The sequence below is a fragment of the Exiguobacterium sp. s89 genome, from assembly GCF_018617735.1.
Lineage (GTDB): Bacteria > Bacillota > Bacilli > Exiguobacteriales > Exiguobacteriaceae > Exiguobacterium > Exiguobacterium marinum.
Window position 1 is genome coordinate 1,091,964 of the sequence record NZ_JACSKS010000001.1, and the last position, 53,799, is coordinate 1,145,762.

General features: G+C 47.1%; 53 protein-coding genes, 14 tRNA genes and 2 rRNA genes (1 of these 69 cut by a window edge). 15 read left to right on the forward strand and 54 right to left on the reverse strand.

Features of this window, described 5'->3' with window-relative positions; genetic code table 11:
- On the forward strand, positions 1-270 hold the 3' portion of the coding sequence (locus tag KNO96_RS05550; RefSeq protein WP_051545992.1) for a truncated hemoglobin. The gene continues 111 nt to the left of window position 1, outside the view; the window shows 270 of its 381 coding nt (coding positions 112-381); its start codon lies off the left edge, out of view; the stop codon is at positions 268-270.
- 55 nt (positions 271-325) lie between these two features.
- Positions 326-715, forward strand: coding sequence for a hypothetical protein (locus KNO96_RS05555; protein ID WP_026826652.1), 390 nt, complete (start codon positions 326-328; stop codon positions 713-715).
- A gap of 28 nt (positions 716-743) precedes the next feature.
- Here the strand turns inward: KNO96_RS05555 and KNO96_RS05560 are convergent, their stop codons facing one another.
- The 16 genes from KNO96_RS05560 to KNO96_RS05635 all read right to left on the reverse strand — a co-directional run bounded on the left by KNO96_RS05560 (position 744) and on the right by KNO96_RS05635 (position 18,170).
- Positions 744-1,154, reverse strand: a complete 411-nt coding sequence (locus KNO96_RS05560; protein ID WP_214702675.1) for a hypothetical protein — start codon at positions 1,152-1,154, stop codon at positions 744-746.
- 127 nt (positions 1,155-1,281) lie between these two features.
- Complete coding sequence (locus KNO96_RS05565; RefSeq protein WP_214702677.1) at positions 1,282-4,350, reverse strand: efflux RND transporter permease subunit; 3,069 nt, start codon at positions 4,348-4,350, stop codon at positions 1,282-1,284.
- An 86-nt stretch (positions 4,351-4,436) separates the two neighbouring features.
- Positions 4,437-4,907 carry a competence protein ComK gene (locus KNO96_RS05570; protein ID WP_214702679.1) on the reverse strand — a complete coding sequence of 157 codons (471 nt, stop codon included), beginning with the start codon at positions 4,905-4,907 and terminating at the stop codon, positions 4,437-4,439.
- A 127-nt stretch (positions 4,908-5,034) separates the two neighbouring features.
- Entirely contained in the window at positions 5,035-6,360 is a 1,326-nt protein-coding gene (locus tag KNO96_RS05575) for a HAMP domain-containing sensor histidine kinase (RefSeq protein WP_353047573.1), read from the reverse strand.
- 41 nt (positions 6,361-6,401) lie between these two features.
- Entirely contained in the window at positions 6,402-7,064 is a 663-nt protein-coding gene (locus KNO96_RS05580) for a response regulator transcription factor (protein ID WP_026826657.1), read from the reverse strand.
- Positions 7,065-7,375: 311 nt separating this feature from the next.
- Positions 7,376-7,582 carry a copper chaperone CopZ gene (gene copZ, locus KNO96_RS05585; RefSeq protein ID WP_015880952.1) on the reverse strand — a complete coding sequence of 69 codons (207 nt, stop codon included), beginning with the start codon at positions 7,580-7,582 and terminating at the stop codon, positions 7,376-7,378.
- A complete protein-coding gene (locus KNO96_RS05590; RefSeq protein ID WP_214702690.1) occupies positions 7,579-9,687 on the reverse strand; it encodes a heavy metal translocating P-type ATPase in 2,109 nt (702 codons plus the stop codon). Before KNO96_RS05590 ends, copZ begins: the two co-directional genes overlap by 4 nt.
- Before the next feature lie 11 nt (positions 9,688-9,698).
- Positions 9,699-10,001, reverse strand: a complete 303-nt coding sequence (locus KNO96_RS05595) for a metal-sensitive transcriptional regulator (protein ID WP_026826659.1) — start codon at positions 9,999-10,001, stop codon at positions 9,699-9,701.
- Between the two features lie 90 nt (positions 10,002-10,091).
- On the reverse strand, positions 10,092-11,639 hold the full coding sequence (locus tag KNO96_RS05600) for a long-chain-fatty-acid--CoA ligase (protein ID WP_214702697.1): 1,548 nt from the start codon (positions 11,637-11,639) through the stop codon (positions 10,092-10,094).
- 100 nt (positions 11,640-11,739) lie between these two features.
- Positions 11,740-12,213, reverse strand: coding sequence for a PTS sugar transporter subunit IIA (locus tag KNO96_RS05605; RefSeq protein WP_214702704.1), 474 nt, complete (start codon positions 12,211-12,213; stop codon positions 11,740-11,742).
- Between the two features lie 146 nt (positions 12,214-12,359).
- Positions 12,360-13,349, reverse strand: a complete 990-nt coding sequence (gene lplA / locus KNO96_RS05610) for a lipoate--protein ligase (RefSeq protein ID WP_026826662.1) — start codon at positions 13,347-13,349, stop codon at positions 12,360-12,362.
- 71 nt (positions 13,350-13,420) lie between these two features.
- Positions 13,421-14,308 (reverse strand): Cof-type HAD-IIB family hydrolase, encoded by an 888-nt coding sequence (locus KNO96_RS05615; protein ID WP_214702706.1) that lies wholly within the window; start codon positions 14,306-14,308, stop codon positions 13,421-13,423.
- Positions 14,309-14,388: 80 nt separating this feature from the next.
- The gene (gene hemG, locus KNO96_RS05620; protein ID WP_214702718.1) at positions 14,389-15,780 is read right to left on the reverse strand and encodes a protoporphyrinogen oxidase; all 1,392 of its coding nucleotides are present in this window, start codon (positions 15,778-15,780) and stop codon (positions 14,389-14,391) included.
- Positions 15,773-16,702, reverse strand: coding sequence for a ferrochelatase (gene hemH, locus KNO96_RS05625; protein WP_214702720.1), 930 nt, complete (start codon positions 16,700-16,702; stop codon positions 15,773-15,775). The genes hemG and hemH overlap by 8 nt, the downstream gene beginning before the upstream one ends.
- Complete coding sequence (gene hemE / locus KNO96_RS05630) at positions 16,699-17,748, reverse strand: uroporphyrinogen decarboxylase (RefSeq protein WP_214702721.1); 1,050 nt, start codon at positions 17,746-17,748, stop codon at positions 16,699-16,701. The genes hemH and hemE overlap by 4 nt, the downstream gene beginning before the upstream one ends.
- Before the next feature lie 116 nt (positions 17,749-17,864).
- On the reverse strand, positions 17,865-18,170 hold the full coding sequence (locus KNO96_RS05635; protein WP_026826667.1) for a MerR family transcriptional regulator: 306 nt from the start codon (positions 18,168-18,170) through the stop codon (positions 17,865-17,867).
- 121 nt (positions 18,171-18,291) lie between these two features.
- Here KNO96_RS05635 and KNO96_RS05640 point away from each other — a divergent pair, with 121 nt between their 5' ends.
- Positions 18,292-19,596: an ammonium transporter gene (locus KNO96_RS05640; RefSeq protein ID WP_251124992.1), complete on the forward strand. Its 1,305-nt coding sequence runs from the start codon at positions 18,292-18,294 to the stop codon at positions 19,594-19,596.
- A gap of 45 nt (positions 19,597-19,641) precedes the next feature.
- Here the strand turns inward: KNO96_RS05640 and KNO96_RS05645 are convergent, their stop codons facing one another.
- Both KNO96_RS05645 and KNO96_RS05650 read right to left on the reverse strand, forming a co-directional pair.
- On the reverse strand, positions 19,642-20,775 hold the full coding sequence (locus KNO96_RS05645; protein WP_214702729.1) for an ABC transporter permease: 1,134 nt from the start codon (positions 20,773-20,775) through the stop codon (positions 19,642-19,644).
- Positions 20,772-21,509: an ABC transporter ATP-binding protein gene (locus KNO96_RS05650; protein WP_026826669.1), complete on the reverse strand. Its 738-nt coding sequence runs from the start codon at positions 21,507-21,509 to the stop codon at positions 20,772-20,774. The genes KNO96_RS05645 and KNO96_RS05650 overlap by 4 nt, the downstream gene beginning before the upstream one ends.
- A 169-nt stretch (positions 21,510-21,678) precedes the next feature.
- Here KNO96_RS05650 and KNO96_RS05655 point away from each other — a divergent pair, with 169 nt between their 5' ends.
- Positions 21,679-21,930 carry a GlsB/YeaQ/YmgE family stress response membrane protein gene (locus KNO96_RS05655; RefSeq protein ID WP_026826670.1) on the forward strand — a complete coding sequence of 84 codons (252 nt, stop codon included), beginning with the start codon at positions 21,679-21,681 and terminating at the stop codon, positions 21,928-21,930.
- Positions 21,931-21,975: 45 nt separating this feature from the next.
- Here the strand turns inward: KNO96_RS05655 and KNO96_RS05660 are convergent, their stop codons facing one another.
- On the reverse strand, positions 21,976-23,025 hold the full coding sequence (locus KNO96_RS05660) for a hypothetical protein (protein WP_214702731.1): 1,050 nt from the start codon (positions 23,023-23,025) through the stop codon (positions 21,976-21,978).
- 122 nt (positions 23,026-23,147) lie between these two features.
- Between KNO96_RS05660 and KNO96_RS05665 the strand changes: the two genes are divergently transcribed.
- Positions 23,148-23,576, forward strand: a complete 429-nt coding sequence (locus KNO96_RS05665) for an HIT family protein (protein ID WP_214702733.1) — start codon at positions 23,148-23,150, stop codon at positions 23,574-23,576.
- 33 nt (positions 23,577-23,609) lie between these two features.
- On the opposite strand, the gene KNO96_RS05670 is transcribed toward KNO96_RS05665, so the two are convergent.
- On the reverse strand, positions 23,610-23,945 hold the full coding sequence (locus tag KNO96_RS05670) for a hypothetical protein (protein WP_026826673.1): 336 nt from the start codon (positions 23,943-23,945) through the stop codon (positions 23,610-23,612).
- Between the two features lie 168 nt (positions 23,946-24,113).
- Between KNO96_RS05670 and KNO96_RS05675 the strand changes: the two genes are divergently transcribed.
- Together KNO96_RS05675 and KNO96_RS05680 are read left to right on the forward strand one after the other, a co-directional pair.
- Positions 24,114-24,470: a hypothetical protein gene (locus KNO96_RS05675; RefSeq protein ID WP_214702735.1), complete on the forward strand. Its 357-nt coding sequence runs from the start codon at positions 24,114-24,116 to the stop codon at positions 24,468-24,470.
- Between the two features lie 63 nt (positions 24,471-24,533).
- Entirely contained in the window at positions 24,534-25,103 is a 570-nt protein-coding gene (locus KNO96_RS05680) for an HTH-type transcriptional regulator Hpr (RefSeq protein ID WP_026826675.1), read from the forward strand.
- Here KNO96_RS05680 and KNO96_RS05685 read toward each other — a convergent pair.
- Positions 25,087-25,425, reverse strand: coding sequence for a DUF1878 family protein (locus KNO96_RS05685; RefSeq protein ID WP_235181862.1), 339 nt, complete (start codon positions 25,423-25,425; stop codon positions 25,087-25,089). The two genes, KNO96_RS05680 and KNO96_RS05685, sit on opposite strands and share 17 nt — an antisense overlap.
- Before the next feature lie 152 nt (positions 25,426-25,577).
- Between KNO96_RS05685 and KNO96_RS05690 the strand changes: the two genes are divergently transcribed.
- Positions 25,578-26,567, forward strand: a complete 990-nt coding sequence (locus KNO96_RS05690) for a peptidylprolyl isomerase (RefSeq protein ID WP_026826677.1) — start codon at positions 25,578-25,580, stop codon at positions 26,565-26,567.
- A gap of 53 nt (positions 26,568-26,620) precedes the next feature.
- On the opposite strand, the gene KNO96_RS05695 is transcribed toward KNO96_RS05690, so the two are convergent.
- Positions 26,621-27,580: an HD domain-containing protein gene (locus KNO96_RS05695; RefSeq protein ID WP_051545994.1), complete on the reverse strand. Its 960-nt coding sequence runs from the start codon at positions 27,578-27,580 to the stop codon at positions 26,621-26,623.
- A gap of 81 nt (positions 27,581-27,661) precedes the next feature.
- Here KNO96_RS05695 and KNO96_RS05700 point away from each other — a divergent pair, with 81 nt between their 5' ends.
- From KNO96_RS05700 to KNO96_RS05710, 3 genes are read left to right on the forward strand one after another with little or no spacing between them, the layout of a single operon-like run.
- Positions 27,662-28,585 (forward strand): magnesium transporter CorA family protein, encoded by a 924-nt coding sequence (locus tag KNO96_RS05700; protein WP_214702737.1) that lies wholly within the window; start codon positions 27,662-27,664, stop codon positions 28,583-28,585.
- A 36-nt stretch (positions 28,586-28,621) separates the two neighbouring features.
- Complete coding sequence (gene dinB, locus KNO96_RS05705) at positions 28,622-29,713, forward strand: DNA polymerase IV (protein WP_214702749.1); 1,092 nt, start codon at positions 28,622-28,624, stop codon at positions 29,711-29,713.
- 39 nt (positions 29,714-29,752) lie between these two features.
- Positions 29,753-29,971 carry a YhzD family protein gene (locus tag KNO96_RS05710; protein WP_026826680.1) on the forward strand — a complete coding sequence of 73 codons (219 nt, stop codon included), beginning with the start codon at positions 29,753-29,755 and terminating at the stop codon, positions 29,969-29,971.
- A 38-nt stretch (positions 29,972-30,009) separates the two neighbouring features.
- On the opposite strand, the gene KNO96_RS05715 is transcribed toward KNO96_RS05710, so the two are convergent.
- The 4 genes from KNO96_RS05715 to KNO96_RS05730 form a co-directional block, all read right to left on the reverse strand.
- The gene (locus tag KNO96_RS05715; protein WP_214702751.1) at positions 30,010-30,495 is read right to left on the reverse strand and encodes a hypothetical protein; all 486 of its coding nucleotides are present in this window, start codon (positions 30,493-30,495) and stop codon (positions 30,010-30,012) included.
- A 63-nt stretch (positions 30,496-30,558) separates the two neighbouring features.
- Positions 30,559-32,337, reverse strand: a complete 1,779-nt coding sequence (locus KNO96_RS05720; protein WP_214702753.1) for an SLC13 family permease — start codon at positions 32,335-32,337, stop codon at positions 30,559-30,561.
- Between the two features lie 129 nt (positions 32,338-32,466).
- Positions 32,467-32,838, reverse strand: coding sequence for a YlbF family regulator (locus KNO96_RS05725; RefSeq protein ID WP_026826683.1), 372 nt, complete (start codon positions 32,836-32,838; stop codon positions 32,467-32,469).
- Between the two features lie 35 nt (positions 32,839-32,873).
- Positions 32,874-33,965, reverse strand: a complete 1,092-nt coding sequence (locus tag KNO96_RS05730; protein ID WP_214702884.1) for a DUF445 family protein — start codon at positions 33,963-33,965, stop codon at positions 32,874-32,876.
- 69 nt (positions 33,966-34,034) lie between these two features.
- Between KNO96_RS05730 and KNO96_RS05735 the strand changes: the two genes are divergently transcribed.
- Both KNO96_RS05735 and KNO96_RS05740 read left to right on the forward strand, forming a co-directional pair.
- A complete protein-coding gene (locus tag KNO96_RS05735; RefSeq protein WP_353047572.1) occupies positions 34,035-34,886 on the forward strand; it encodes a PucR family transcriptional regulator in 852 nt (283 codons plus the stop codon).
- A 104-nt stretch (positions 34,887-34,990) separates the two neighbouring features.
- Positions 34,991-36,088 carry an ABC transporter ATP-binding protein gene (locus KNO96_RS05740; RefSeq protein ID WP_214700482.1) on the forward strand — a complete coding sequence of 366 codons (1,098 nt, stop codon included), beginning with the start codon at positions 34,991-34,993 and terminating at the stop codon, positions 36,086-36,088.
- 43 nt (positions 36,089-36,131) lie between these two features.
- On the opposite strand, the gene KNO96_RS05745 is transcribed toward KNO96_RS05740, so the two are convergent.
- The 3 genes from KNO96_RS05745 to KNO96_RS05755 all read right to left on the reverse strand — a co-directional run bounded on the left by KNO96_RS05745 (position 36,132) and on the right by KNO96_RS05755 (position 39,391).
- Positions 36,132-36,782, reverse strand: a complete 651-nt coding sequence (locus KNO96_RS05745) for an amino acid ABC transporter permease (protein WP_026826687.1) — start codon at positions 36,780-36,782, stop codon at positions 36,132-36,134.
- A complete protein-coding gene (locus KNO96_RS05750; protein WP_214702761.1) occupies positions 36,779-37,537 on the reverse strand; it encodes a transporter substrate-binding domain-containing protein in 759 nt (252 codons plus the stop codon). The genes KNO96_RS05745 and KNO96_RS05750 overlap by 4 nt, the downstream gene beginning before the upstream one ends.
- A 126-nt stretch (positions 37,538-37,663) precedes the next feature.
- On the reverse strand, positions 37,664-39,391 hold the full coding sequence (locus KNO96_RS05755; protein WP_214702769.1) for a phospho-sugar mutase: 1,728 nt from the start codon (positions 39,389-39,391) through the stop codon (positions 37,664-37,666).
- 99 nt (positions 39,392-39,490) lie between these two features.
- On the opposite strand from KNO96_RS05755, the gene KNO96_RS05760 reads away from it, so the two are divergent.
- A complete protein-coding gene (locus tag KNO96_RS05760) occupies positions 39,491-40,306 on the forward strand; it encodes a sulfurtransferase (RefSeq protein ID WP_034771210.1) in 816 nt (271 codons plus the stop codon).
- 16 nt (positions 40,307-40,322) lie between these two features.
- Here the strand turns inward: KNO96_RS05760 and KNO96_RS05765 are convergent, their stop codons facing one another.
- The 4 genes from KNO96_RS05765 to KNO96_RS05780 are packed head-to-tail and all read right to left on the reverse strand — an operon-like array spanning position 40,323 to position 46,511.
- Entirely contained in the window at positions 40,323-42,755 is a 2,433-nt protein-coding gene (locus KNO96_RS05765; RefSeq protein WP_214702775.1) for a glycogen/starch/alpha-glucan phosphorylase, read from the reverse strand.
- Positions 42,756-42,777: 22 nt separating this feature from the next.
- Positions 42,778-44,211, reverse strand: a complete 1,434-nt coding sequence (gene glgA, locus KNO96_RS05770; RefSeq protein ID WP_214700477.1) for a glycogen synthase GlgA — start codon at positions 44,209-44,211, stop codon at positions 42,778-42,780.
- A gap of 10 nt (positions 44,212-44,221) precedes the next feature.
- Complete coding sequence (glgD, locus tag KNO96_RS05775) at positions 44,222-45,415, reverse strand: glucose-1-phosphate adenylyltransferase subunit GlgD (RefSeq protein WP_251124990.1); 1,194 nt, start codon at positions 45,413-45,415, stop codon at positions 44,222-44,224.
- Positions 45,357-46,511 (reverse strand): glucose-1-phosphate adenylyltransferase, encoded by a 1,155-nt coding sequence (locus KNO96_RS05780; RefSeq protein ID WP_026826694.1) that lies wholly within the window; start codon positions 46,509-46,511, stop codon positions 45,357-45,359. The genes glgD and KNO96_RS05780 overlap by 59 nt, the downstream gene beginning before the upstream one ends.
- A gap of 155 nt (positions 46,512-46,666) precedes the next feature.
- Between KNO96_RS05780 and KNO96_RS05785 the strand changes: the two genes are divergently transcribed.
- Positions 46,667-48,454, forward strand: coding sequence for a transglycosylase domain-containing protein (locus tag KNO96_RS05785; protein WP_214702780.1), 1,788 nt, complete (start codon positions 46,667-46,669; stop codon positions 48,452-48,454).
- Positions 48,455-48,495: 41 nt separating this feature from the next.
- Here the strand turns inward: KNO96_RS05785 and KNO96_RS05790 are convergent, their stop codons facing one another.
- From KNO96_RS05790 to KNO96_RS05890, 21 genes are all read right to left on the reverse strand, one after another.
- Positions 48,496-49,371: a hypothetical protein gene (locus KNO96_RS05790; protein ID WP_214702782.1), complete on the reverse strand. Its 876-nt coding sequence runs from the start codon at positions 49,369-49,371 to the stop codon at positions 48,496-48,498.
- Complete coding sequence (locus KNO96_RS05795) at positions 49,368-49,925, reverse strand: DUF5366 family protein (protein WP_214702784.1); 558 nt, start codon at positions 49,923-49,925, stop codon at positions 49,368-49,370. Before KNO96_RS05795 ends, KNO96_RS05790 begins: the two co-directional genes overlap by 4 nt.
- Positions 49,926-50,153: 228 nt before the next feature.
- The gene (trmL, locus tag KNO96_RS05800) at positions 50,154-50,627 is read right to left on the reverse strand and encodes a tRNA (uridine(34)/cytosine(34)/5-carboxymethylaminomethyluridine(34)-2'-O)-methyltransferase TrmL (RefSeq protein ID WP_214702806.1); all 474 of its coding nucleotides are present in this window, start codon (positions 50,625-50,627) and stop codon (positions 50,154-50,156) included.
- Between the two features lie 12 nt (positions 50,628-50,639).
- Positions 50,640-51,080 carry a methylated-DNA--[protein]-cysteine S-methyltransferase gene (locus tag KNO96_RS05805; protein WP_214702808.1) on the reverse strand — a complete coding sequence of 147 codons (441 nt, stop codon included), beginning with the start codon at positions 51,078-51,080 and terminating at the stop codon, positions 50,640-50,642.
- Positions 51,061-52,209, reverse strand: a complete 1,149-nt coding sequence (queG, locus tag KNO96_RS05810; RefSeq protein WP_214702810.1) for a tRNA epoxyqueuosine(34) reductase QueG — start codon at positions 52,207-52,209, stop codon at positions 51,061-51,063. Before queG ends, KNO96_RS05805 begins: the two co-directional genes overlap by 20 nt.
- A 67-nt stretch (positions 52,210-52,276) precedes the next feature.
- Positions 52,277-52,347 (reverse strand) — tRNA-Gly (locus tag KNO96_RS05815).
- Between the two features lie 6 nt (positions 52,348-52,353).
- Positions 52,354-52,434, reverse strand: a tRNA-Leu gene (locus KNO96_RS05820).
- Between the two features lie 9 nt (positions 52,435-52,443).
- Positions 52,444-52,517: transfer RNA gene (locus tag KNO96_RS05825), tRNA-Cys, on the reverse strand.
- A gap of 9 nt (positions 52,518-52,526) precedes the next feature.
- Positions 52,527-52,601 (reverse strand) — tRNA-Gly (locus KNO96_RS05830).
- Between the two features lie 4 nt (positions 52,602-52,605).
- Positions 52,606-52,680 (reverse strand) — tRNA-Gln (locus KNO96_RS05835).
- 7 nt (positions 52,681-52,687) lie between these two features.
- A tRNA-His gene (locus tag KNO96_RS05840) sits at positions 52,688-52,763 on the reverse strand.
- 16 nt (positions 52,764-52,779) lie between these two features.
- Positions 52,780-52,850: transfer RNA gene (locus KNO96_RS05845), tRNA-Trp, on the reverse strand.
- Between the two features lie 3 nt (positions 52,851-52,853).
- Positions 52,854-52,937, reverse strand: a tRNA-Tyr gene (locus KNO96_RS05850).
- Between the two features lie 7 nt (positions 52,938-52,944).
- Positions 52,945-53,020, reverse strand: a tRNA-Phe gene (locus KNO96_RS05855).
- A 31-nt stretch (positions 53,021-53,051) separates the two neighbouring features.
- Positions 53,052-53,127, reverse strand: a tRNA-Asp gene (locus KNO96_RS05860).
- A 9-nt stretch (positions 53,128-53,136) separates the two neighbouring features.
- A tRNA-Met gene (locus KNO96_RS05865) sits at positions 53,137-53,210 on the reverse strand.
- Between the two features lie 16 nt (positions 53,211-53,226).
- Positions 53,227-53,301, reverse strand: a tRNA-Glu gene (locus KNO96_RS05870).
- 18 nt (positions 53,302-53,319) lie between these two features.
- A tRNA-Ser gene (locus KNO96_RS05875) sits at positions 53,320-53,410 on the reverse strand.
- An 11-nt stretch (positions 53,411-53,421) separates the two neighbouring features.
- A tRNA-Asn gene (locus KNO96_RS05880) sits at positions 53,422-53,496 on the reverse strand.
- A gap of 8 nt (positions 53,497-53,504) precedes the next feature.
- Positions 53,505-53,621 (reverse strand): 5S ribosomal RNA (rrf, locus tag KNO96_RS05885).
- A gap of 94 nt (positions 53,622-53,715) precedes the next feature.
- A 23S ribosomal RNA gene (locus tag KNO96_RS05890) occupies positions 53,716-53,799 on the reverse strand; the annotation flags it as partial.

Genomic DNA, 53,799 nt, shown 5'->3' on the forward strand with positions numbered 1-53,799 from the left:
AAAGACCGGGTCAAACAACATCAATTTGAATTTTTAACACAGCTGCTCGGTGGTCCAAAATTATATTCAGAACGCCGTGGCGGTGGGAATTTAGCTATGATTCATCATGAACATCCGATTTCTGAGACGCACGCCGGTCATTGGCTTGGTTGCATGGAGCAAGCACTCAAGACCGTAGATGCCCCGGAATCGATCAAGCGCCAGCTGTTTCAACGATTGATCATGTCATCTTCGAATGTTGTTCGAGTTTGCTCGCATCATTTTGAGTAGTCACAACTATAAAAAGTGGGTATGATAGGAAAGTAAGTAAAGGAGGTCGTTTCATATGACAGAAGAAGAAAAAAAAGAAGTCGTTTCATCTGAAGAAGAGGAAACGGAAGAAAAAGAAGAAACGGTAGTCCTCGCCGATGCACTTGAAGGAGCAGCCGAAGCAGCAGATGCTGAAGAGGATGAGGACGATGATGAGAAACAGCCGGAAGAGAAGAACATGGACCACATCAAAGGCGTCTTCAACTACGACCACGAAAATGGCCGTGAATATCGTGTCGTCTTTTACAACGATCGCAAAAACTTAGTGTTCCGTGAACTTGGAAACGGCAAAGTTGAATTTGTCGGCCGCTTCTCGGACGATGCATACGATGAAGAGAACGAAGAAGAAATGCGTGAACTCGGGCAACGTGAACTCGAGCGCATCCTCGCTGAACGCTTTAAATAAAAAAATCGCCGAATTTTCGGCGATTTTTTTATTTCTTCTTATTTCGTTTCTTTTTACGAAGCGCATAAGCGACACCGGCGATTCCACCGACGACCGCGAGTCCAGCAACGACCGGAACGAGTACACGTTTCGTAGGAATCATCTCTTTCACACGTTCGTATGGCGTCGGTGTGGAGAACTCTAACTGTACGGCAGTGTCTCCGTGTCCGTTCGCTCGAGCGTTACGAGACGCATCCGTCACGACCACGCGTCCCGTCGTCCAACGCCGATTGCCGTATTCGTCCACGTACGGACGACGTACTCGCTTTACATCGCGTACCATCTTTCCACGTGCACGATCGGGTCTAACGACACGCTCACTTGACCATGAGCGGCTCCCAGTCACACTGTACGCTGGTCGTACTTTGCGGCGATTGAGCCAAATATATGAATCGTTCATCTTCAATTCCCTCCCATACTGTTCAAAACCTCTCTTCTAATTATACCCATACAACATCGCACAAAACATGTGACAATTGGTTCAAAAAAAGATGTGACACCATACGGCATCACATCTTCAAGCTAAATCATTCTGTAAATGGTTTGTCCTTATGACGACGTTTCGCCAAAATCAGGTAATAAGCCGGGACAAGCACCAAGGTTAACACAGTCGAGAATAGAATCCCTGACACGATTCCGATCGCAAGCGGTTTGAAGAGCGGATCGTCACCTAATGCGACAGGTAAAAGGGCGACGACTGCGGTGAGCGCTGTCAAGAGAATCGGACGAATCCGAGCACGTCCTGCTTCGTATACAGCGGTCGTGACCGGTAAGCCTTCACGAATACGCTGTTCGATAAACTCGAACAAGACGACCGCGTTTCGTACAACGATTCCCGCAAGTGATACCATCCCCATCGATGCCATGAAACTGAATGGCGTCTGTGTCACGAACAATCCGACGACAGCTCCAGCAATCGCGAGATAGATGGTGAACAAGACGAGTAATGGTAGTGAGAGTGAGTTGAACTGGAATGCGATAATCAAGTAAATCAAGAACAAGACGACAACAAACAATGTCGCAAGCTCTAAGAAGAACTCATTTTGCGTATCACTCGCTCCGGTCTGGTCAAATGTGATTCCTTCATCGTCTAACCCAGACTTCGCATCTTCCAACACTTTCTCGACATCTTGCTTGAACGCATCCTCGTCCATGCCCTCACTCGCATAAATTTGGAGTGTGACCGAACGTTCCCCGTTCTCGCGAGGGATCTGTTGAATTTGCTCCGTTGTCGTCTCCGTCACAAACGTGCTGAGTGGAGCAACAGGTGGACCTCCTTCTGTTTCAACAGGAACTAAAATCTCGTCAAGGGCGAGTGCTTCGCGGTTCGCCTCAGCATCGATGACGATTTTCACGTCACGTTGTTCCACCCCGTCATCGAATGTACCAATCGGAACCCCGTCTGTGACGAGACGAATTTGGTCACTGATTGTTTTGGCCGTCACGCCGGCCTGTGCCATTTCCTCACGATTCAATTCGTATGTGAGTGTTTGGAACGGTTCTTTAATATTATCGAGGACAATCGCCCCATCAATTTCTTCCAAGTCGGCCTTCACTTGGTCACGTGCAGCCACGAGCTGATCAATCGTTTCACTTCGCATCGTGAATTCGACAGGTGCCGACGCAGGAGGTCCTTGCTGTTGCGTGTCTAAGAAGATTTCGGCATCAGGATATTCTTCACGCAACTCGTTCGTATATTGATCAATCAATTCGATAGCATCGATTGAATCATTATCGACACGTACGATAACTTGTCCTGAGTTTTCACCGGATTGATCGAGTCCTCCCGTGAATAGACCAGGAAGTCCACCTCCCGCAAAGATGGATGTCTCGACGACACCTTCCTCCTCTTGGAACCTCGCTTCGATTTCTTCAAGACGTGCTTCTGTTTCTTCTAAAGTCGTTTGTACCGGGAACGTCACACTCGTCACGACTTCTGGACGGTTTGCGGCCGGGAAGAACTCGAACGGCGTGAGTAAAATCAATCCATATAAAGCTGTCGTAATGACAAATCCTACAATCCCAAACGTCCATGGACGTTTCGCTACACTCGGTAAGAGGCGGTCGGCATAGAAATTACTGAGTCGGTTGAGCGGTCCACCGAGCCAACCCGGTTCACGTTTCGACACTTTCACTTCTTTACGGTTCAAGCGATACTGTGCAATCGGCACGAGCGTCAAACTGATGACCATCGATGCTAGAACAGAGAGCGCAAGGACAGTCGGTAAGGCACGAATGAAGTTTCCGTTCGCTCCAGACAGCAAAGTGAGCGGGAGGAATGCGAAAACAACTGCAAGTGTTGACGTGACAATCGAGCCCCATACTTCTTTCGTTCCACGGACCGCCCCGACCATCGCAGAATCTCCGCTTCGATATCTCCTTAAAATATTGTCGTTGACGACAATCGCATCATCGACTAAGATCCCCAAGGCGATGATTGCCCCGATAATCGAGATTTGGTTTAAATCAACCCCAGTAAACTGTAATGGAATCAAGGCGATTAAAAATGACAACGGAATTGCCAGACTGACGATAATTGAGCCAGAGAACGTGAGACCAATCGTCGTCACGGCAATGACGGCGATGATGGCGATAATGAATTCACGTGTCAATGAAGAGAAGATTGCATCGACCGCTTTCGCCTGCTCATAATATGGAACGAGATCAAACCCGTCTAAATCACCGAGTCCATCCTCGACCACATCGTTGACACGATCTTGCATCGTCGGAATATCCAACCCTGATTCAATCGGAACTGTAATCGAAACAGCCGGCTTTCCGTCTACAGAAACGAGATCGGTTACACCTTCTGCTGTCTCTTCGACCGTTCCGACATCTTCTAGTAAGACCGCTTCTCCGTTGAATGACCCAACGATCACTTGCTCCATGTCGTCTACATTCGTCAAGTTGTCAATCGCTAGTTGGTAGATGCCTTCATCGGTCGATTGACGACCGAGCGGTGTCGTTTTGTATTCTTCGTTGATGGCCGTCAAGACATCCGGGAAGGCAAGCTGACGTGAACTCAGCTCTTCAGAGTCGAGTGACACAACGTATTCCTGCTCTGGTAACCCCTTGATGGTGACTCCTGTCACGCCATCTGTTCGAAGAAGTTTCGATTCTAATTGTTCGATGTCTGATCGTACATCCTCGAATGATGAACGATCATCTGCTGTCAATAAGTACGATGCGACCGGCAACTGACCGAGCGAGTCATTGACCGTTGGTGCGAGCGCGTTCTCAGGAAGTTTAGGTGTCGCATCCGACAAGGCTTGTCGGACGTTCGCCTGAAACTCTGCTTGGTCGGTCCCGTCCGCATATTCGACCGTGATGTTTGAGAACTCTGAAGCCGAGATCGACGTCACATTCTCTACACCCTCTAGACTACGCAGTTCTTCCTCTAATACACCGGTAACATTTCGTTCAACTGCTTCTGCTGTCGCACCAGGATATGGCGTTTGAACGAGCACGATATTGATTCCCGTTTCTGGGATCTCTCGTTTAGGCAGCTGGAAGAACGTCAGCACACCTACAACGATTGCGACGAGAAGAAACACGATGACTAGTTTCCCTCGTTCAATCATTTTTTCAAAAAACATAAAAACCCCTCGCTTTCGGAAGATGTGCAAATACACATATGATATCTCTTCTTCATCATAGAGGGGTTCTTCATTGAATTCAATCCTTAAGCGTGCTGCAATGTGCTGTCATGGAAACGTTTTTGAAACGCGTACGATAATTCGATTGACCGTTGTTTCTGTCTCGACACCGTATGGTCGGAAACTTGAACTTTAACCGACTCGCCCGTCAGAAATTGAATGAGCGTCTGTTTTCCGTCTTTCTTGATGGCCGTCACGTGCTGAAAATTGATCCATGCACAGTCTGGACTTTCCTTTGCAATCGTCGGAAAGAAAACCGCGTCCGCGTGCCAATCCATCACGACAGGTGTCTTTCGATGCGGGCCGAGCACATGTCGAGCTGCTTCAATCCGACCTTGAATGCTCGATCCGTAGTACAAACACGCATGTTCAAGATTGTCGATTGGTGACCCTTTCAATCGCATCACACCTTCAGGTTGATACACAAGTGTCTCCGCTTCTCCAAACTCGTTAAATACAGGAATTAAAGCTCTCGTTTCATTGGTCAATCTACTCATCTTTTCATCCCCCATAACGTATGTAATGACTTACATGTCATTCATACCAGGATTTTGTCCGTCCCGCAAATCGGCTTTCGTCTATTTCCCATGAAAAAACCAGCCGTTTCTTGGCTGGTTTTGAAAATCAAACGTCAGATTTTAAAAGATGGTTCGGTTTGAGTCTTGGAAAGTAAAATCGTACTGCTGTTCCGTCTCCTGTATTTCGTAGGGAGACCTCCCCTGTGTGAAGTGTCACAATTCGTTGCACGATGAACAAACCTAGCCCGAACTTCCCTTGTTTCCCACGAGAAAATTGATGGAACAAATCCAAGCTCTCATCAACCGGTGGTCCGTCGTTAAAGATGGTGATTTCCACACCGACATCATCTTGATGTAGGTCAATCCGGATGCATGATTCCGCATAGCGGAGTGCATTGTCGAGCACGTTCTCGAACGCAACCCGAATCTGTTCACCATCGCCAAGCATCTCGCCGCCTTCACCATTGATTTCCCAGTCGAGCTGACCTCTTAGCTTAAAGCGCGCGACAAGTAGTTCCATCAACTTATCGAGATTGATTGGTTCGAGTTTTGTCTCCTGCCCTTTGAAATATTCAAGTTTCGTGACGTATAACAAATCGACGACTTTCTTTTCGAGTCGAGATGCTTCCTCGTCTATAACCTCGGCAGAGCCTTTCAAGTCCCCCGTCGGATAGATGCCGTCCCCAATTGACTGGGCATAACCACGAATGACCATAATTGGCGTTTTTAAATCATGTGATATGTTTTGAAGCAACGCCTGTTGTGCCAGGTCTTGCTCTTTCAATTCTTTCCGCATGGCATCAATCGAATGGGCCAATTGGCCAAGCTCATCTTGACGATCTAACGGGAGAGCCGTCTCCCACTGTCGATTTGAAATCTTCTCAACGGCTCGTTCCATCTCCACAATCGGTTTCGTCAATTGACGTGACATCCATAATGCCGGAATAAGTGACAACAGGCTGATGATGCCAATCAGAATCGATATTCGCCAATATAACGTCGACACCAGCTCCCGACGATAGGCATCCCAGGCGTAGGAGGCCTGATACACAATCGTTCCATCATATTCATTTTGACGAATGATGTAATAGACGTCTTCCCCATCAATCGTCGTCTGATACCGCTCGACTTGTCCACTTTGGTTCAACGCTTCCTGGTACATGCGGTTCGTCAATTCAAGCGGCGCCGACCCATAGATGATTCGTCCGTTCGGGAGAAAAATCAATTGGTTGACCGAACGGGATTCCTGTTGCCGCCGGTCGTACTCGATCGGGTTTTGGGGATAGTTCTCTAACTCGTTCGTATTGCCTAAATAGTAGTCCACATCTCGTAACGTCTCATATACCTGTTCATCGATAAACTGAGTGATAGATGAGCGGATCGTAATCAAAATCATGAGCGCAAGCGTCACGATAATGAGTAAGATGAGCACCCAAATCTTCCACATGAGTCGCTTTGGCTTGAGCGCGTCCATCATGGTCTAACGAGACGGTAACCGATACCGTAAAGTGTTTCGAGCTCGAGACGATGTAATTTCTTCCGGACACGGCGCACCAAGTCATCGACGACGCGGTCTGAACCAAAATAGTCATTCCCCCAAACCCCTTCTAAAATCTGTTCCCGTGACAAGGCCGAACCGGGATATTCTAAGAATAAAAGAAGTAAGTCAAACTCTTTTGACGTCAAATCAATCTCTTCGTCTCCGTGCTTGATAAGGCGTTTATCCGGATAGATTGTATATTCTCCGTATTCGATATGCTCGTTCGATTTCGAACCGTAGACACGGTCAATCAATTTTTTGACACGAATGACGAGCTCCCTCGGGAGGAACGGTTTGGCGATGTAGTCATCCGAACCCATCTCGAGTCCGATGATTTTGTCGATATCCTCGTCGCGCGCCGAGATGAAAATCGTCGGCGTATTCGCATTGACAGCTTTGATTTGTTTCAACAATTGGAACCCGTCCAAGTCCGGCAACATGATATCGAGCACCCACAAATCCGGTTGGTCCGGAATCGCTTCTTGTGCAGATATCCCGTCCGCAAACGAGCGCACGTTGTATCCTTCCTGTTCTAAATACGTGACGAGCATTTTATTTAAGTTTGCTTCATCGTCGACTAAGTAGATTGTATACATTCAAGTCACCTCAACACGTTTTTTCTCATCATATCAAACAATTGTCGTGAAATGATGGGAAAGAAATGAAGTCAAAGAAAAAAGAAGGCAACGGAATCGCACCTTCTTCACCGTACTGAATTCGTTCGTAACTGTTGCGTCAAAAATGCTGCGCCCCCACTAATCAACGCCAATACTCCACTGATCATGATCATTTCCATGATATCCGCCTCCCGTTGATACCGATTCTCATTATCAACTTAAATATAGCATACATCTTATCCGTTGAATACCACAAAAAAAGTCCCGATTTCACTCGGGACTTACCATGATTATGCTTTTACGTCATATCCTTGTTCTTCGACTGCTTCCACCATCGCTTCAAGTGAAACAGAGTCTTGGTGAATCACATCGACCCGATGCTCTTGGAGCGATACCGTCGCTGATTCGACACCGTTCAATTCATTCAATGCTCCCTCCACTGCCGCTTTGCAGTGATTACATGTCATTCCTTCTACTGTTAAAGTTGTTTCTTTCATGATGATCCTCCTTGAGTTTTTAATCTTAATGCGTTCAAGACGACAGATACCGAACTGAACGCCATCGCTGCACCGGCAATCCATGGGGCAAGTAATCCAGCTGCCGCAACCGGTATGCCAAGACTATTATAGGCGAGGGCCCAAAACAGATTTTGACGAATGTTTTTCATCGTCAAGCGGCTCATATTCATCGCCCGACTCACGCCTTCAATGTCTTGCCCTACAATTGTAACATCCGCCGCCTCGAGAGCGACATCTGTGCCACTTCCGAATGCGATGCCAACGTCTGCCACCGCAAGGGCAGGGGCATCGTTCATGCCATCCCCTACCATAGCCACACGACCGGATTGCTTCAATTGTTCGATCTGATCTGCCTTCTCGACAGGAAGTACTTCGGCGATGACTTGACGATTCGGTATGCCGAGTTCGTCGGCAATCGCATATGCGACTTCTTTCCGGTCTCCGGTCAAAACATACACCTTGCGGGTTTGACTGAGTGCCTGCACAACATCACGACTTTTCGGCTTCAATTGATCTTGTAGTCCGAACGCCGCGACAATTCCGCTCTCATCCGCGACATAGACCGGGGTCATCGCCCGCATCGACCAATCCGGCAATTTGTATCCGAGTTCCTCCATCATTCGGACAGACCCGATGGTGAGTTCTATCCCATCAACGACCGCTTTGACACCTCGTCCGGCTAACTCTTCCACTTTCGTCACGACACCATCGCCTGCCTCACGACCAATCGCAGCTGCCAAAGGATGCGTCGATTGCCGTTCTGCCATCACAGCCCGTTTGAGGACCGCTTCGTCTCCGAATGTTTCGACCACTTCCGGCGTTCCGTTCGTCAATGTCCCAGTCTTATCAAATACAACGATATTCGCTTCATTTAGCGATTCAAGTTGCCCTCCACCTTTAAACAAGACACCTTGTTCCGCCGCTCGTCCCGTCCCGACCATGATGGATGTCGGCGTCGCCAAACCGAGCGCACACGGACACGCAATGACGAGTACAGCAATCGACGCCCGAATCGCCGTATCGATATCGTTCAAGAGAAACGCCCATACTACGAACGTGACGACACTGATTGCTACGACGACTGGCACAAACACACCGGAGATGCGGTCGGCCTGCCGTTGAATCGGTGCCTTGTCGGTTTGCGCCTGCTCGACGACGCGTACAATTTGAGCGAGCATCGTTTCTTTACCGACACGTTCCGCCCGCATGAGAATGCGATGGGACTGATTGATCGTCCCGCCGACGACTTCGGCGTCGACCGTCTTCTCCGCTGGAATCGATTCTCCTGTCAACATCGATTCATCAATAACTGTCTCTCCTTCAATGATTCGTCCATCAACCGGAATTTTCTCTCCCGGACGCACGACGAGAACGTCTCCTACTTTGACGAGTTCAACGGCAACAGACCGTTCTTCACCATCGACAAAGAGGATCGCCTCTTTCGCCTGAAGCGATAAGAGTGATTTCAACGCATCGGTCGTCTTCTCTTTCGCCCGTCCTTCTAACCACTTCCCAAGTAAGACAAGCGTGATGAGGACTGCACTTGTTTCAAAATAAAGATGTGGATTCATCGGGTGTACAATCATTTCAAAGATGGAATAAAAGTATGCGGCAGACGTCCCCGTCGCGACGAGCACGTCCATGTTCGCCGATCCGCTCTTCAAACTCTTATACGCACCTTGATAAAACTGTGCGCCAATCCAAAACTGGACAGGTGTCGCAAGGGCGAATTGCCACCAGGGACTCATCAACCAGTCGGCTTGGAACCCGAGACCCGGGATATGAGTCAACATCACCAATAGAAGTGGTGCCGACAACAGCGCAGAGATGATGACCTTACGTTGTAAAGGACGTAAATCATGCGGGGGCGCCATCTCGACTTTCGGTTCAGCACCGTATCCAATCTTCTCGATTCGAGCAATCAGCTCTTCTTCCGTAATCCCTTCATCGACACGAATCGTGGCTGTTTCAAGCGGAAGGTTGACCGTCGCTTCGACTCCGTCCATCTTATTCAACACTTTTTCAATTCGAGCCGAACACGCCGCACAAGTCATACCTTGTATGGATAGCTCAACGGTTTTCATGAAATCCCTCCTTATTTTTTGATGCGGCTGACAATCGTCATCAATTCATCAATGTAAGGTTCCATGTTTTCCGTCTCGCTTGCGTGAACCAAACACTTGCGCATGTGACGCTCTAACAGTTGCATCTCGACTTGCTTGAGAGCGGCTTGAATAGCGGATGTCTGTGTCAAAATGTCGACACAGTAACGATCGCTCTCCACCATTTTTTGAATTCCCCGGACTTGTCCTTCAATTCGTTTTAGACGTTTCCCGAGTGCCTCACGTTCAGCGTCATCACGCGGAACGAGTGGTTGGTCATGCAAAAATTCATCCATGTTGATCACCTCACCACCAATATACCCCTACCCCGTAATAGTGTCAAATGAGAAGATAAGAAAAGAGCGAACTAGGTCGCCCTTCTCTACTCAACTATTTTGAAACGCTTCGCTCTTTAAGACGGTACGTAAAATCTTGCCGGTCGTATTTCGCGGAAGTTCTTCAATGATTTCGAGGTAAGTCGGTTGTTTGTATTTCGCCAATTTTGTTTGGGTGTAAGCACGAATATCTTCTTTCGTCACTCCTTCATGTTTCGTGACGACAAACGCCTTCACCGCTTCCCCTTGCTCGGCATCCGGCACACCAATCACTGCCGCTTCAACGATGTCAGGATGTTGATACAACACTTCTTCTACCTCTCGAGGGTATACGTTATAGCCTCCGACGATGACCATATCCTTTTTACGGTCGACGATATAGAAGTAACCATCCTCATCACGTCGCGCTAAGTCTCCCGTATAGAGCCAGCCATCGCGGAGCGTCATCATCGTCTCTTCCGGCAGCTTATAATATCCTTTCATGACGTTTGGTCCTCGTACAACCAATTCTCCGACTTCACCGACGCCGACTTCTTCCCCAAGCTCGTCGACGACTTTGTTTTCCACATGAACGATGGAAGGTCCAATCGATCCAGCTTTTCGTTCACCGTGGAGCGGATTGAAGCATGTGACCGGTGACGCCTCTGACAGACCATACCCTTCTAGAATCTTACACTCGAACATCTGCTCAAATGATTCGAGCAATTGAACCGGTAAACTCGCTCCACCTGAAACGAAAACGCGGACATGTTTTAGAGCAGAGGTGTAAGCTGGTACCTTCATCGCTGTCTGCAGCAAGAAATTATACATTGTTGGTACGCCAGCAAATAATGTCACACGGTGCTTTGGTACTAAGTCGAATACGTCTTGTGGCGAGAACTTCGGTAAGATGACAATCGTCGCACCACGAAGAAGCGGCGCGTTGACGATAACTGTCAAACAGAAGACGTGGAACATCGGCAATGCCGCTAACGCTTTATCTTCAGGCGTGATGTCCAAGTACTCTCCAATGGAATGCGCATTCGAGAACAAATTTCGATGAGTCAAAAGAGCCCCTTTCGGCTTTCCGGTCGTTCCACTCGTATAGAGAATGACGGCGACCTCCTCTTCATCCACTTCGACGAATGTTCCTTCCGACGCAGCAAACGACTCCGCAAATGGGATAAATTCAATCTCACCTTCACGTTTCAATGCCGGAACGTTGGCATATGGCACCGAGATGACAATCTTCAATTCAGGCAACTTCGAGAGTGTCGCTTCTGCCTGTGCGACGAGCGGCGACAACCCAACGATTCCTTTTACGTCCCCATCGAGCAAAATGTAAGCCATCTCATCCGGCGTGTATGTAGGGTTGATCGGAATGACGACCCCTCCACGTGACAACACGGCGAAGTACGTAATCAAGAACGCAGGGCTATTGCCGAGGACGAGAGCGACATGATCCCCTTGTCCGATTCCTTTTTGTTCAAGTGTAGACGCCATCGCCTTGACTTGCCCATAAAACTGTCCGTAACTCACCGTGTCTTCCCCAAACACATACGCCGCTTTCTGCGGGTGAGCGGCCACTACTTCCTGTAGTGACTTGACTAAGTTTGCCATGGTAATCCCCCTTTAAATGAATGATGATTCACTTTTGAGCCATAAAAAAGAGCACGTTGTCCGCGCTCTTTTCAATTACTTCTATTGTACATGAAATGTTTCAATAAGAAAACGCTTCCAAAAAGTTCGTCTGCAAATGAAACATACCGGCACGACTTTGGATATGAACGAGCGCTTGTAGTGCCTCATCGTCCATCAGTAAATCATCAATCAACTTATGATACATCTGCTTTTTGGGTTCATTCGTAGCCGTAATCAAAAGAATGGCCTTTGCATGAATCTTTTCTCCGGTGATCGTCTTTACTTCGCACGGGTTCATTAGGTGAAGGAGTGAAATGCCGTCTCGTTTTGAAATGGAGAGAGGCACGTCAATGACAGCTACTGGAATCGCGACATCGCTCACCCCGGAAGGAATAATCGTCTCCTGATCGAGAATCACCCGTGTAAATGAAGAATCGACCATATCTTTTCGTTCTAACTCTAGACCTACCGCCTTGACAGCTCGTTCAAATGTCGCTTGCTCCGTCACCCACATACGACTCGCATCCATCCATTCACTAAGCATCCGATACATGCATACTCCTCCTATTTTGATTAGCCTTTACGAAAACGCTTGCACAAATTATGATACGCCTTCTCCCGTCGAGGCGCAATCCGTTCGACCAACGTTCACGAAACTGCCAAAAAAGGACGAGCTCCGTAGAGATCGCCCTGATCATCTTAACTAATCAAATCAACCAATTCCTCGAGCTCGACATTTCCAAAGTAATGTTTTAAATCGAGCGTCATTAACTGTTCACGGATGGCAGCACGTTCGAAACGAGTCCCAACGAGCGCTTGCTCGACGTCTTGGATGTCACCGACACCGAAGAAGTCACCATAAATCTTCGCTTCTGTGATCGTCCCTTTGTTCACGTTCAAGCGGACGTCGATCGTCCCGATTGGGAAACGGCGTTTTGACTCGACGTCGAACTTCGGAGATTTCCCAAAGTTCCAGTCCCAGTTCGCATAGCGCTCTTTCGAGATATCATGAACGATTTCCCAGTCCTCATCACGTAGAACGTAACGCTCCGGCTGCTCTCCATCATAAATCGAATGGAGTAACGCCTCGACGAAGTGTTGCATCTCCATCTCGCGCTCTAAAAATTCAGTGATGTTCGCGACACGACTGCGAACAGACTTGATTCCTTTTGAGCGCATCTTTTCTTCAGAGACGTTAAGTGAGTTGACGACTTCTTCAATGTTCGAATTGAACATGAGCGTCCCATGACTGAACATGCGTCCACGCGTCGTAAATTGGGCGTTTCCGCTGATTTTACGCTCGCCGACCTGAATATCGTTACGACCCGTCAGCTCTGCCTCGACACCTAGATTACGTAACGCATCAACGATGGGTTGTGTAAACTTCTTATAGTTATTGAACGAGTTGCCATCGTCTTTTGTGATGAAGCTGAAGTTCAAGTTTCCTTCATCGTGATAGACGGCACCCCCACCAGAGAGACGTCGAACGACATCGATGCCGTTCTCTTCGATATACTTCAAGTTGATTTCTTCCGATGTGTTTTGGTTTTTCCCAATGATAATCGAGGGTCCATTGATGTAGAACAGGAAATAATCTTCATGATCTACGTTCAAGTGTTTTAAGATATACTCTTCAACCGCCAAGTTAAGCTTCGGATCGCGGATATCTGGATTAAAAATAAATTTCACAGTCTATTTCCTCCTAGTCAGGTGTTCGCTACTCGTATTATACGAAACAAGACGACGCCTCGCCAAATCTTTTAGCTCCACTCACCTGTCATGACTCGTTTCAAGGCGTTGGCCACCCCGTATTCATTGTGCCGTTCTGTGACGTGATCACTGATGGCAATCAGTTCTTCATGGCTGTTACCCATCGCAATCGCTTTGCCGGCAACTTTAAACATCGGTACATCGTTCAAGTTGTCACCGATGACGACGACTTCAGATAGGTCGATGCCGTAATGTTCAGCGAGCTTCGATACACCGTTACCTTTATCCGCGCCGTGTGCCATCACTTCGATGTTGTCATTGCCCGAAGACGTGACATACACCCCTTCGACTTGAGCTTCGATTTCTTTCCACAGCGTTGACATTTTCTCAAAATGACTCGAGAACGCAATGAACTTATAAACACGTCCCGCTTCTTTACGAATAAAGTTCTCGATATCATCAACAATCTTCACATCTTCATTGACGTAATAACGGTTTTTAAAGAATTCGTACCTCTCAAGCGAGCGGTCGTCACCATTCGCTTTCAAGTTCTTCATCGACGCCTCAATCAAGTCACCACGGCTCGCAACAAGCCCAGCTTCCGTGTAAATCTCGTAAAAAACGTCCGCATATTTGTCATCTTGATGAAGAACATCAATGACTTGAAGTGCCTCTTCAATCGTTAAATCGATTTCATGAAGGACCTCTCCCGAAGTGTCGAGCACGCGTCCCCCATTCGATGACACGATCGGACAAGATAATCCGACCTCATCCAAGATTTGTTTCGCATTTACATAATTGCGCCCCGTCGCAATCGCAAACCGAATCCCCGCTGCTTCTGCCTCACGAACGATTTCAGCCGTTTCCTTCGCGATAGTGGTGTGGTTGTGCAAAATCGTACCGTCCATGTCTGATACAAAAAGTTTATACGTTGCCATCTTCCATCACTCCTTTTTCTCTTTCGCTTCTAACTATAACAAAAAGAGAGGGATTCGGAACAATCCGAACCCTCCCTTCATCAAATCTCAACCTTTTCGCCCAATGCCTTCACTTGTTCTCTTACACTCTTCACACAGTCCGGCATTCCGATTCCGTCATAGGCGATTCCAGCGAGAATGACCCCTGGATACAAACGGCCCATCTCGGCACGCAGCGCCTTGACACGGTCAGCGTGAAAGACCGCATACGGGGGCAAACCATCACGGAGTCGACTGACAACCGTCTGAACCGGTTCACGATGAATGCGCATGAGACCTTGAAGGTCGTGTAGTGCCGTCTCGATAATGTCTTCATCAGACGCTTCGACGATTTCATCTGCTCCGGGGCGACCTAAAAAGACGCGGAGGACGTGATATCCTTCTGGTACGGCGTGTGGCCATTTCTGGTCGATGAACGTACACGCTGTAATCGTTACATCCGCTTCCTGACTCGCGACAAATCCGGTTCCGACAAACGGAAGCTCGATGTCCTCTTCTTTGAAGACTAAAGAACAGGTCGCTGTCGCATGTGGCTTCATATCTGCCAAAAAGTCACTATCGACTTTCGGGAGGAATTGACGAATGAGACGGGGCGGCACCGTCAACACGAGATGGTCCGTATCGATATCACCACGTGTTGTAAACAATCGATATCCTTCTTCACGCTCGGACACTTGTTCGACGGAGCAATTAAAAATGACCTCGGTCCGCTCCAATCGTTCAGCGAGTCGATCTGTGAGCGATTTTAGCCCCCGCTGCAATGAGGCGAACTGACCGACTTTCTTCGCACCAACTTCAGCTACCCGCTGTTCAGGACGTAAATGCCGCATCCCTTCGTATAAGTTCCCGTATTTCTGTTCTCCTTCGATAAACTGCGGGAACGTCGACATCGCACTCATTTGATCGATATCTCCAGCATAGATACCAGAGAGTAACGGTTCAATCAATCGGTCGACGATCGGGTCTCCGACACGTTCACGAAGGTAGAGGCCGAGTGAGACGTCCGAGTCTGGCGTCTCTACTTTTGGTGGTGACAGCAACATCCGCTTCAAGTCCTCGTGCTCTTCCTCCGAGAGCAACGTCGTCTCACGAAACGCGTTGACGTCTAGCGGAATCCCCATTACCGTCTGTTTCGGGATTGGATGGAGTCCGTCATGATGAAGGACGTAAGCCTGCCCGACACCGTTTCGAACGAGTTCATCCCCTAAGCCGACGTCTTCAATTAATTCCGTCATCGCAGTCTTTCGAAAGACGTACGAATCCGGTCCACGTTCAACCGCAAATTCTCCTGTTTCATACGTATCAATCTTTCCACCGAGGCGATCTGTCGCCTCGAGCAACGTGATGGTCACGTCTTCCGGCAAATAACGCTCCGCATAAAAAGCGGCGGTGAGACCTGTGATCCCACCACCGACAATCGTGAATTTACGCATGATGCACGATCACGCTTTCCATTCGATCCGCGATGGCTTCGATGAAGCTTCGCTCTGCATTTGGCATAGCTGGACGTGCGTAGTGAACACCGAGGCGGTCACAGACAACTTTACACTCGACGTCGTTGTCGAACAATACTTCGAGATGGTCTGCAACAAAACCAACCGGCGTATAGACGAACGCCTCATAGCCATATTTTTCATGAAGTTCAGCCGTCAGATCCTGTACGTCAGGTCCAATCCATGGATCCGGCGTGTTCCCTTCTGACTGCCAACCAATCTCATAATGCGGGACGCCCGTTTCAATGGCAATTTTATCAGCCGTTTCTTTCAATTGATCCGGATACGGGTCGCCTCCAGCCAAAATCTTCTCAGGGAGACTATGCGCTGAAACGATGAGACATGTCTTTTCAGCCGGTACAGGCAATGACGCATACGTATCGTTAATCGCATTCGCCCACCATTTGATAAACTTCGGCTCATCATACCACGACTCTACCGAACGAATGTCGATGCCATACTTCGCCGCTTCTTCATGAGCACGTCCGTTGTATGATTTGACGCTATATGACGAGTAATGAGGTGCTAAGACGACCGATACCGCCTCTTTGATGCCATCGTTCGCCATTTGCGCGACCGCGTCTTCTACGAACGGTTCGATATGCTTCAATCCGATATACAGTTTGAACTCGATTTCACCTACATGACGCTCATTCAAGATGTCACGAAGCGTCTCCGCTTGATCGATTGTGATTTTCGCGAGTGGAGATACGCCACCAATCGCCTCGTAGCGTTCCGTCAAATCTTGGAGTGCCTCCGGTGACGGCTTGCGTCCATAACGAATATGCGTGTAATAACGTTCAATATCTTCCGGTTTGTACGGTGTGCCGTACGCCATGACAAGTAGTCCTACTGTTTTCATGATTCGTTGCCTCCCATTTTTTCGCGTGAGTAGTCGTGAATGAATGCCGTCAATTTGACGAGAACAGCCGGATCGACTTCAGGGAACACCCCATGTCCCAGGTTGAAGACGTAACCAGGTTGTTTCATTCCTTCATCTAAAATCTCCTTAACCTTCTCTTCGATGACCGGCCATGGAGCTAACAAGAACGACGGGTCTAAGTTTCCTTGAACGGCTTTCGTAATCCCACGTTCCCGTGCTTCCTTTACCGACAAACGCCAGTCAAGACCGACCACATCTAGTGGAAGGTCATGCCATTCTTCGATTTGATGGCTCGCTCCGACACCGTGCATGATGAGCGGAATATCGAGTGAACGCAATTCCTTGAAAATTCGCTTCGTCGTCGGTTTGATGTAACGCGCATAATCTTTACGACTAAGCGTGCCGACCCACGAATCAAACAATTGAAACGCCTGAATGCCAGCATCAGCTTGCGCCTTCGCATACGTGATGACCATATCACCGAGTTTCTCCATCAACGCATTCCATACATCCGGTTCTGCATACATGAGCGCTTTCGTGCGATGATAGTTACGGGATGGGCCCCCTTCGATCATGTAGCTCGCCAATGTGAACGGTGCACCTGAAAAGCCGATTAGTGGGACTTCTAGACGTTCCCGCAATAAACGGATTGTATCAAAGACGTATGAGATATCATCTGGGTTTAACGGTTTAAGTCGTTCCACATCCTCCATCGTACGATATGGATTATCGATGACCGGTCCGATTCCGCTCTTAATTTCGACATCAACTCCCATCGATGGAAGTGGTGTCATGATGTCTTTATATAGGATGGCCGCGTCGACTCCGAGTTGTTTCACCGGAAGTTCCGTGACATATGCACAAAGTTCAGGATCATGTGTGATCTCGAATAATGACCTCGTCTTTTTAATCTCTCGATATTCCGGTTGATAGCGTCCAGCTTGGCGCATATACCATACAGGTACATAGTCCGTCGCCTCTCCTTTAAACGCTTTTAAAATTGTATCGTTCATACGTCGCGTCATTCCCCTCTAAATTTCTCCTACACTATTTATTCTCTTGTTTGTGAACTCAAAAACATTATACAGAAATTAATTAGAATTATGCTAATGTGAAGCATTTTCATTGTGTTTTCTTTGTGTCATTTTTTTGTCGGAAATGTTCGGAAGGCTGAATTCAATTGACCTCGAATCATATCATCGCGCTGTTTCGTCGACAATCGACGTTCGCGCTCTTTAATATCCTGAATTCGCCACCCATCCTCCAATTTGGTCGCCACTTCAATCAAACGCTCCACGTCATGGAAAGAATATTTACGTGACCCACCTTTAGTCCGTTCAGGCAAGACAAGACCTTTTTCTTCATAGTAGCGGACTTGACGCTCCGAAAGCCCCGTTAAATCTGTCACGACGCCCATTCCGATGACCTTCTTCGATTTGTAGTCCATTCTCTCCCGCCCTCCCTATTTAAAAAACTATGTCAGATAATCTGACAAAATGCAATCCAACGTCGTTTTTTCATTTTACACTGAAGTCAACTTTTGGAAAGCACCTAAGAAAAAGGAGGGCATGAACATGGAAGACATTCTCTATTATATGGACACGCTGTATGTACTCATCGCTGCATTGCTCGTATTGACGATGCAATTAGGTTTCGGATTACTCGAGACCGGGACGCTCCGAGCCAAGAACGCCGGTCACGTCGCGGTCAAACAAATAATCAGCCTCTCTGTGGCGGCACTCGCTTTTTGGGCGGTCGGGTTCGGCCTCTCGTTCGGAGATGGAACGACTTGGTTCGGGACAGAAGGTTTCTTCTTGAGTGGATCGTTCTCAAGCCTCGATTGGGCGAACGTTTCAATCGACATCAAATTCTTATTCCAGTTATCATTTGTTGCAGTCTCACTCGCCATCGCTTGGGGTGGATTTGCGGAACGGGCTAAGCTGTCTGCCTACGTTCTCTTCGGTATCTTCTTCGTTGCTATCCTCTATCCAATCGTCGCACGCTCAGTATGGGCTGGCGGTATGCTGGGATCAATGGGTATGCAAGACTTCGCGGGTTCAGCGGTCGTTCACCTTCAAGGTGGGATGGCGGCGCTCATGGCTACCATCATCTTAAAACCACGTCGTAAGACGGAATCACTCGCTGGTCATAACCACGTCTTAACCGTTGTTGGCGGTCTCGTCCTTTGGCTTTGCTGGTTCGGATTCAACGCCGGCTCGACGATGTCGGTCGCTGACGGATTCTTCGGATACGTTGCATTGACGACGATGCTCGCCACAGCAGCTGGTGCGCTCGGTGCCCTTGCCATCGTCATGCTCCATCGGAAAACGGCAGATATCCCGTCAATCGTCAACGGGGTTCTCGGTGCACTCGTCGCCATCACGGCGGCATGTGCGTTCGTCGAACCGTGGGCGGCCGTCGTCATTGGTGCACTCGCATCCATCGCGACATACGGAACGAGCATCTTGATGGCGAAATATGTGGATGACCCACTCTGCGCCTTCTCTGTACACGGAGTGGCTGGGATCATCGGAACACTCGCACTTGGCTTCTTCGCTTCTCCCCGACTTGTCGAAATTACGGGTATCGGTTCTGCCGGACTGTTCTATGGTGGCGGATTGACACAACTCGGCGTACAGACACTCGGTGTGTTGATCGCCATGGTCATCGCCGGTGGCGGCAGTTATGCTTTCTTGAAACTACTCGACGTCACAATCGGTCTCCGTGTCACGGAAGAACAAGAAGATGTCGGTCTCGATATCGCAGAACATGGTGTGTCAGCATACGGTGAAGTCGAAGAGTCGACAGAGAAACCAGGACGCTTTCCGAAAATTCTCGGTTCAAGCGTATCGGTCATGTCTCCTAAAAAATAATCTAATCATGCGAGAAGGACACCCGAAAAGGATGTCCTTCTTTTTTTATGTCAAACGGCTCAAGTAATAGCGAATGACCACAATCGATAAGATAAACCCAATCGCCGCGTCCCATGTCGCACCAAAAGCGATGGACACAAGTACGAGAACGATTGCCTGGACGATAAGCAACCGCATCGCCCACCATGAATACCCTTCAATCCGCTCGTCACGAGTAATTGGTAGCCAGGAGACTATTGAAACCGCCTCTAACCGCTTAAATAAAGGAACGAGCTGTAATGCTGTTAGTCCCACAAAGAGTGGCGTGACAAAGCCCACATACCACCCTCCTGACATCCACATGACAATGAGCGCTACTGCTGTCAAACGAAGAATCAAATCGAGCGAATCGTTTGACCGAATAATACGAAGGCCGTACACATAACGTGATGCGTCCACGTGCTGGAGTACTCGCCGTTCTAACAATTTCGTCAACAGTCTACGCTCCCGGACTTCTTCTCTCAAGGTCGGTAAGTCGACGAACCAACTGATCACCCGTTCAAATTGCGCCCGACTCTTCTCTTCAAGAGTCAACCAATGGAGAAGAGGAATCCGCTCATGTCGCTTAACGTGTAATAGAATGAACGGAGCAAAAGCCGGAATCCACGCCCACTGTGTCCAATCGACAAGAAGACAGACACCGCTCACGAGCGCAAACAGCAAGATCGTCCATTCGCGAATCCCCTCTACTCTAGCCAAACGTCCCGCAGCTGACAGCAAAACCATCGTCACGACGAATGATAGCACTTCCATACTCGAATAATTTTCCGTTCGCACGAGAAGTGGTAACAAAATGAGCAAGACGAGCAATGCACGCAGCAGGGCGAATGCGACATTAAACAGACGAACGCCAATCATATAGGATCGAATATCACCCAGCTCCGGTAGTAAGAACACTTGATCTGCATCTTGGATGAATGTTCGTGGACGATGACCGAGCGGGATAATCAACAGGATCGCCCCAGCAATCCATGCACCCGGGAACGTCCCATCGATTCGTTCTAAAAAATTGTTATAGACGAACGCCCCGTAAATCAAGGTGAAGTAGAGCGTGAACAGTAGCCCCCCGTTCGCGACATAGCGACTATACTTGACGACCTCTTCCATCCAATTTCCGAGTCTTGAAGTAAATCGATTCATGACGACTGTTCCTCCGAAGCAATCGCCTCGACATATATGTCATCAAGCGTCGCATCCGGTGATAATCGGTACACTTCACGTAATTCCGCGGCCGTGCCGGTTGCGATGACGACACCTTGATGAAGGAAGATGAATCGATCACAATGCCGTTCTGCCGTTTCAAGGATGTGGGTCGACATCAAAATCGCGCAGTCTTCTTTATACTCATCAAATAATTGGAGCAACTGTCGAATCGCCAATGGATCAAGACCAACAAACGGTTCATCAACGATCAAGAGCGGAGTCTTTGTCACGAGAGCACATAAAATCATTGCTTTTTGACGCATCCCTTTCGAAAAGACCGATGGGAACCATGCGAGTTGCTTTTCCATTCGCATCTCTTTCGCCAAACGGTTTGTACGCATAGTCAAATCCTTAGAATCGACATCATACGCTTTTCCCATTAACTCGATATGTTCTTGTAATGTCAATGTCTCATATAAAATCGGCGTCTCCGGTATGTAACTTACTTTTTTACGATACTTTTTTTCTGAAGACTGTAATGTCTCACCATCAATTTCTATTTGTCCGGATAGTGGTGACAAGAGCCCCAAAATGTGTTTGATTGTTGTTGATTTCCCAGCGCCATTTAGCCCTATCAAACCAACGAGCTCTCCTTTTTTCACTTCAAACGAAACGTCATGCAATACTTGTTTACCGAGATATCCGCCGTTCAACCGATCGACGTGCAGCATGAAAACCACACCTTTCATTTTCAACTTTTTTTTGTGCTATATGTTTTAAATGTTGTCACATGGGAATAATCACAACTGTAAGGCATTTTAAAATAAAACATCAATACTTCCATTGTTCCACAAAATCGTTGTAAAGAACAATGGGCAAAAAGAGGAAGGAGAATGGTTTATGGGGTTTATTCTTTATTTAATTATCGGGGGTATCATCGGTTGGTTAGCAGGATTGATTTTAGGTAAGGACGTACCAGGTGGAATCATTGGTAACATCATCGCGGGGATCATCGGTGCATGGTTAGGTGGACTTATCTTTGGTGACTTCGGACCAACAGTTGCGGATATCGCAATTATCCCAGCGCTTATTGGTGCGATTATCTTAATCTTGATCGTATCATTCGTTATGAAATCAATGCGTAAAAAATAAGATTATGTATCGGAGGGGCTTCCATTATGGAATGCCCCTCTTTTTTTATTCAATCAGTAAATACATCGCGTCATTCTTTTCGACAAACTGCTTCTCGGTCTCAAGGCCAAAGAATGTAAAGAACGATTCGAAGAACGATTGACCGTAATCCCACTCTGTACCGAGTTGGTGCTCTAGTTTCTCTTTCGGTTCACCAAGTAAGGCAATCAAATCATCCGGCCGCTTATCGAGATCGACCATAATCGACTGTACGTCCCCGTCATCATATGTGACCGTCAACTGTTCATAATCCCATTTCTCCTCACGCTTTCCAGTTGGTTCGCCAAGTGTTTCTAAGACCTTCTTCTCCGATTGTCCAATCAAGGAATCAATCGTTTCTAACGCATGTCCCGTTTGTGCTTCCACTTCGATTTCAATCAGCTCAGCCCGTTTTAAATCGAACTGTCCCGCAATCGATTCGTTCGATTCCGGCATAAGTGCATAATCAATGGATGCAGACGAAGTCAATTGAATTGTCTCAGTTTCGGATACCGTCTCACCGTTCGCGACGGCGACCGCCTTCACATCATAACTTCCCGGCATCTTTTCAAACGTTAGCAACCCGCCTGCTTCATCGATTCGTCCCACGCGCTGACCGTCAATCCAAATATTCGTCAACTGTAAGTCCGAAGTCACATCGATTCGTTGCGGGAGAAGCTCGATTCGATAGTCAGAAAAGCCGTATCGTCCTTCACCCGTGTCGATTAAACGAAACAAACCTTCCGATTCCACACTAGACGTTCGATCCGAGCGATCTTTCGCAACCTCTGCGATGGCATCGCCTCGAATTGATTTTTCATCATTTAACCAACGCATAAATCGCAACGCTTCCGCTCGTGTTAGTGGTTCTCCTTGATATTCCATCTTTTCTTCAAAAAAAGCACGGTCTTGTTCTAATAAGGCCTCTTTGAAAGCAACGTGAATTTTATCTTGTTCCGCCGCCGGCTTGTATGCGTATAAATAGAAAACAATAGCTCCAACTATAATGATCAAACTAAATAATAAAAGAAGAACTCTCGGGTTGCTCTCTTTCTTTTTGCTTCTCGTATACGACATTCACTCGTCTCCTTTCATATACTTCTATTATAGAAGGAATCGATTCCCCATCCAATCATTCTTGCGCCCGAAATTCCATGGTATGATGAAGCAGAAATGACTTTTAGAATGGAGGAATGAAGATGCATACCGATCCAACCTGTATCTTTTGTAAAATCGCTCAGCAAGAAATCCCGTCGTATCGGGTGTATGAAGATGAGGCTGTCGTCGCTTTTCTCGACCTCTCACAAGTGACAAAAGGTCACACGCTCGTCATCCCGAAACATCATACGAAAAACATTTACGAATTGCCTGAAGATGTCGCGGCGGATGTATTTAAACGAATCCCAACAATCGCTAATGCGATTCAGCGCGAGACGGGTGCAATCGGAATGAACGTCTTATCGAACGCAGAAGAAATAGCCGGGCAAACGGTGTATCACTTCCATATTCATTTAATTCCACGTTTTGGACATGAGGACGGGTTTGGTGCGAAATGGATTACGCAAAACGACGCCTTCACATCTGAAGAACTCTCCACCCTTGCATCGAATATCCATGCCCACGTATAAGACAGACAGAGACCCGTCGATGACGGGTCTCCTTTATGATTGATTGATAGAATCACGACGGCGCTTCTGCTCTTCTTCCAATTGCGCTCGCTCGACCTGAAGCTTAATCGCCACTTCATAAAGTTGTTGACGCTTTTTGACAGATGTCGCTTGTTCAAATTCTTTTCGTAATTCAGTTAGACGGGTATCTATTTCAAGGATACGCTTTTCTCGAATGGATTCTTCACGATCCTGTTCTGATTGTTTCGATGCTTCATATCCCGCCTCTAGTGTGTTCATAATCGATTCGGCCCAAGTGTCATCTCCCAGTCGCTTAGCGGCGAGATATAGGTCAAGCATATCATCTACCCAACGCTTCGCTTTCTCCACTGAGGATCACCTTCCTTTACCTGTATTTTAAAATAAAATGATTTTTCGGTCAAAAATGAATGTTCTGAAAAATTTTATTTGCGATATAGGTTTTTAATCACTCTTTTTTGGTAAAATAATATGAAAAGAATGTAATTCTGATGAACCGTGCTTGAGGAGGGGAATGAATTGTCGAGTCGCCAACGTCGAGATTGGATTGCTTTCGGCTTTGTTTTAGCATTTTTAGGGGTCGCCACGTTTAAGAAACTAGCGCGAGGAACCGCAAATGACGCCGCTGCGCAACAACATCGAGCATCCACAATCACTACGCTAAAAGAACAATTTGGAAATGTTGCGAAACATGCATCACATGTTGCCGCTGCAAGTAAGCTACAAGGAAAAGAATTGACTGATCAAGTGAAAGTCGAAGTCGAACGCTATCAACAAGACATTCAGCCTTCAGTCGATCGCATCCAAGAGAACCTTCAGGAGCTCTCGAACTTACAGTCTGCTATGACTGAAAAAACTGTCGATCAGACACAGTGAGTGTTTGGGGACATCGTCCGTCGATTATAATTGATTTTTTTTATCCGGAAAGGATGGATCGAGATGGAACACGAAAAAGAATTCACTGGCCCTGAGGCCATGCTCTATAGCCACAAAATTATTCAATTGAGTAAGGCTTTATGGAAAACCGTCGAAAAAGACTGGCAAAATTGGATTAAACCGTTCGACTTGAACATTAACGAACATCATATCTTATGGATTGCCCATGCTTTAGGCGGTGCATCGATCTCTGAAATTGCAAAATATGGCGTCATGCACGTCTCGACTGCTTTCAACTTCTCGAAGAAGTTAGAGGACCGTGGATTACTTACGTTTTCTAAAAAAGAGACGGACAAACGAAATACGTATGTCCAGTTGACACCTAAAGGCGAAGCATTGTTACTCGAGACGATTCATGCGTTTGACCCAGAAGGTAACGGTGTCTTCCGCGCTTCCCTTCCCTTGCAAGAACTTTATGGCAAGTTCCCCGATTTAACAGACATGACGGCCATCGTTCGTCGCTTGTATGGGGACAACTTCATGGATATCTTTGCAGAAACATCAAAAATGATTACAGAAGAGGCAGGCAGACGCCCTGATGATGAGGATGATCATCTCACTCAAGAAGCCTAACCTGCCGATACAGTGGCTCTGTGACGTCTAATTCGATTCCTTGACGGACGCATGCCTCAAGAATCGTTTTCACATCGAGCCTCGCATCTAACATACCTGCAAAATGAACGAGCAACGGCTCTATGGACGTAAATCCATAGCGCACTTGCTCGTTTTGTCGCGCTCGAATTTCATCAAGCAATTGATAAAATGACTCCACTTCCTGTTTCGTCAAGTTTGCTCGAATCACTTCATATTCAAACGGACGGTTCGTCCAATCGACAATCTCGAGTAAGATCTTCATCTGATACGCTAAATGCTCGACCTTCTCTTCTAGTGACACTGCCCTCACCCCATCATTTCACATTCTATTACATCATTATACGACAGGATTGTGTGCTATGATACTGTACAGACAAGAGAACAGCTGTCATGATTAGGAAAATGTGATATAGTCGGACTTAGAAACTTTAAGAATTATTAGGGGTGGAATACATGTCAAACGGAATGACGAATGAACCAAAAAAGCAAGATAAAAAATTCTCAACTGGCGCTCTCGTTGGTGCATCTGCAATCGCACTCATCATCGGTGCTGGCGGTACGTACGCGGCAACGAACGCGGGCGGCGGAGAATCAGATAATTCAGCAGTCGTCACATATAAAGGCGGCGAGGTCACTCGCGGTGAAATCGCGGATATGAGCTATGACCGGATGGTGCCACAACTCGCATTCCAAGAGACGATGAATGCACTTCTTGAAAAAGAATACGGTGACCAAGTCGACCAAGAAAAAGTAGACGAAGAATTCAGCAAGACAGAAGAACAATTCAACTCAGAAGAAGAATTCGAACAAGCGATTCAACAAGCCGGCATGAGTGGTACGGAAGAGTTCAAAGAAGCGCTTCGCGGGCAGATGCTTGTTGACGCAGCAAAATCTGAGCTTGTCGACGTGACCGATGAAGACATCGAAGCACAGTTCGCAAAAGAGAACGTAGAAGTGGAAGCTAGTCACATTCTCGTTGAATCAGAAGAAGAAGCACAAGACATCATCAAAGAGTTGAACGACGGTGCGGACTTCGCAGAACTCGCGAAAGAGAAATCAACGGATACAGGTTCTGGCGAAAAAGGTGGAGAGCTCGGTTACTTCTCTGCCGGTGCGATGGTACCTGAATTCGAAGAATACGCGTTTAAAGAAGATGTGGTCGGAAAAGTTTCTGAACCAGTCCAATCGCAATTCGGTTTCCACGTCATCAAAGTGACAGACCGTAAAGAGAAAGACTTGAAACTCGAAGACGAGAAAGACCGCATTCGTGAAGAATTAGCAGCTGAAAAATCAGCTTCGGTCGACGCGAACAAAATTTACGCAGAGTTGATTGAAAAATATAACGTTGACGTAAAAGATGCAAAAGCAGAGCAACAATTTGACGCTGTCAAAGAAGCGATTAAAAACGCAGACGAATCTTCTGAAGAATCGACTGAACAATAAGTTTAAAGGGCACTCCAACATTGGAGTGCCCTTATTTGTGAACAGATGCCGTATTATAATTTCGGACGATAAAATGCTCGATTATCGAGAGCCATGACACGTTCCGTGAACGCACCCGGTTCGACGCCTTCATATGCTTTTTCGAACATGTTCATGCGCGCATCGATGTTGTCGATGAAGAACAACATCTCCGCCTCAGGAAGTTGAGGCGTATTCGCAGAACCCCACTCCGGTTTACCGTGATGACTTAAGACGAGATGTTGCAACAACGTTGTCACTTCACGGTCTGTCCCAAGTTCACGTGACACGACTTCAAGCTCCGATGCCATGAGTGACAAGTGACCGAGCAACTTCCCTTCAAGCGTATACTCCGGTGTAATCGCATCGGACAACTCAATGACTTTCGCCAAATCGTGTAGAATCACACCCGCAATCAAAAGGTCCCGGTTCAAGGATGGATACAATTCACACATCGTATCCGCGAGCTTCAACATCGACATCACATGAAATGCCAGTCCCGAATAGACCGCATGATGATGTCGAACGGCAGCCGGATATGTGAAATATGCCTCTTCGTGACGATTGACGACTTCCTCGACAAGACGGCGAATCTCATCGTGTTGAAGTGACGTGATGAATCCACGAATCGTTGTCTCAAGCTCCGACTTCGGAATCGGTGCCGATCGTACGTAAGGTGCGATATCCACTTCTTGTTCGATAATCGAAATCTGCTTCAATTTCAACTGTGTCCGCCCGCGATAGTCCATCACTTCACCGGCCGCATGGACGATTTTTTTCGTCGCGTACTTCTCAGTATCGGCACTATCCCATAGTTTCGTCTCGATTTCGCCACTCTCGTCGCAAAGGATTAATGTTAAATAAGGCTTTCCGTTCCCGGCAAGTCCTTTATAGGATTGTTTGATCATGACATATTGGTCTAGCGTGTCGCCCACTTTGAGTTGACCGATTTTTGTCGTCAATGAAAGCACCTCTCTCTTGTTCAGTACCTTCATCTTATCGAAAGTTTGCGACAGATGCCAACATTCCTGACAATTTGGGAATACTATCAATGTAGCGAATTGGGGGAATGGATGATGGAATGGGATTGGTATACACGACCTGAGGACTATATTTATGTAGATCAACGATATGTTCAAGCTTATACGTATTGGCTCGAACAACTGACGACCGCAAACGTCACCAAAATTTTGGTCGAGGACGGTTTTATGTATGGTTCACTCACGCTCGACTATGAACAGTTAGAACGAGAACCGCAAAAAATTGGACATTACTTCATCGGACCCGATTTTTTATGGACGATTGGTTTTGATGATCTTCATCACGAGTCGATTCTCGCTAAACAATGTGACTCTCCGATTGAGGCTTTTTACGAGTTACTTGCCGAGCGGATGAACAACTATTTTCACGGCATCGATGAATTTGAAGAACGATTGTTGACCGCTCAACGTGAAATGACGGGACAGGTCCCTGCTACGTTCATGAATGAGATTTTTGGTCTTCGCAGTGAGATCGAACGGTGGTCGGACACCGTCACCCCTTACAAAGAACTCGTCATGGCAGGACGTGAGGCATTTTTAAATAAAGATTTACAGCAGTTGAAATCATACCAACTTGCTGATTATCGAGTCAGTCGCTTGCTGACGTTGATCAATCATTATCAAGAAGACGTGATAGCGATGACAGACCTCGCCTCCACACTCTCGAACTTCCGAGGAAACGAGATCATGAAGGCCCTCACCGTCTTCACAGCGCTGACGACCCCAGTCGTTGCGTTCGGTGCCGTTTGGGGGATGAACTTTAAACATATGCCTGAACTGGAATGGCCGCTCGGGTATGGATTCGCCTGGATCATGATTCTTCTCTTCACGCTCATCATCCAAATGTGGTTGAAACGGAAGAATTGGATTGGGTCGTTGTTACAGTTTCCGAATCAGACGACTTCGACGAAACACCGAACAAAACAAAATGTTAAAAAAACGAACAAAAGTTCGTTATAATGAAAGAAAAGTGTTTTGCCCAGGAAAGGTGATGTTATGGAACGACTCATCATTCACGTGGACATGGACGCATTTTACGCCTCTGTCGAACAGCGAGACCGTCCCAATTTACGAGGGAAGCCCGTCATCGTCGGAGGCCCACCTCACAGCCGTGGGGTCGTCGCGACATGTTCCTATGAGGCGAGGAAATATGGCGTACACAGCGCGATGTCATCACGTCGCGCTTTTGCCTTGTGCCCGCATGCGACATTTGTCAAACCAAGGTTTCAAGCATATCGCGAAGTCAGCGCGCAAGTAATGGAGATTTTTAAGTCAGTTACACCGCTCGTCGAACCGCTCTCGCTCGATGAGGCTTATCTCGACGTGACAGAGAATACGTTATTGAGCTCATCCGGACCCTTTATCGCCCGGTATATTTTAGGTGAAATCAAACGGCGTACCGGCCTTACTGCATCCGCCGGGGTCGCGCCTTCAAAATTCGTTGCTAAAATCGCTTCGGGATTTGAGAAGCCCAACGGTCTCACTGTCGTCCCGGCACATGAAGTGGCAGATTTTCTCGCTCCCCTTTCTATTGAAGCGATGCACGGGGTCGGAAAAGTGACCGCACAAACACTTTATAAGAGCGGATATCATACAATTGGTGATTTGCAAACAACTCGCCCGGAACAATTGAAAGCCATTTTCGGACATGATCGTGGACAACAATTATATGAACTGGCACACGGACGAGACACACGCCCCGTCGTCGCCACACGGGAACGTAAGTCGATCGGATCGGAGACGACGTTCGCCATTGATATCGATGACCCGGAAGAAGTGTTCGAACGGGTCATTCCTGAAATGGAGGACGTATTGCGTCAGCTCGATCGTCGCGAGCTGAGCTGTCAAACGGTCACCATTAAATTAAAGACGAGCGAGTTTCAGGCTCGGAGTCATCAAATCAAATTAAACCATCCGACTCATGACCACGACGAGATTCGACGATTGGCCCGACGTCTCTTCGATGAGATGAACGTCATCGAGCCCGTCCGTTTGATCGGACTGACCGTATCCGACTTGATTCCCCGAACTGAATCGACACGGCAACTGACATTCGATGAATTGACAAAACCTTCTCTTGAAGAATGAATAACCATTCATTAAAATAAAGAAAAGGGGGTCATGTGAATGGAAACATACACGGTGACAGGTTTCGAAAATGACGGCACGCTCGTATTGAATGAAATGTTTGAGGCGAGTGACGATCAATCCGCCAAAATAAAAGGACTCGACATGCTTCGCGCTGCCGGGCACGAGCATAAAGGGGCACGTATTGTGCACCAGGGGCAGCTCATCTATTTCGAACGGTGCAAATTACCGGGGAAATTGAAAGGCACTGCATCCTAATAAAAGTAGACCGAGGTTATTTTTCTCGGTCTACTTTTTTATTCGCTGTATTTCTCGTCCCATGCTTCCTGCCATTCTTGAATATCAGGATGAATGTCCTCTAGCGTTTCTCCGCTCAGACTATATCCGTTCCCCAAGCCCGATCCGTCGGTTACAGGGAAAGATGTCCCTCCGATCACCTTCCCATCCACGACCATCACCGACACTCCAGTCAGGCCGGCGGGAGATTGCTCACTTATCGGATGATCTTTCACAGTAAAGTTTTCATAGTATATAATCTTTCCTACGTATTCATCCGGTGACACGGATTGTAGTCCCCACGTGTTACGTGCACGATCTTCTTTCAACTCATCTAAGGTTAATGTGCTCGTATGCTCTCCTTCGAAAGAGACGATTGGATACTGTTGTTCCTCGAGATACTGTTCGGCCACCCGTCCGTTCTCCGTCAACTCGGGTTCAGGTTCCACTTCTTCCCCGCATGCAACGAGAAATAGACAGAGGATGAGCATCATCCATTTTTTCATGATCATCATTCCCTTCCTTCAGCCACTCTCTGATTATTCTTTTCGTCCCTTCTCAACTCCTGCTCAAAATGGAAATAAGAAAAGAATCATGAGTATACCGAAGAATGCAGTCAGTAGTTGCAGTGGCACACCGACTTTTATGAAATCTACGAATCGATACCCCCCCACACTAAACACCATCGCATTTGTCGGAGACCCGAACGGGGTCATAAAAGCAAGTGACGCCGAAATGGCGACGGCGATGACGAACGGGATCGGACTAACCGCCATCGATTCCGCAAGTGCGATAGCAAGTGGTATAAACAAGATAGCGGTCGCTGTGTTCGAGATGATTTGACTAAGTAGGATTGTCGCAATAAAAAGAACAACGAGCACCCAGCCAGGTCCATATCCGGCAAAAGAACTCTCTATCCATTCAACTAACCATGCCATGACTCCCGCGTGCTCAAGCGCAGTCCCTACCGGTATCATAGCTGCAATCAAGACGAGTGATGACCATTGAATCGATTGATATGCGACATCCATATGACGCACGGCCCCACTCAAAATCATTGCAAGTGCCGCTAACCAAACCGCAACGGTCGGGTCGACCCACTCGAATACAAACAGCACCACCATCATAAGCAAGATGATGCCTGCTGCAAGCTGATGATGACTGGATACGGTTCGATTGGCCACATCGGTCACCCGTTCATTCGAGAGCAATAGACGTGTGTCTTGTTCAATTCGTTCAAGGTCATCCCACTCTCCTTGTACCATCAATAAGTCACCTTGTTTTAGCGGGGTATCTTTCAATCGGACATGCGCAATTTCTTCTTGTGGACGAATTAATTGTAAGACGTTGACATGGAACTCACTCCGTAATCGACTCTCGCCGATACATTTCCCTACGAGTTGACTCGATGCTGGAATCGTGAATAGCGCGACGCCTCCTGCTTTATCATTTACAGCTTTTGCTTCAACCTTTTTATAAGGAATTTGTTCCTGATGTGAGAGGGAACGAACTTGCTGTTCGTCCCCACTAACGAGTAAACTTCCTGCGCGTATCACGGTGTCGGCGCGTGCTGTTTCATAGTGTTGACGTATCCCTTGAATACGTTCTTTTAGAACAAGAATCCCATTATGTGACCACTTCAGGTCACTCAACCGCTTCCCAATTAAAGGGTGGGATTTCTCAATCGATATGACATACACGCTCGGACTTGGTGGTTCTTTTGTTTCTTCTTTAGCCCACTCATTCGAGCTACCTTGATCGAGTAAACGATTTCCGAACAGACGGAAATAAACCAATCCCACGACCATGACGACCAAGCCAATCGGAAGCAGCGAAAAGAAACCGATCGGGACTTCCGCAAGACCACGTAACGATTCTGCTGCAACTAGATTTGGTGGTGTCCCAATCAACGTCATCGTTCCACCAATACTTGAGAAGAAGGCGAGCGGCATGAGATATGTTTTGGCAGACCTTTTAATTTGGCGCGCCATCGCCATGACGACTGGAATGAGTAATGCGACCGTACCTGTGTTTGACATGATGCTTGAAAGGAACGTGACGGTCAACATGAATAAATAGAATAATCTCGTCTCGCTCCCGTTGGCGTATGGGATCAATAAGGAAGCCAGTCGTTCTGCTAAGCCAGAATGAAACAATCCCGCACCGACCACGAATAGTCCGGCAATCATCAACACAACCGAATTTGAGAATCCGGATACCGCCTCACTCGGAGTCAATTGATTTGTTAAGACGAGACAGAGAAGTCCAATCACAGCAACCAAATCTGCCCGTAGCCATCCCATTATGAAAAAGAGAATCATCCCTAAAAGTATAAGGACAGTCACCATGACAGTTCACCCTTTCCCCATTATCACATCTTCATTATAATCCAGTTTATGAAAGCGCTTACTTAATAGGTGTGACAATCTCATCAACAAAAAAACGGATAGCCCGAAAGCTACCCGTTCATCATTGTCTTATTGAACTTCGTTTTCATTCACCATCGGAGCGTAAAGCTCTTCAAGTGGTTTCATGATGACTTTCGTTACTTCTGTAACGAGCTGGTGCATGCGTTGCTCTTCTTGCATGAGCTCCATGATCAATTCGTTCTGTTGAACGCTCATCATTTTCGTTTGCGCATCCATCATTTCCTGCTCAGAGATTTCCTCTCCTTGCATTTGCTTTTGTTGAAGCGTCATTTGGATGTTACGGAAGTCAGCGAACAACTGGTTCGCTTCCGCATCCGCATTGACACGATCGTATAAAGAAGAGAGTGTTGTGAACTCTTCAGAATCGCGAAGTGCTTTCTCCAATTGGTAAGCTTGGTCGTACAAGTTTGTTTGTGACATGTAACGTCCTCCTAAATACTATTAGGGTTTCGCCATCACAAGATGGCAATCAACCCTTGGATCAACCCAATCATACCACCTAATAGCGCGCCAAGCCATGTTATTGCCCGAAACTCCCGTTTGGAAATGGATAATACAATTTCTTCTAGGTAGGACGTATCGAGAGATTGAACTTGTTCCTGAACAATTTTATCAATCTTTAATCGATCCATAATCGTCTCCAATTGATTCGTGAAGCGCTCAATGACAAGCGTCACGCCTTGTGGGACGATTTCGTCGACGACACGGGATTCAACAGACTCCGTATATGTCGAGACGGGGCGATCCAACAATTGCGCTATTGGTAAGCGTGAGACTACCTGTTGCACAATGCCATCGATGAGTCGTTTTTCTAATCGTTCGTCCATTAGCGTATCGACTGATTTTTCACTAAAACGCTCAAATTCGCGCGTAATCATCGTCGTCATTCCGTCACGCGTTGACTGACCTCTTAAAATATTGACGATTTCAGGTCGAACCATTTCGACAAAGTTGATGTTTTGAATGAATCCTGCGATAAATCCGAGTCGACGTTGAACAAACGAATCAACCATATGTCGAAGCTGTGCCTCACCTTCCGGAGAATAGAAATATTCTTCCGATTTAACAAGAAGCGCATCAACAATTTCAGGAATGACCGCCCGTACGCGGTCCATCCCTTCTTCCCCAAGTAACTCGAACAACTTTCGTTCCTTTACTTCAGCCATGACGCTCGTTAACTCGTCACGTAACTTGTCATCCGCTAACGTGAGGATGCGTGCCTCCGCGTTCGGGTAGAGGGGTTCTACGAGTTCTCGGACCGTTTTATCCGAGCGCAACATCGCTTGAACTTCTTGCTGAGCAAATTGTGTGATGTGTGTCGTCACTTGATCATCTAGCAATCGCTTTCGCATACCTTCTGGTGTCAACAAGTGTTTGACGACGGTCTTTCCTAAACTGGATGCTAATTCATCCCGTCGCTTCGGAATCAGTCCCGGAGTAAATGGAATCCGGAACGAACCAATATATTTCGGTTCATGTGGTCGGAATAACATTTTAATGGCGAGGAAGTTCGTCACACCCCCAATCGTTGCTCCAATCACAATCATGAGTAAAATCTTCAATATCCCGTCCAAACTGCAAGCCTCCAATCTGAAATATGATACATTGTTGTTGAGGTGATAGTATTGAATACGTTTGATCGTATTAAATCGATATTTCCGGCCGCTGTCTATCGGTCGGAAGATGCATCTGGTGACCATGACTGGTTCGAGACGCAAAACGGTACCGTATTTGGATTACCAACGTTCGAATTAACCGAACGTGAACAGCAACTTCTACGCATGTGGGCGACTCCCATTCTTCAGTCAGACCCTCATCAGCGAAAGTGGCAAGAGCGTTTACAGGATGATACGTTTCGCTTTGAACAACCGTTTCGGCTGATTACCCTTTCGCTTCAAGAAACAGAAGAGGAATCACTCGATTCATTCATCAGCATTGTACACGACTTCATGCCGCATGCTGAAATGATAGTGATGACCCAAAAACATCTCGAACTCATTGAGCAAGACACGTTTGCCGATCTCCAAGAATTTGAGGACGTATTGCGTGCCATTGCGAGCGATTGCTTTATAGAAGCTTATGCCGTGTATAGCGAACGCCCACAAGGCAACCTAGCCCACGTGTATCGTCAACATCAAATACTCATACCATACGCGCGTCTCTCTACTAAAACTTACCCTGCTAGTCAATTATTATACCATTATTTACTACAAGAGCAGGATTCAAAAGAACGAATTCGCCGAATTGCACCATTGCTTGAACCGCTCGACCTGTCAACGATTGAATTGCTCGAATCATTGTTCAGCCACTCGTTGAATGTCTCACATACGGCCAAAGCGCTGTTCATGCATCGAAACACGCTGAACTATCGACTCGATCGCTTGTTCGAGACGACCGGTTATGACGCTCGAAAGTTCTATGACGCTAGTCTCCTTCAACTATTGGTCACGTTGCACAAATCCGACTGACGGTTTTTGTGCAACTTGTCTATATTCAATGCAAGCGGTTTCATCATATAATCATTCTTGTAAGCGCTATTATAAACAAACAGATTCTTTAGGAGGCTAACGACATGGCAGAAATTCGTTTAGAACATATTGAAAAAATTTACGATGGTGGCGTCAAAGCCGTCAGCGATTTTAACTTACACATTAAAGACCGTGAATTCATTGTATTTGTCGGACCGTCTGGTTGCGGAAAATCGACGACACTTCGTATGATCGCAGGCCTTGAAGAAATTTCAAACGGTGACTTTATCATTGATGGGAAACGAATGAACGATGTCGCTCCTAAAGATCGTGATATCGCCATGGTCTTCCAAAACTATGCACTCTATCCACACATGAGTGTCTTTGACAACATGGCATTCGGGTTGAAACTCCGTAAGTTCCCGAAAGATGAGATTGATCGTCGCGTCAAAGACGCTGCACGTATTCTCGGCTTGGAGGAATACCTCGAGCGTAAACCAAAAGCACTCTCAGGTGGACAACGTCAACGTGTGGCCATCGGACGTGCCATCGTTCGTGATGCGAAAGTCTTCTTAATGGACGAACCACTCTCGAACTTGGATGCAAAACTTCGTGTACAAATGCGTAAAGAGATCATCCAACTTCACAACCGTTTGGACACAACTACGATTTATGTTACCCATGACCAAACTGAAGCGATGACACTCGCAACACGTATTGTTATCTTGAAAGACGGCCTTATCCAACAAGTCGGCTCACCAAAAGAAGTTTACGATTACCCGGACAACATCTTCGTCGCCGGTTTCATCGGCTCCCCTTCAATGAACTTCTTCCGCGGTACACTCGCAGAAGGCAAATTCATCACGAACGGGGAAGAAGTCAACGTACCAGAAGGAAAAATGAAGACCCTTCGTGACCGTGGTTATGTTGGTAAAGAGCTTGTCCTCGGGATTCGTCCAGAATCAATCCATGATGAGCCAATCTACATCGACTCGCCAACAACGCATACGTTCAAAGCACACATCGATGTCGCTGAGCTCATGGGATCAGAGTCATACCTCTATGCAGAACTCGGTGGACACCAGTTCACAGCACGTGTCGACGGTCGCTCAAACATCCACATGGGTGACGATGTTGAACTCGCCCTCGATATGACAAAAGCACACTTCTTCGACGGAGAAACAGAACAAGTCATCCGTTAAGCCATACAAAAACCCTCGATTCGTTTGAATCGAGGGTTTTTTATCATCGAATCGCGTAACGCTGTTCGAGTTTATGTTGCCCAGCTTGAATCATGGTCGACAAAATCCAATAGATTGAAGCCGAGAACAAGAGTAACGGCATGACCAGATAGGTTGTGGCCGCAATCTGGTCAGACACGTACGTCAACTCCTGAACCGCAATGACCGTACCAAGCGATGTCGACTTGATAATGTCGATGACCGAGTTCGAGACAGGCGGGATGGCACGAGAGAGCGCTTGCGGGAAAATGATGTCTTTGAAACGCTTCATTTTCGGAATGCCGAGCGCGACACTCGCTTCCACTTGTCCTTTGTCGACAGAGTTAATTGCCGCCCGAAATGCTTCTGAGATATAGGCCGCAAAGTGAAACCCTAATCCGAAGATGAGCGCCTGCATCCCACTGAGTTGCACGAACCCAGTGAGACCGACATACAAAATCAACAACTGGAGCAACAGCGGTGTTCCACGGAAGAACGAGATATATGTCCGTGTTAACAATCGTACAATTTTAATTGGACTACTATGAAGTAAAGCGATGATCAGACCGAGCGCCAAGGCGAGAAGAATCGACAGGACACTGGCGATCAACGTGAGCTGGATGGCTTCAAGATAGACCGAGCGGTTATCTATGACGGTCGTGATCAGTTCATTCATTGACTGATATCCTCACCGAAGTATTTCTCACCGATTTCTTTCATTGTGCCATCTTCTTTCATTTCCGCGAGTGCATCGTTCAACTTCTTAAGAACATCGCTATCCTGACGTGCCATGAATCCAGCTTCACTTGTATTGAAGATGTCACCGACTGCTTTGACGTCATAACCTGTCTTTTCAAGTTCTGTCAAAATAAAGAGACGGTCATTAAGTGCCGCTTCCAAGCGACCGACTTCGAGATCTTGAAGTACTTGGTTTGCCCCTTTGTAGTATTTCACTTCAGCACCTGCTTCTTCAGCCATTTGGGCATAAGCAGAACCTTGTGTCGAGCCGACTAGTTTGCCATCAAGGTCGTCAATTCCTTGAATATCATTGTTGTCCGAAGCGACGATGACTTGTGCACCCGACACGGCATACGGATCAGTAAATGCATATTTCTCTTCACGCTCAGGTGTGATGCTCATTTGGTTGGCAATCATATCAATGCGTTCTGCATCGAGAGCCGGGACGAGTCCCTTAAAGTCCATTGCCTCGTATTCAACTTTATAACCGGCACGTTCTGCCGCCTCATTCAAGACATCGATATCATATCCCATCAATTCACCTTTGTCTTTATATGTGAAGGGTGGATAAGTCGCCTCTGTCCCGACAGTAATGACCGATTCGTCCGCTCCACTTCCTGTTTCATTGCCACAAGCTGCGAGAAGCCCTACTGAAGCTCCAAGTGCCAATACTGTAGTTAACGTTTTTCTCATGATGATTCCGCCTTTCTTATAATCCTTATATGATTACACGGTTTTAAACAATAACCTCATCATACTGGCGGAGTGTCTTCATGTCAAACAAAAAACATCACCCTATTTCTAGAGTGATGTTCGGTATCAATCAATCGCTTTCGCCTGTTGCATGACGTCCGCTTCAATCGCTTCACGTTTTGCAGTCGTTTTGTCGGCACGATCCGCATGTACACTGAAGTAGAACTTGATTTTCGGCTCTGTTCCAGACGGACGAAGGCAGAACCATGACCCGTCCGCAAAGATGAATTTTAAGACGTTCGATGATGGCAATTCGATGGCTTCAGACTTACCGGTCTGCAAGTCAGTCGCCACTTGCTTCTTATAGTCTTCGAAGCGAACGACCTCGTATCCCCCTACTTCTTTTGGCGGATTGGCACGGAACGCTTCCATCATCCGTCCGATTTGTTCGAGACCAGCCTTTCCTTTCAACGTCATCGACTGTAACGATTCTTCATAGAACCCATACTTCTCGTAAATCGACTGCAACGCATCATAAAGCGTGCGACCATGTTGTTTATGATAAGCCGCCATCTCCGCTGCGAGTAAACAAGCCTGAACGGCATCCTTATCACGGCAGAAATCCCCAATCAAGTAGCCATAGCTTTCTTCATAGCCGAACAGGAACTCATATTCTCCAGACTCTTCATACTGTTTAATTTTCTCACCGATGAATTTGAATCCGGTCAGCGTGTTTTCAAGATGCACGCCGTATGCTTTCGCAATGGCGGCACCAAGTTCGGACGTGACAATCGTCTTCGCGACGAACCCGTTCGATGGAAGCGTCCCCGTTTCACTCTTCTGTGAGAGGATATATTCCATCAATAGCGCACCTGTCTGGTTTCCCGTCAAGACGAACCAATCACCATCTTGTCCGCGCACGGTCAAGCCGACACGGTCGGCATCAGGATCGGTCGCCATCAGTAAATCAGCACTGACACGATCCCCGTATTCCATTGCTAATTTAAACGCCGCCTTTTCTTCCGGGTTCGGATAACTGACTGTTGGGAACGCGCCATCTGGCTCTGCTTGTTCTTCTACAATCGTCACATGGTCAAATCCATACGCCTTCAACCCTTCCATGACTGGACGGCGTCCCGTCCCGTGGAGCGGCGAATAGACGATTTGAAGGGAACTGTCCTGTACGTCACGATGAATACGGATTGACTGGAGCGCCTCCATATACGCTTCATCGACTGATCGGTCGACTGTGACGAGCAAACCCGTCTGACGAAGCGTTGCCTCATCTTTGATTTCAATCGTCAGCTCATCTTCAATCGCATTGACGTAACTGACAAGTTCATCCGCTTCCACCGGTGGAAGCTGTCCACCGTCTGCCCCATATACTTTGAACCCGTTATACTCAGGGGGATTGTGGCTAGCTGTGATGACGATCCCGCCGAATGCATCAAGATGACGTACCGCAAATGAGAGCTCAGGTGTGGCGCGCAAACTTGGGAACAAGTACGTTTTGATGCCGTTTGACGCGAGCGTCCGCGCCGCCTCTAACGCGAACTCCGGAGAAAAATGACGCGAGTCATGGGCGATGACGACGCCGTGACGCTTCGCCTCTTCTCCTGAGGATGAGATAAAATCAGCAAACCCTTGAGACGCTTTTCGAATGGTATACATGTTCATTCGATTTGCACCCGGTCCAATTTCTCCCCGCATCCCGCCTGTCCCGAACTCCAGCGTCTTATAAAATGCATCTTCTAACGTTGACTCATCTTTTGCGAGTTCTTCAAGTTCCGCACGCAAATGCGGTTCAAGTCCATCAAATTGACTCCAACGTTCATATGTTTGTTGCCATGTCATGGTTTATTCCCCTTTCAACTTAAAAAAATCAATCGAAGTACTCGCCAATTGCTTCAATCTTGTATACGATGAGAGTAATGAAACCTCGAGGTGATATTAATGTTTCCAACAATGCGTGCCCAAGAATTAAAACAAATCGTGCATACGAACTCGATTCGTTTCATCGATTGCCGATATTCGTTAAACGACGCGTCCTATGGTAAATACGTTTATGGACAGGGACATCTTCCGAACGCCGTCTTTCTCGACTTGATGGAAGACTTGTCTGGTCCACTCGGTGAACATGGTGGACGTCATCCGCTCCCTTCAAAAGAGGCATGGACGTCAACGCTTCGTCGCATCGGCTTGAAAAAAGATGATCTTGTCGTTATTTATGATGACGGTTTTCCGTATGCAGCCCGTGCATGGTGGCTCTTTAAATGGGCCGGTCACGAGCGGGTCGTCGTCCTAGAAGGCGGAATCCAGTCGGGAATCACCTATTGCGGTGATACCACGACGGAAATTCCACACTATAAGTCGAGTGACTATACGCCGGACTTCCAAGACGACATGATTGCCACACTCGAAGAAGTAAGAGCCGCCACAAACGGTAAACTTTACGATTCTAGATCAGAAGATCGCTATAACGGCGTACACGAACCGATAGACCAAAAAGCAGGACACATTCCGAACGCATTGCTTTGCTCATATGCAGAAGCTATTACAGAGCTCGGCACATTAGAAGACTTTCACGATTTGAAAGAACTTTACAAAGATGTTCTTCCTGTCGAGAACCCCATCTTTTATTGTGGGAGCGGTGTGACCGCCTGCGTCAATATTTTAGCGCTACATGCTCTCGGTAAGGACGATGTCCGGCTCTATCCAGGATCATATTCCGATTGGGTCAGCTATCCAGAAAACGAGGTCCACCCGTAACGGGTGGATCGTTTTTTTATTTCACGCTCGTCGGTTTGATATTCCAAACTGCGTTTGCATACTCCGTGATGGTTCGGTCACTTGAGAAGATGCCCGATTTCGCCGTATTGACAATTGAGCTCTCTGCCCAACGCGCACAATCACCGAACATCTCGTCGACACGTCGCTGTGCTCGCATGTAAGAGATAAAGTCTTTTAAGACTAAGAAATCATCGTTGTAGACGAGAAGTGAATCGAAGATGGACTGGAATTGATATTCGCCTACCTTATCGAATGTCCCACTGACGAGACCATCGACGACATCCTTGATTTCTTGGTGTGCGTGATACATCTCCGCTGCATGATACCCTCCGAACTTTTTATAGTTCATGACTTCTTGTGGAGATAATCCGAAAATGAAGATGTGATCATCGCTGACGGCATCACGAATCTCAATATTGGCTCCGTCTAACGTTCCAATCGTTAAAGCACCATTCATCATGAACTTCATGTTGCCGGTACCCGATGCCTCATAGCTTGCAGTCGAAATTTGTTCACTCAAATCAGATCCCGGGAAAATCCGTTCAGCCATTGAAACACGATAGTTTTCAAGGAAGATGACTTTGATGAATTGACTTGCTCGCTTATCCTTGTTGATTAATGTCGCAAGCGCATTGATGTAACGAATAATTTCTTTCGCATAATGATATCCTGGTGCCGCCTTTGCGCCAAAGATAAACGTTCGGGGAACCATCGTGAACGTCGGATCTGCTTGAATCTTCAAGTAGAGCGCGTGGATATGAAGCGCGTTTAGCAACTGTCGCTTATAGGCGTGTAGACGCTTGACTTGCACATCAAAAATCGAATGCGGATCAACCGTTTCTCCGGTCTCCGATTGAATGTAAGCTGCCAAATCGAATTTATTTTGTTGCTTCACATCCATCACTTTTTCTTGAAAACTCTTATCTTTTGAGAAATCCATCAGCTTTTCCAAATCATTTGGATGCTCAATCCACGAAGGACCGATTGCTTCTGTGATGACCTCAGATAACCGTGGATTCGATTTTAAGAGCCAGCGACGATGGGTAATCCCGTTCGTCTTGTTGTTAAATCGCAGTGGGAAAATCTCATATAAGTAACGCATCTCACGCTGTTTCAAAATATCGGTATGGATTTGTGCAACCCCGTTCGTCGAATGAGAGCCGACGACGGCCAAGTTGGCCATATTGATATGCTCATTCGATACGATTGCGATTTCACCCATATGTGATTCGAGATGGGGATAGTTGACCAGGACGTCACGACAGAAACGTCGATTGATTTCTTCGATGATCTGATAGACACGTGGCAATAGCCGCTGGTACATCTCAACCGGCCATTTTTCAAGTGCTTCTGCGAGTAACGTGTGGTTCGTAAACGACATGACGCTCTTCGTGATTCGCCACGCTTCCTCCCATCCGTATCCATGCTCATCCATCAAAATTCGCATTAATTCAGGGATTGCAACAACCGGGTGCGTATCATTGATGTGAATCGCATAATGATCGCCCAATTGTTTGAGAGATTTATTACCTTTTAAGTAAGAAGCAAGCATCGACTGGATTCCTGCCGACACGAAGAAATACTGTTGTTTCAAACGAAGTACTTTTCCTTCATAAGTCGTATCATCCGGATATAAGAATTCCGAAATGGTCGCAATCGACTGTTTATGTTTTAACAAGTCTTTATACGTCCCTTTCGTTTTTTCTAAATAAGCCTCATCGTCAAGGGGCGATTCAGCGTTCCAAAGACGCAACGTATTCACAACGTCATTCTGATAACCGATGACTGGCATATCGTACGGGACCGCTTTGACAACTTCATCAGGATGATGGACGACACGCAATCGGTCTCCGATTTGCTTCATCTCGATCCATCCACCGAAGTTAATGTCGACCGCCTTATCCTGACGTCTCGTTTCCCACATGTTTCCGTCACGGAGCCAATTGTCCGGTAGTTCGACCTGATATCCATCCACAATCTTCTGTTTGAAGAGACCATAGCGATATCGAATCCCGTTCCCGTGCCCGGGCAAACTGAGTGCGGCCAACGAATCAAGGAAGCAAGCTGCTAAACGACCGAGCCCCCCGTTCCCGAGACCAGGTTCCGGTTCCAACTCTGAGATATCGGTAAAATCGTATCCGAGATCCTCAAGTCCTTCTTTGACGAGTTCTAATACGTCTAGGCTTAACAAGTTATTGTACAGGAAACGGCCTAATAAAAATTCAAGTGAGAAGTAGATGACTTGCTTACTATGCTTTTCTTCTTGACGGTCTCGCGTATGGATCCATTTCGGCATGGCCTGTTCGCGCACCATCGTTGCCAATGTTTGATACACTTCCTGCTCTGTCCCATCCTCAATCGACTTTCCATTCAATGCGATAAATCGTTCTTTAAATGCGCCGACAAAGCTCTGTTTATCTGTGAACATAAATCAAATTAGCTCCTTCCAATCATGCGAATAAATGATATAACTCACGATATTGCTTGGCGGATTGTTTCCAGCTGTAGTCCGCGGTCATCGCCTGATGGACGAGGGCATCCCAATTTTCTTTCTCGGAATAGACACGAATCGAGTATTCGATTGTCGCCAACATCTCATGGGCATTATAATTCATGAACCCAAATCCGGTCCCTTCTTGCGTGAACTCGTTATACGGCTTCACCGTATCCCGCAGTCCGCCCGTCTCACGTACGATGGGCAATGTGCCGTATCGCATGGAAATCAGTTGACTGAGTCCACAAGGTTCGAAACGTGACGGCATTAAAAAAGCATCCGCCCCAGCATAAATCAAGTGCGCGAGTTCGATATCAAAACCGATATATGAACCGACCGTTCCCGGATGTGCTGCCGTCATCTCGTGAATGATTCCCTCATATTCCGGTTGTCCCGAACCAAGAAATGCGAATTGACAAGGCAATTGACCGAGTTCTTCACGGACAGCGTTTATTAAATCGAGTCCTTTTTGGTCAACGAGTCGGCTGACAAAACCGATTAGCATGACATCGTCTCGTACCTCAAGACCGAGACGCTCTTGTAACGCTCGTTTGTTGGCGACTTTTCCTTTTTTATACGTATCCAAATCATACGTCTGTGCAATACGAGCATCCGTACTCGGGTCATTCGTCGACAAATCAATGCCGTTTAAAATTCCTCGTACATCGACAGCGCGATGACGCAGGGCTCCATCTAATCCTTCACCGTAATATGGCTCCATGATTTCATCGCGATAAGATGGACTGACTGTTGTGATTTGATCTGAGTGGACGATTCCTGCTTTCATGTAATTGACGAGACCGTTATGCTGAATACCTTCAGCCGTAAAATGTTCAGGACCGAACTGTAGTAGCTCTCCCAAAATCTCTTCAGGGAAGACTCCTTGATATTGCAAGTTATGGATTGTGTAGACGGTACGAATATGTTGATACGCTTCAATATGTTGATAATGGATTCGTAAAAATGCTGGTAAAATCCCTGTCTGCCAATCATGACAATGAAGGACATCGGGCACATCTTCTATCTTTCCAATCATCTCGAGTACAGCTCGCGAGAAGAACGCGAATCGCTCTGCATCGTCAAAGTGTCCGTATAAAACACCATCACGTTTAAAGTAATACTCGCTATCAATGAAATAATAGTTGATGCCATCCCGCTCTAATTTTAAGACCGCACCAAACTGCTTGCGCCAACCGACCGGAACGATTAGGTCGAATAAATACTCCATCTCGTCCACATACTCTTCAGCAATCGATCCATACTTCGGCATGACGACGCTAACCTCTTCTCCTAAATCCGCCACCGCTTGAGGGAGGGAACCGACGACGTCGGCTAGCCCCCCCGTCTTCATGAACGGTGCCGCTTCTGAAGCAACATACCAAATTTTCATAAAATCCTCCTCACACCACTGTTCGTTTTGCGATGACAATCGGTTCGTCGATTGTACCTCGAATGACCTGTCCTCGTTTTACGACCACTTCTTTATCAAGGATCGCATTTTCGACAACAGCCCCTTCTTCAATGATTGACTTCGACGAAATGATAGAATTCTTGACGCGAGCATGCTTACTTACTTGAACACCACGGAAGAGAATACTGTTTTGAACTTCCCCATGAATTTTACATCCGTTCGCCACGAGTGCTTCATTCACTTTCGAACCTTTCAAGTAACGAGTAGGTGGTTCGTGCTTGATTTTCGTATAAATGTGCGGGAAATCGTAAATAATCCCTTCTCCACGGAGCAATCGCATACTTTCATTATAGTAAGAAAGTACAGAATGAATGACTTGCATTTTCCCGACATAATGATAACCGTGAACGTGTAAACGGTGGAGTTGTGGACGAATGACGCCATCTAATAAATCATATTCACCTTTAGACGTCGCTTCGTCAACGAGCCGCATGAAGAGATTCTTTGACATAATAATTGTCTCTGTATATGAATACTCATCATCTGGTGAAAAGCCTCGTTCTGACACGCCGACGACACGATCGTTCTCACCGAGACGAATCGGGCGACAGTAACCACATTTCTGCTCATGTGTTGTATAAGCAAGTGTGATATCCGCACCAATCGATTTGTGATGTTCGAGCATGTCGTTATAGTCAATCGTCGTCAGCACGTTCGACCCTGTAATAACTACATACGGTTGCTTGCTACGAATGAAATGTTCACGGTGCATCGAAAAGTTTGCCAAATCCCCAAGATACGCTTCACCGTCTGGTTTTAATGCCGGAGGGAAGATGTGAAGACCACCTTGAGAGCGATCTAAGTCCCACTCTTTTCCTGATCCGAGGTGGTCCATCAAGGAGCGATACTTATCTAATGTAAAAATCCCGACTTGACTAATATTTTGCGTAATCATATTCGTCAACGTGAAATCAATCAGGCGATATCGTCCTGAAAAAGGGACTGCTGCTAAATTGCGATGTCCTGTAAATTCTGGAAACAATCCTTGTTCCGTTCCTAAGTTAATGACCCCTAATAAATCGTTCGTCAACAGTAACGCCTCCTTGCGTATCTCTTTACTTGTTTCAAACCCGTTGTTTGAAGACGGTTCCGCTTTCGATGTTTTCATGTGGTTCAATAACAACGATTTCACCACCTGGCTCACCGACTGTCGCACCATCTTCAATGACTGCACAGCTCGCGACAATGGCTCTGTGAATTGTTACATCCTTCCCAATTCTAGCCCCCGGCATAATCACGGAGTCTTTGACGAGTGAGCCTTCTTCGACACGGACGTCATAAAATAGAACCGAGTGTTGTACTTCCCCTTCGATATGACACCCTTCATTGATCACAGACTGTTCGACACATGCATCTTTTCCGATATACTGAGGTGTCTGATTCGGGTTGACCGAATAGATTTTAAAATCTGGGTCATACAAATCAAATGGAGGGTCTTCCTCTAAGAGGTCCATGTTCGCTTCCCAAAGTGATTGAATCGTCCCAACATCTTTCCAGTATCCTTTGAACTTGTAGGCGAAGACGTCAAGCCCTTGGAGAAGCGTATTTGGAATGATGTTCTTCCCGAAGTCAAAGCTCGACGTCTCATCTTCAGCATCTTTAATTAAATGCTCTCGTAAGACTTTCCAGTTGAAGATGTAGATGCCCATCGATGCCAAGTTACTCTTTGGATCTTCAGGCTTTTCATCAAACTCATTGATTCGAAGGTCATCCGCTGTGTTTAAAATACCGAATCGTGATGCTTCGTCCCATGGTACTTCCATGACAGAGATGGTCACATCGGCTTGTTTTTCTTTGTGGGCCTCGAGCATCTTCTCGTAGTCCATTTTGTAAATGTGATCTCCTGATAAGATCAAGACGTAATCCGGATCGTAAGCGTCGATGTAGCTCAAGTTACGATAGATCGCATTAGCTGTTCCTTCATACCAATTTTTCCCCGACTGTGCTTGATAAGGTGGAAGAATCGCCAATCCTCCATTGCGACGATCTAAGTCCCATGCTGTCCCGATTCCTAAGTAACGATTCAATTCAAGTGGCTCGTATTGCGTCAATACCCCGACTGTTGTGATTCCTGAGTTCGTGCAGTTTGACAATGGGAAATCGATAATTCGGTACTTTCCGCCGAAATTCACGGCTGGTTTCGCCGTTTTTCGCGTGAGAGGCCCTAATCGTTTTCCTTCTCCTCCCGCAAGGAGCATCGCAACCATTTCTTGCTTCATAAATAATAAGCCTCCTCAAAATCGTAATATACAACCTCTTTTACCCTTTTTCGCTCTTTCCTAAAGTATTCCTTCTCGAATTATTATATGATAACGTTTACATTTTTTATTTTTTTATAAATTTGACGATATAATGAATAGAAAGAGGTGATTGGATGAGAGCTTGGATTGGAACTTTATTTTTCGCTGGACTTTTAGCGACTTCCTTAACACTCACAAACGCATTGAAAGAAGAGATTGATAAAACTGAAGAGATTTTATCGTGGGGAGAAGAACTGGTGTCGGCGCAACCACTCTCGTCGAAACAAGCCATCACACTCGCATACAATGGTGGGGAACAACAAATTTATTTGGCTGGCCGTAGAAATGATGTAACTCCAAAGGCGTTGCCTAAACACATTCAAGAAGCCATCATGACTATTGAAGACCGTAAATTCAATGCTCATCCCGGTTATGATTTGAGCGGAATCGCCCGTGCGTTTATCAATAACGCGAACGAGACATCCGTTCAAGGTGGGAGCACGATCACACAACAGCTCGCACGAAACGTCTACCTCACACATGAGCGAACATATGAACGAAAAGTGAAGGAATTGTTAATCGCTCAAGCGCTTGAAAAAAACTATAGCAAAAAAGAAATTTTAACAGCTTATAGCAATGTCATATTCTTTGGACATAACGTATATGGGATTCAATCTGCGGCTGATACATACTTTTCAAGGCCGCTCGCTGATTTGAATTGGAATCAACTGGCCTATCTGTTGACGGTACCGAATAATCCGTCCCTTTATGACCCGCTCAATCCTACAGAAGCCTATTTTGAACGCAAGGACCGGATTTTGACACAATTGTTTGAAGCAAGTATCCTCTCAAAGAGTGCCTACGACCAATATTATGGTGTAAAACTACAAGCTTCGTACCGTAATCAAACGATTCAATACCCGGACTATATGGATACAGCCGTCCGCGAGGCGATTCAATTGGTACGTACGCGCTATGACTTGGACGATACCGAAGCAAGAGATTATTTATCTACCCATGAAGCAACGATTGAGACTTACTTATCGACAGGAAAACAGAAACAAGCAAAACGGGTGATGAGTCAACTTCCTCCCGGGCTGAACGGAGGCTATACGGAACTGACACCTCAAGGACGAATCGTGGCAATGGTCGATTCAGAAATGACACAAGTCGGTGAGTTCAACCGGGCGACACAGGCGTATCGCCAACCAGGATCAGCCATTAAACCAATTCTCGTGTTCGCACCATTTATCGAAGACACTGGTGCGACGCTTGACACAGTACTCGATGGACGACCGACCTGCTACGGTTCGTATTGTCCCGGGAATAGCCACGACCGCGTGTTAGGTGATGTCTTATTAAAGGACGCGGTCGCCTACTCGTATAACACACCTGCTCTCGCCGCCTTCTCAACGATTGATCAAGAGCGGGCGTATAAGACGGCAGACATGATGTTCAGTCAATGGGATGAACAGGATGAGAACTTAGCTAGCGCTCTTGGTGGACTCACACAAGGAGTCTCTCCAAGAGAACTGGCAGCCGCCTACACACCGTTCTTAAACAAAGGTGTCTATACATCAGGACATACGATCAAACAAATCAAATTCAAGTCCGGGGAGCCGACATTGACTCCAATTCTGACCGAAGAGGCCATTTGGTCTACGGATACCATGGACGTGATGAAGAAAGCATTATCGACCGTCACCACGTACGGGACGGGACGCTATGCGAATCGAGTGAAAGACGACTACGATTATCTCGGAGGCAAGACGGGAACGACAAACGACAATAAAGACATGTGGTACGTCGGACTGACCGACCGCACCATCACCGCCATTTGGCTTGGTGCCGACACACCTCGTCCGTTCCCAGAACTCGCCAACCGTGCGTATCCAGCGATTGTTTGGACGGAGTCGCATTAAAAAGGAGTCAGCCGCTGAAAAGTGGGCTGACTCCTTTTGTTCTATTTCCGACGTTCAATCTGAAGTCGATATGCTCCCCAATGTTCCTTCAACTCGTCGTGATCGATCAGTTTCCAAGGGTTGAAACGAACTTGACCATGCTTGTTGAAATAGAGTCCATCTCTCACACAGTAACTCGCATGAATCAGTTGCCCTTGGTCGTTCCAAAACGTCAGGACGTCATTCGACCTTGGCGCATCATCCTTCACGGTTTCGTACCCACTTCGCTTTAGTGTCTGAAGGAATGTCTCCGGATGAACCCATTGGTGAACGATTTGTTCGTTTCCTGTGACCGCAAACAACGTCGCTGCGAGACAGTTACTTCCTTCCTGGATTGGAAACCGATTTGCATAGTCCGCAAGATACGAGGCAATCGAGTCATCACAGTGTTCCCCTTCCCAACGATCCCACTCCTTCGCATAGTCGAGCAGAAGAGAATGACGCATCTCGATGTCGAGAGCATTCCAATTTTGCGAATGCAAGACGATGACATGCGTGCCGTCCTTCTCTACAATCGCCTCATTCGATAGACGTTTCATCTGCTCGTCCGATATCGGCAAAACGAGACCGCGATTTGTCATCACTTGATATTCCAATAGACGTGTTTTGACATGACCCTGCAACTCCGCCAAAAAACCAGAGAACGCATGGATGATATGGGTCACCTCCTGACCCATCTGCCATGTCACATACGGATTCGTAATTCCAGGTCTTAAGTAAATAGGATGAGTGACAAATTCTTGTCTCGGGATAATAAGACAGGATGCCGGTAAATCATCGAGGAACGAGGAATCAATCCAATACAATGTTTCCTCAGGTACGAATGAATGACACCATGCTTCCATCACATCAAAGGTCGGTTCAAAGCATTCTTTCATAAGATGATATCTCCGACAGAATTAAACAAGCGAAGGACCGACCAACCTAACCCACTGATCAACGTCGCCCACATGAAGGCCTGCATGAGCAATAAGCCGATGGCACGTGGGACAGACATCGATTGGCTCACCTGCCAGACATAGTAAAAGAGATACATCAATAGCGTTCCGACGAGGACGGCGATGACAGCGAGCAACGTGTTCAAAAACAGAAAGCTGATTCCTGAACCGATGAGGAAGATGATGGCCCCAGGCTTCAACCGATGAAGTGACGTCCCATTCGTCTCCCGCGCAAAAAAGGCGAAACCGAGTTGATTGAACGTATCGGCAACCAACTTGAATGCGCTAAACAACATAAAGAAAATCGTAAAGAATACGACGAGCACAAGCACTTTTGTCTCTTGCACGGATAACAGTTCGATGATTTCACTATATACGCCAATTTGATTCAGCCATTGGATCACATACTCGGATGTCGCGATCGCAAGTGACATGGAAAACAAAATAATTCCGATGAGTGGGGCATAGCTCAGTAAGTACACATTCGTTTTCATGTTCCTTCTCCAATTTCACAGTAATTTCTTATATTCAGTGCAATTCTACTAACAAGTATATTATACTATTCATAGTTATGGAGAATAAAAGGGGGATTTTTGGATGGGCCTATTATTGATGGTTGGAATCAGCGTCGTCTTCCTCTCAGCAATTTTGACAGCTGGATATAACCGTAAACCTGAGGGTAACGAATAAGAGCCGGGATTCTTACGAATCCGGCTCTTTTTTTATTTCAACCCTGCGTATCCTTGCTGGCGAAGGGCTTCATATACAATGATGGCCGCCGTATTCGATACATTTAACGAACGGACGAGATTCGATTGCGGCAGGCGGATGCAACGATTTAAATTGTTCTCGATGACTTCCATCGGCAAGCCTTTCGTTTCACGACCAAAGACGAAGAAGTAGTCACCTTCTACATCAGAGACGTCTAAATCACTCGGATATTGTTCCCCGTACTTCGTGATATAAAAGAACTGTCCATCCGGATGCTTCTCCCACAGTTCTTCTAACGAGTCGTGATAACGGACATCGACAAATTGCCAATAGTCGAGACCGGCGCGCTTTAGCATCTTATCGTCCGTCGAGAAGCCGAGCGGACGAATCAGATGAAGGACCGAGTTCGTCGCCGCACACGTACGTGAGACGTTCCCAGTATTTGCTGGTATTTCTGGTTGAAACATTACGACATGAATCGCCATGATTGATTTCCCTCACTTTTTCATTTCAAATTCTAGAAGACGTTGTTTCTCGGACAACCCTCCCGCAAAACCGACAAGCTTTCCACTGCTTCCGATAACGCGGTGACACGGAAAGAGAATCGGCAATGGATTCCGATTGAGTGCTTGACCGACGGCGCGAACGGCTTTCGGTCGCCCAATTTGCTCGGCAATTTGTTTATATGTTCGTGTCTCGCCATACGGAATGGTCAATAAAGCATCCCATACGTCCTGTTGAAATGGTGTACCGTTCATTTCGACGTAGGCACGATCTGCTTCTTGAAACCCTGTCTGCTCGACTCGCAACATGAGATCTCGCAACCACCGAGGTGCTTCTTCTGTCGGTTCATGCGTCGTGAACTCAAGAGCCGTCAGCTTGCCTGCTGCGTTTAATTCATACGCTAACGGTCCCCATTTAGACGACACGATCTTCATGTGCCCACTCCTCTCGATAGATGCGAATCTCTTCATGTACCATGTCAGACGTTTCATTTTGTTCAATCTCTTCAAACATCGAATCGGCATCCGGTCCGAGAATCGCACCGATGGCCCACACCGCCGTCGCACGCATATCCTCGCGTTCATCTTGTTTAATGAACTCACGTAAAATCGGAATCGCAGAAGGTTCTCGATAGTGCGCGAGTGCTAAAATCGCATTCCGTTGAATCGGTTTCTTCCCACGCCATGCGCCCGACAAATGTCCGAACTTTTGTTTGAACTCCCGGTTGCTTAATGCCAAAAGCGGCTCTAAGAGCGGTTTGACAATCTCAGCTTCCGGTAACAATTCTTCATGGTGGCGCCAGTCTTTTTTACGATTGTACGGACAGACTTGCTGGCACGTGTCACATCCATATAGGCGACCGCCAAGTTTCGACCGAAACTCCCTCGGCATCAACGTCTTCATCTGTGTGAGATAGGCGATGCAGCGCTTTGCATCGAGGACACCCGGCTCCACAAGGGCCGTCGTCGGGCAGGCCGTCATGCATTTATCGCAATCTCCGCATCCGTCTTCAATCGCTTCATCCGGTGGTAAGTATACATCTAAAATCATTTCCCCCAAATAAAGATAGGATCCCTTCTCAGGAGAGATGATGGAACAGTTTTTACCACTAAACCCGATTCCCGCACGTTCTGCGACAGCTCGGTCTACGAGTTCACCCGTATCGACCATCGAACGCGTCCGCACGCCTGGAACCAATTCTTCGATATACGCTTGGAGTTTTGCCAACCGATCGCCGACCGCCCGATGGTAATCGAGTCCCCACGAAGCACGAGCAAACAATCCTCGTCTCTCACCAGAGACACTACGGGGCGCATCCTTTAATTTGCTTGGGTAGGCGATGGCAATCGCAATGATTGACTGTGCCTCTTCAAGCAGGAGTTCAGGATTCGTCCGTTTCTCTAAATCCGGTTCTTCGAATCCGGAGGCAAATCCTTTCTCTTGTTGCCGAATGAGTCGTTGTTTCATGACGATGAACGGATCAGCTGTCGTCACTTTCAACTCGTCAATGCCGATAGTCTCGGCGTACTCGAGGATTTGTTGTTTTAATGTGTACGGGTCCATTCCGTTCACCTCCTTTATATATTTTCGCATACAAAAAATCTCTCCGCCACTCGGCAGAGAGATATGAAGCGGGTGAAGAGAATCGAACTCTCGTCATCAGCTTGGAAGGCTGAGGTTTTACCATTAAACTACACCCGCAGAAAGTACCGGTGGTCGGAGTCGAACCGACACTCCAGAGGAACACGATTTTGAGTCGTGCGCGTCTACCAATTCCGCCACACCGGCATATTATGTTGGAGGCGCCAGTCGGAATCGAACCGACGATAGAGGAGTTGCAGTCCTCTGCCTTACCACTTGGCTATGGCGCCAAAAGTCATTGGAGCGGAAGACGGGATTCGAACCCGCGACCCCGACCTTGGCAAGGTCGTATTCTACCACTGAACTACTTCCGCAAAATGGCTGGGCTGGAAGGGATCGAACCTACGCATGTCGGAATCAAAATCCGATGCCTTACCACTTGGCTACAGCCCAATAATAATGGGGCGACTGAAGGGAATTGAACCCTCGAATGCCGGAATCACAATCCGGTGCGTTAACCACTTCGCCACAATCGCCATGATGAAATTAAAACAGGGGCAGCAGGAATCGAACCCGCGCTGACGGTTTTGGAGACCGTAGTTCTACCGCTAAACTATGCCCCTAAGTGGTGGGGGGGGGCGGATTCGAACCGCCGAACCCGAGGGAGCGGATTTACAGTCCGCCGCGTTTAGCCACTTCGCTACCCCCCCACATATATGGTGGCTTTGGACGGAATCGAACCGCCGACACAAGGATTTTCAGTCCTTTGCTCTACCAACTGAGCTACAAAGCCATATGTAGTATGATTGATTTAAAAATAAAAATGGCGGTCTCGACGGGATTCGAACCCGCGATCTTCTGCGTGACAGGCAGACATGTTAACCCCTACACCACGAGACCGGACAATAATTGCGGGGGCTGGATTTGAACCAACGACCTTCGGGTTATGAGCCCGACGAGCTACCAGACTGCTCCACCCCGCGACGATATAAAATTAGATGGTGACCCGTACGGGATTCGAACCCGTGTTACCGCCGTGAAAGGGCGGTGTCTTAACCGCTTGACCAACGGGCCATTACATATTTGAAAAACTGGCGGAGAGCAAGGGATTCGAACCCTTGAGACGGTTTTGCCGCCTACACGAATTCCAATCGTGCTCCTTCGGCCACTCGGACAGCTCTCCAAAAGAGAAAGTGGCTCCGCAAGTAGGATTTGAACCTACGACCTACCGGTTAACAGCCGGTTGCTCTACCACTGAGCTATTGCGGAACGATCTTGCCTGGCAACGTCCTATCCTCACAGGGGGAGATCCCCCAACTACTTTCGGCGCTGAGACGCTTAACTTCCGTGTTCGGCATGGGAACGGGTGTGGCCGTCTCGCTATCGCCACCAGACAAATATGATATTAACATTATTTTAACATAATGTCAACATTTTTTTGAGATTGTTCTCTCAAAACTGAGGATTCATCAACACAAACCATTAGACTAGATCAAAGCCTCGACCGATTAGTATCATTCAGCTCCACGTGTCACCACGCTTCCACCCATGACCTATCTACCTCATCGTCTC

Excerpts from the sequence above, each read along its gene's own strand:
- KNO96_RS05660 (WP_214702731.1), bottom strand. The coding sequence starts at position 23,025 with ATGTCGTATACGAGAAGCAAAAAGAAAGAGAGCAACCCGAGAGTTCTT.
- KNO96_RS05785 (WP_214702780.1), top strand. The coding sequence starts at position 46,667 with ATGAGAGCTTGGATTGGAACTTTATTTTTCGCTGGACTTTTAGCGACT.
- KNO96_RS05765 (WP_214702775.1), bottom strand. The coding sequence starts at position 42,755 with ATGTTCACAGATAAACAGAGCTTTGTCGGCGCATTTAAAGAACGATTT.
- KNO96_RS05790 (WP_214702782.1), bottom strand. The coding sequence starts at position 49,371 with ATGAAAGAATGCTTTGAACCGACCTTTGATGTGATGGAAGCATGGTGT.
- KNO96_RS05605 (WP_214702704.1), bottom strand. The coding sequence starts at position 12,213 with ATGTATCGGATGCTTAGTGAATGGATGGATGCGAGTCGTATGTGGGTG.
- KNO96_RS05730 (WP_214702884.1), bottom strand. The coding sequence starts at position 33,965 with ATGATTGTGATTGGAGCAACGATTGGGGGTGTGACGAACTTCCTCGCC.
- KNO96_RS05695 (WP_051545994.1), bottom strand. The coding sequence starts at position 27,580 with ATGAAGGTACTGAACAAGAGAGAGGTGCTTTCATTGACGACAAAAATC.
- KNO96_RS05595 (WP_026826659.1), bottom strand. The coding sequence starts at position 10,001 with ATGGATGAATTTTTGCATGACCAACCACTCGTTCCGCGTGATGACGCT.
- KNO96_RS05690 (WP_026826677.1), top strand. The coding sequence starts at position 25,578 with ATGTCAAACGGAATGACGAATGAACCAAAAAAGCAAGATAAAAAATTC.
- KNO96_RS05780 (WP_026826694.1), bottom strand. The coding sequence starts at position 46,511 with ATGAAGCAAGAAATGGTTGCGATGCTCCTTGCGGGAGGAGAAGGAAAA.
- KNO96_RS05600 (WP_214702697.1), bottom strand. The coding sequence starts at position 11,639 with ATGGCAAACTTAGTCAAGTCACTACAGGAAGTAGTGGCCGCTCACCCG.
- KNO96_RS05650 (WP_026826669.1), bottom strand. The coding sequence starts at position 21,509 with ATGCTGCACGTCGATCGGTTGAACGGCGGATATCTCGGTAAACAAGTA.
- KNO96_RS05745 (WP_026826687.1), bottom strand. The coding sequence starts at position 36,782 with ATGAATGAACTGATCACGACCGTCATAGATAACCGCTCGGTCTATCTT.
- hemE (WP_214702721.1), bottom strand. The coding sequence starts at position 17,748 with ATGACGCGACGTATGAACGATACAATTTTAAAAGCGTTTAAAGGAGAG.
- KNO96_RS05795 (WP_214702784.1), bottom strand. The coding sequence starts at position 49,925 with ATGAAAACGAATGTGTACTTACTGAGCTATGCCCCACTCATCGGAATT.
- hemG (WP_214702718.1), bottom strand. The coding sequence starts at position 15,780 with ATGCGTAAATTCACGATTGTCGGTGGTGGGATCACAGGTCTCACCGCC.
- KNO96_RS05720 (WP_214702753.1), bottom strand. The coding sequence starts at position 32,337 with ATGGTGACTGTCCTTATACTTTTAGGGATGATTCTCTTTTTCATAATG.
- dinB (WP_214702749.1), top strand. The coding sequence starts at position 28,622 with ATGGAACGACTCATCATTCACGTGGACATGGACGCATTTTACGCCTCT.
- KNO96_RS05570 (WP_214702679.1), bottom strand. The coding sequence starts at position 4,907 with ATGAGTAGATTGACCAATGAAACGAGAGCTTTAATTCCTGTATTTAAC.
- KNO96_RS05710 (WP_026826680.1), top strand. The coding sequence starts at position 29,753 with ATGGAAACATACACGGTGACAGGTTTCGAAAATGACGGCACGCTCGTA.
- KNO96_RS05580 (WP_026826657.1), bottom strand. The coding sequence starts at position 7,064 with ATGTATACAATCTACTTAGTCGACGATGAAGCAAACTTAAATAAAATG.
- KNO96_RS05715 (WP_214702751.1), bottom strand. The coding sequence starts at position 30,495 with ATGAAAAAATGGATGATGCTCATCCTCTGTCTATTTCTCGTTGCATGC.
- KNO96_RS05555 (WP_026826652.1), top strand. The coding sequence starts at position 326 with ATGACAGAAGAAGAAAAAAAAGAAGTCGTTTCATCTGAAGAAGAGGAA.
- KNO96_RS05750 (WP_214702761.1), bottom strand. The coding sequence starts at position 37,537 with ATGAGAAAAACGTTAACTACAGTATTGGCACTTGGAGCTTCAGTAGGG.
- copZ (WP_015880952.1), bottom strand. The coding sequence starts at position 7,582 with ATGAAAGAAACAACTTTAACAGTAGAAGGAATGACATGTAATCACTGC.
- trmL (WP_214702806.1), bottom strand. The coding sequence starts at position 50,627 with ATGGCGATTCATGTCGTAATGTTTCAACCAGAAATACCAGCAAATACT.
- KNO96_RS05725 (WP_026826683.1), bottom strand. The coding sequence starts at position 32,838 with ATGTCACAAACAAACTTGTACGACCAAGCTTACCAATTGGAGAAAGCA.
- KNO96_RS05700 (WP_214702737.1), top strand. The coding sequence starts at position 27,662 with ATGGAATGGGATTGGTATACACGACCTGAGGACTATATTTATGTAGAT.
- KNO96_RS05645 (WP_214702729.1), bottom strand. The coding sequence starts at position 20,775 with ATGAATCGATTTACTTCAAGACTCGGAAATTGGATGGAAGAGGTCGTC.
- KNO96_RS05665 (WP_214702733.1), top strand. The coding sequence starts at position 23,148 with ATGCATACCGATCCAACCTGTATCTTTTGTAAAATCGCTCAGCAAGAA.
- KNO96_RS05590 (WP_214702690.1), bottom strand. The coding sequence starts at position 9,687 with ATGAAAACCGTTGAGCTATCCATACAAGGTATGACTTGTGCGGCGTGT.
- KNO96_RS05755 (WP_214702769.1), bottom strand. The coding sequence starts at position 39,391 with ATGACATGGCAACAAACATATGAACGTTGGAGTCAATTTGATGGACTT.
- KNO96_RS05615 (WP_214702706.1), bottom strand. The coding sequence starts at position 14,308 with ATGGCAACGTATAAACTTTTTGTATCAGACATGGACGGTACGATTTTG.
- KNO96_RS05740 (WP_214700482.1), top strand. The coding sequence starts at position 34,991 with ATGGCAGAAATTCGTTTAGAACATATTGAAAAAATTTACGATGGTGGC.
- hemH (WP_214702720.1), bottom strand. The coding sequence starts at position 16,702 with ATGAAAACAGTAGGACTACTTGTCATGGCGTACGGCACACCGTACAAA.
- glgA (WP_214700477.1), bottom strand. The coding sequence starts at position 44,211 with ATGAAAATTTGGTATGTTGCTTCAGAAGCGGCACCGTTCATGAAGACG.
- queG (WP_214702810.1), bottom strand. The coding sequence starts at position 52,209 with ATGGACCCGTACACATTAAAACAACAAATCCTCGAGTACGCCGAGACT.
- KNO96_RS05565 (WP_214702677.1), bottom strand. The coding sequence starts at position 4,350 with ATGTTTTTTGAAAAAATGATTGAACGAGGGAAACTAGTCATCGTGTTT.
- KNO96_RS05655 (WP_026826670.1), top strand. The coding sequence starts at position 21,679 with ATGGGGTTTATTCTTTATTTAATTATCGGGGGTATCATCGGTTGGTTA.
- KNO96_RS05560 (WP_214702675.1), bottom strand. The coding sequence starts at position 1,154 with ATGAACGATTCATATATTTGGCTCAATCGCCGCAAAGTACGACCAGCG.
- KNO96_RS05640 (WP_251124992.1), top strand. The coding sequence starts at position 18,292 with ATGAACATGGAAGACATTCTCTATTATATGGACACGCTGTATGTACTC.
- KNO96_RS05760 (WP_034771210.1), top strand. The coding sequence starts at position 39,491 with ATGTTTCCAACAATGCGTGCCCAAGAATTAAAACAAATCGTGCATACG.
- KNO96_RS05635 (WP_026826667.1), bottom strand. The coding sequence starts at position 18,170 with ATGGACTACAAATCGAAGAAGGTCATCGGAATGGGCGTCGTGACAGAT.
- KNO96_RS05805 (WP_214702808.1), bottom strand. The coding sequence starts at position 51,080 with ATGAAGATCGTGTCGTCTAAATGGGGACCGTTAGCGTATGAATTAAAC.
- KNO96_RS05680 (WP_026826675.1), top strand. The coding sequence starts at position 24,534 with ATGGAACACGAAAAAGAATTCACTGGCCCTGAGGCCATGCTCTATAGC.